The following is a 41754-nucleotide window of genomic DNA, read 5'->3' as shown; positions in this document are numbered from 1 at the left end:
CCCTGCGGCCTCCTCGGAGCGGGCGGCACCACCCGCTGGAACAGCTCCCACAACTCCTCCGGCACCAGCCGCTCGACCATCTCCACGGCCGCAGACTACCGGCGCCAACCCAAATGAGATGACGTCTTAGTCGGAACGGGCCCGCGCGAATGGTTGACTGTCCAGGTGCACACCGAGACCGTCCAGTCGAGCCTGTTCGCCCGCCTCGTTGAGATCGGGCGTGACTCGGCGTCCGTGTCCTCCGAGCCGGAGACGCTGTACGACCGGCACGGTGTTCTGGTGGTGCGCGTCGGGGACGTGGCCGTGAAGGCGCACCAGGCCGACCGCGAGCACGGCGCCGTCTTCCTGGAACGGATACGGGTGGCGGTCACCGTGCCGGACGTCCTGGTCGGTCCGCTGGGGCCGCCGCTCGACGTCGACGGACGCACGGTCACGGTCTCCCCGTACGGCGAGCCGGTGGATCCGCGTCAGGACCCGCCCTGGGAGGAGGGTGCGCGGCTTCTGGCGGCGCTCCATTCGACGCCCGTGCCGGTGGACGCGCCTTCCTGGGGACGTCCCGCCCGTGTGGCGCGCCGGGTCTCGGAGTTGGGTCACGGCCCCGCGGCGGACGTGGTGAGACACGCGTTCGCGACCCTCCCCGCCTGGATTCGCGGTGAGGGCGCGGAACCGCCCGGGGCGTCGGAGTGCCTCATCCACGGGGACTGGCACCTCGGGCAGATGGTCCGCGGGCGGGACGGACGGTGGCGGCTCATCGACATCGAGGACCTCGGCGTCGGCGACCCGGTGTGGGACCTCGCGCGTCCGGCAGCGCTGTACTCGGCGGGAGTCCTGCACCCCGATGACTGGGGCCGTTTCCTGGGCGCGTACACGGAGGCGGGCGGTCCGGCCGTCCCCGCCGGCGGCGACCCCTGGACGACCCTGGACGTACCCGCGCGAAGTCTGGCGATCCAGATCGCCGCCACGTGCGTCATATCCGCGGAAAGGGGGAACCGGCCGCTCGACGGGCCGGAGCAGGCGATGATCGATGCCTGCGGAAGGATATCGAGGGCGGGGGACGTGGCATGACGTGGCGCGTGACCTGCCCTACATTTGACCTCTACCTGGGGATCCGTAATGGAAGGATGGGAAGGCGATGCACTGCCCTAAATGTCGTGGCGTGATGCGGACCTACACGCGCAGCGGCGTCCACATCGAGCAATGTGACAGTTGCCGGGGCATCTTCCTCGACTATGGCGAGCTCGAGGCTCTGGCACAGATGGAGTCGCAGTACCGGACGGCGCCGCCGCCCGCGGCCGGGCCGGGCTGGCAGGCCCCGGCGGCGCAGGTGCACCATCATCACCACGGTGGGCGCCCCCACCACCGCCCTTACGGCGGGAGCGTCTTCCACATGCTGTTCTCCACCTGAGCGGCTCTCCCAGAGCCGACCGGGTGACGGATTGGTACGGCCCGCCCCCTGATTCGCCGGGGCGGGCCCTACGTCTGCTCCTACAGGCGCGGGTCGACGGGCTCTGATTCCAGAGCCAGGACGGCGAACACCGCCTGGTGGATCCGCCACAGCGGTTCCCCGTCGGTGAGCCGGTCGAGCGCCTCCACGCCGAGCGCGTGCTCCCGCATCGCCAGCGAGCGTTTGCGGCCGAGCGACCGGCCGCGCAGCCGGTCGAGGTTCTCCGGTTCGCGGTAGTCCGGGCCGTAGATGATGCGTAGATACTCCGGTCCGCGGCATTTGACGCCCGGCTGGACGCGCCGGTCGTCCGGGTGCGGGGCCAGCGGTTTGACGACCATGCCCTCGCCGCCCGCCGCGGTGAGCTTCTCCCACCACTCGGTGACGGCGGTCTCCGACTCCGGCGAGTCCAGGTCGGCGGTCAGCGAACCCGTCCGCTGGACGAATCCGGCCGGGTCGTGGTCGGCGAGCCGCCCTGCCACGGTCATGTGCCATTCGTGGTCGCGGGCGACGGCCCAGGAACTGCCCTCTCCGGCGAGGATCTGGAACGGCGCGTACCGCAGCCCGGTCAGGCCGTCGACCGTCCAGCAGTAGCGTGCGTAGGCGTCGCGGAAGCGGTCCGCGTTGGCTGCGCGCCGGTCGATGTGCGCGCGAAGCCCACCCAGGTCGAGACCGCGTTCCTCCGCGCGTGCGAGAAGGTCGGCCGCCATCGGCAGGGAGGCGCGGGCGGCCGCGCCGGTCGCCGCGTACTGCGTGCGGATGAGTTCCATGGCCTTGGCCGACCACGGCAGCAGCTCACCGTCGAGGACGAGCCAACTGGTGTCGAGCTCGTCCCAGAGCCCCGCCGCACCGATAGCGGCGCGTAGCCGGTCCAGTACCTCGGTCGTGCGGGAAGGGTCGCGGAAGAAGGAGCGTCCGGTTCGGGTGTAGATGGCGCCGGTAGTTCCGTCGTCCACGCCGAAGCGGTCGGCCGCCGTCGACGCGTCCCGGCACACGACGACCACCGCCCGGGAGCCCATGTGCTTCTCCTCGCACACGACGCGGGTCACGCCGCAGTTCCGGTACGCGGCGAGCGCCTCGGCGGGGTGCTCCAGGTATCCGGGAAGTTGCGACGTCGCGGCGGGGGCCATGGTGGGCGGCAGGTAGACGAGCCAGCGCGGGTCCACGGCGAACCGGCTCATCACCTCCAGCGCCGCCAGCGCGTTCTCCTCGCGGACGGTGACGCGGCCCATCAGTCGGGTCTCGACACCGCCCGCGCCGAGCACGTCCTCGATGTTGAGGACGTCGGTCTCCCGGCGGCCACCGGGTGCGGTGGGCGCCACGTCCAGGGGACGGGTCGGCTCGTACCAGACCTGTCGCGCGGGCACCGACGCCAGCTCACGTTCGGGGTAGCGCAGCGCGGTCAGCTTCCCGCCGAAGACGACGCCGGTGTCCAGGCAGATCGTGTTGTTGACCCACTCCGCTTCCGGGACGGGCGTGTGTCCGTACACGACCATGGCCTTGCCCCGGTAGTCACGCGCCCACGGGTAGCGAACGGGCAGCCCGTACTCGTCGGTCTCGCCGGTGGTGTCGCCGTAGAGCGCGAAGGACCGGACACGTCCGGACGCACGACCGTGGTACTCCTCCTTCAGCCCGGCGTGGGCCACCACGAGACGCCCCTCGTCCAGGACGTAGTGGCTGATGAGACCGTCCATGTACCGCAGGACGTCGTCGCGGAACTCGTCCGTCTCGGCGTGGAGCTGTTCCAGCGACTCGGCCAGCCCGTGCGCGACCCGTACCTTGCGTCCGCGGAGAGCGCGCACGAGTTTCGCCTCGTGGTTGCCCGAGACGCAGAGCGCGTCACCGGCCGCCACCATGCCCATCACCAGGCGCAGGACGCCCGGCGTGTCCGGTCCGCGGTCGACGAGGTCGCCGACGAACACGGCGGTGCGTCCGCCGGGATGGCTCGCGCCGATCGCGCGGCCCCGCGCGTCCCGGTCGATCTCGTAGCCGAGGTCGGTGAGGAGGTCCTCCAGTTCGGCGCGGCAGCCGTGCACGTCACCGACGATGTCGAACGGCCCGGTCAGGTCCCGCCGGTCGTTCCACGCCTTCTCGTAGGTGATCGTCGCGGCGTCGATCTCCTCGACGCCGGTCAGCACGTGGTGCCGCCGGAACTCGCGCGCCAGCGAGCGCATCCCGCGCCTCAGTTCGCGCCGCTGGCGCGGAATGACGTGCGGGGGCAGGTCCCGGTCGGGGCGGACGGCGTTGCGTTCCGCAGCGACGCTCTCGGGGACGTCCAGCACGATCGCGACCGACATCACGTCGTGTTCCTTCGCGATCTGCAGCAGCGACTGCCGCGACGCGCTCTGCACGTTGGTCGCGTCGACCACGGTCAGCAGGCCGCGGCGCAACCGCTTGGCCACGATGTAGTGCAGCAGGTCGAACGCGTCGCCGGTGGCCGACTGGTCGTTCTCGTCGTCCGACACGACGCCGCGGCAGTAGTCGGACGAGACGATCTGCGTCGGCTTGAAGTGCTTGCGCGCGAAATGCGACTTGCCGGACCCCGTCACGCCGACCAGCACGACGAGCCCCATCTCCGGGACCTTGACCTCGGTCATCGGGTGAACACCCCCATCTGCGTCGGCGCGCCGACCTCGGGATCGTCGGCGCCGACGGGCACGTACCGGACGCGGTAGCCGTGCGCGGCGGCGACCCCGTCGGCCCACGCGCGGAACTCGGCGCGCGTCCATTCGAAACGGTGGTCGGAGTGGCGCATCGCCCCCGGCGCCAGCCCCTCGTAGCGGACGTTGTGCTCGGCGTTCGGGGTCGTCACCACGACGACGCGCGGCCTGGCGTCCGCGAACACGACGCGTTCCACTGCCGTGAGACGCGGCGGGTCGATGTGCTCGACGACCTCCATGAGCACGGCCGCCTCGTAGCCGCGGAACCGTTCGTCGGTGTAGGTGAGCGCGCCCTGGAAGACGTCCTTGACACGGTCGTTCGGGCGGCGCTGCTTGTCCCAGCGGAGGCGCCGCCAGGCGTGGGACAGCGCACGGTGCGACACGTCCGTACCGGAGATCTCGCTGAAGAAGTCGTCCTGGGCGAGTCGCGACAGCAGTTTCCCTGAGCCGCAGCCGAGGTCGATGACCCGCCGGGCGTCCTCCTCGTGCAGAACCCGCACGACCGACCGGAGACGCTGTTCGGCGAGCGACACCGGCTGTTCCTCACCGTCCTCCGGAGTGGGCTCCTCCTCCACCTGTACGGGGTCGAGCGTCTCCTCGGTCGCTTCGTCGGCGTCGGCGAGGCGACCCAGGGCGGTCCGGACGAGACCACGCCGGTTGGCCAGGTACCGGCGCGTGATGGCTCCACGGTCGGGATGCGTGGCCAGCCAGCCCTCCCCTGCCCGGATGAGCTTGTCCACCTCGTCGGGTGCCATCCAGTAGTGCTTGGCGTCGTCCAGGACGGGCAGCAGCACGTACAACTGGTTGAGCGCGTCGGCCAGGCGCAGCGTCCCGGTCAGGGTGAGGGTCACGTACCGGGAGTCGCCCCATTCGCCGAACTCCGGGTCGAGCGGGACCGGCACGGCCGACACGTCCCAGCCCAGTGGCGCGAAGAACCGCTCCGCCTGCCCGGGGCCGCCACGGCACGGAAGGGCCGGCAGGACGATTTCGAGTGGAATCGGCGTCTCCGCCAAGTCAGGACGCGGGTCGCACCGTCCCCGCATCGCGGTGCGGTACACGTTCGCCATCGCGGACGCCAGCAGCGACGACGCCGCATAGGGACGGTCGTTGACGTACTGGCCGAGGGAGAAGTCCGGCGTGTCTCGACCGCGCGTGCGCACGAGTTTCACCGGATCGACGTCCAGCAACAGCGCGGCCGTGCAACGCCGTTCGTCCGCGTCGGGATAGAAGACATGAGCCGTGCCGAAGGACTGCTCGAACTTCTGCACCCTGCCCGGATGCTTGTGGAGGAGGAATCCCAGTTCGGTCGCCCGGCTCATGGTCGTCGTGATCGTCAGAAGCACACCGACAAGTGTGGCGGACCGGAACGACCACTCCACATCGGTTTTTTCGCCCGACGGTCGAAATGATTTGCGCCCCGCTCCCGCGTGTCTCCAGAATCCAAAGCGATATGAGCAGACACCCCCGCCGGAGGACGGCACAGGAGACCGTGGCCGTTCTCGACCGCGGCGACTACGTCGCCCCGTCCGGCCGCACGGTATCGATCGCCGACGACCTGGCCCGAACGGTCCGTGACACCACCCTGTACCGGCCGGACGAACTGGACGAGTTACTGGAACGTCTGCCCCCGGCCGACCCCACCACGAGAACGCGCATCGAGGTCACCGACGAGACCACGCTGGCCGCCGCCCGCCGTCTGCGCGGTCCCGGCGCCATTCCGTTCGCGCTGAACTTCGCCTCCGCGAAGAACCCCGGTGGCGGGTTCCTGAACGGGGCGCACGCGCAGGAGGAAGGGCTGGCCCGATCGTCCGGGCTGTACACGTCGCTGCGTTCGGCCAGGGAGTTCTACGACTTCCACCGCGCGCAGGGCGACCTTCTCTACAGCGACCACATGATCTACTCACCGGACGTGCCGGTGTTCCGCGACGACGCGGGCGTCCTGCTGGAGGAACCGTACGGCGTCGCGTTCCTGACGTCTCCCGCCCCCAACCGCGGCGCGATCCGTGACGCCGCCAAGGCGGAGCGGATCCGGGACGTGCTCGTGCGGCGCGCCCGCAAGGTCCTCGCCGTGGCGCTGGTCAACGGGCACGGGCGGCTCGTCCTCGGCGCCTGGGGCTGCGGCGTCTTCCGCAACGACCCGCGGGAGGTCGCGGAGGTGTTCGCGGGGCTGCTGCGTCCGGGCGGGGAGTTCGCCGACCGGTTCGAGCACGTCGTCTTCGCGGTCTGGGACACCGCCAAGGGCTCTCCCAGGCACGCCGCCTTCCAAGCCGTCTTCGCCTAGAACTCCTTGAGCACGACGTCCTCGCTCAGGAGGACGGGGGCTCGGCGTATGAGGCGATGCCGCGGATGAAGATGTCGATGCCGACCTCGAAGCGCGCGTCGCCCGCGTCGGCGGTCAGTTCGTCCGACATCGCGACGATGTTGGGGTAACGATCCGCGGGCAGGGCCGCGTAGTACGCACGGATCTCGTCGATGTAGCGGCGGAACCGCTCCCACGCGTCCTCGCCGCCGCTGAGCTTGGCCGAGTAGACCACGCCCTCGATCGCGTCGGCGTCGACGTACCTGCCGAGGGCGTCGACGGCGAGCGCGGCGATCCGCGGCGGGACACCGCCGGCCCGCATGAGGGCGAGCTGCGCCTCGGCGACGCGGAGCAGGTTGGGCGCGGTGGGGATCAGTCCCATCGAGACCTTCGCGATGTCGTTGTGCGAGAGGTAGACCCGGCGGATCGCCTTGGCCAGCGCCTTCAGCTGCTCCTGCCAGCGGGCGGGATCGGTGACGGGGATCGCGATCTCCCCGGCGACGTGGTCGAGCATCAGCTCGTACAGCTCGTCCTTGCCCGAGACGTGGGCGTAGAGGGACGCCGCGCCCGTGCCGAGTTCCTGGGCGACGCGGCGCATGGTCACCGCGTCGAGGCCCTCGGCGTCCAGGACGCGGATCGCGGTGGCGACGATCACGTCCCGGCTGAGCGGCTGCCGCGGAGGCGCGGCCTTGCGGGGCTTGCGTCCGGGCGGCGTCGGCATGTCCAGGCGTTCGGTGGCCACGTCGGAGTCCCTCCGGTCCTCGTCCCGTCTCGGCAGACCTCGCGAACAGCGTACTTGACGCGAACATCGTTCCTAGTTTAGAACAGCGTTCGTATCGAACGAACACTGTTCTTGGAGTGCTCATGACCATGCCGTCGATCTCCACCCCCGAGCGCGCGGCGAACGCCCCGTACCGCAGGCGCTGGGCCGCCCTCTTCGTGATCCTCGCCGCCGAGATCATGGACATGCTGGACGCGTTGATCACCAACATCGCGGCCCCGACGATCCGCGCCGAGATCGGCGGCTCCGCCGCCACGGTCCAGTGGCTCGCCGCCGGCTACACCCTGGCCATGGCGATCGGTCTCCTCACCGGCGGGCGCCTCGGCGACCTGTACGGGCGCAGGAGGATGTTCCTCGTCGGCGCCGCCGGGTTCACGATCGGCTCACTGCTGTGCGGTGTCGCCGTCTCCCCCGGCATGCTCGTCGGCGCCCGCGCCGTCCAGGGCCTGTTCGGCGCGCTGATGCTCCCGCAGGGCATCGGGATGATCAAACAGATGTTCGCGCCGAGGGAGATGGCCGCGGCGTTCAGCCTCTTCGGGCCGGTCATGGGGCTGTCGTCCGTCGGCGGGCCGGTGCTGGCCGGCTGGCTGATCGACGCCGACCTGTTCGGTACCGGCTGGCGGATGATCTTCCTGATCAACCTGCCGCTCGGCGCCGCCACCGTCCTCGCCGGGCTGCGGCTGCTGCCCGAAGGACGCGCCGAGCACACGTCCCGGCTCGACCTCGTCGGCGCGGCGCTCGCGTCCCTCGGCGCCGGGCTGCTGATCTATCCCCTCGTCCAGGGCCGTGAGCACGGCTGGCCCGTCTGGACGTTCCTGATGATGGCCGCGTCGCTCGCGGTCTGGGCGGTGTTCGCCCGGTACGAGATCGGCAGGCAGCGCGCCGGCGACGACCCGCTGATCGTGCCGAGCCTGTTCCGCAGGCGCGGCTTCACCGGCGGCCTCGGCGTCGGCCTGGTGTTCTTCGCCGCCGTCGCGGGCCTCGGCCTGGTGCTGTCCCTGTTCTTCCAGATGGGGCTCGGCTTCTCGCCGTTCAAGGCCGGCCTCGCGCAGATCCCCTGGTCGGTCGGCATCGTCCTCGGGTTCGGCGTCGTGCAGGCCGTCCAGCGCTTCGGTCGCGCCGTGATCCACGCGGGCGCATTGATCATGGCCGCCGGAATCGCCGCGTTCTCCCTCATCCTCCGGTACGCGGGCGTCGACGTGACGCCGTGGCAGCTCGCCCCGGCGCTGACCGTGACCGGTGTCGGCATGGGCCTGCTGATGGGGCCGCTGTTCGACATCGTCCTCGCGGGCGTCGAACCGGAGGAGACCGGATCGGCGGGCGGCACGCTCACCGCCGTGCAGCAGCTCGGCGCCGCGTTCGGCGCGGCCGTCCTCGGAACGGTCTTCTTCGGTCTGCTGGGCGGGCAGGTGGCGACCGCCGCGGACGGCGACGCCGCCGCCCTCCGCGCGGACCTCGCGGTAGCCTCCGTCCCCGTCGCGTGGCAGGACCGGATCGTGGACGGCGTCCGCGGCTGCGGTCGCGACCGCGCCACCGCCGAGGACGCCGCCGCCGTCCCGGCCTCCTGCCACCGGCTCCGCGCGGACGTCGCGACCGTGACCGCCGCCGCGCCGCGATCGGCGCCCGCCGTCCAGAGTGCGGTCGCGGACGCGGGCGAGCACGCCGCCAAAACCGGCTTCGGCGACGCCATGAAGATCACGATGTGGGTCGTGGTCGGGCTTCTCGGGCTCACCTTCCTGGCGACCTTCCTGCTGCCGAGGCACGCGCGGATCGAGGAGGTGCCGGCCTGACCCGGGACGTGACGCGTGAGGGCCCGCGGGGGGTTGCCCGCCGCGGGCCCTCACGTGGTTCAGGGGCGGTCAGAGCTGGGGCATGACCTCGGAGGCGATCAGTTCCAGGTGCTCCAGGTCGTGCAGGTCGAGGACCTGGAGGTAGACGCGCTCTGCGCCCATCTCGGCGAACCGGCCGAGCTTGTCGACCAGTTCGGCGGGCGTGCCCGCGAGGCCGTTCTGCCGCAGTTCGGGGACGTCCCGTCCGATCGCGGCGGCGCGGCGCTTCACCTCCGCCTCGTCACGGCCGCAGCACAGGACCTGCGCGATCGAGTACACGAGCGGCTTCGTCCGCCCGGCCTCGGCGTACGCGGCCCGGACCCGGTCGAACGCGGCGCGCGTGTCGTCCGGCTGCTGGAACGGGACGTTGTACTCGTCGGCGTACCGGACGGCCAGCCGCGGCGTCCGCTTCGCCCCGGTCCCGCCGATGATGATCGGTGGGCCGCCCGCCTGGGCGGGCTTGGGCAGCGCGGGCGAGTCGGTCAGCGTGTAGTGCTCGCCGCCGAACGAGTACGTCTCGCCGCCCGGCGTCCCCCACAGGCCGGTGACGATCTCCAACTGCTCCTCCAGGCGCGCGAAACGCTCGCCCAGACTCGGGAACGGAATGCCGTACGCGGCGTGCTCCACCTCGAACCAGCCCGTCCCGAGACCGAGGTCGACGCGACCGCCGCTCATCTGGTCGACCTGCGCGACCGAGATCGCCAGCGGGCCCGGGTGGCGGAACGTCGCGGCCGTCACCAGCGTCCCGAGCCTGATCCGGCTCGTCTCCCTGGCCAGCGCGCCCAGGGTGATCCAGGAGTCGGTCGGGCCCGGTTCGCCCGTCACGTCGCCCATCTTGACGTAGTGGTCCGAGCGGAAGAACGCGTCGAAGCCGAGGTCCTCCGCCGCCTTGGCGACGGTCAGCTGTGTCTCGTAGCTCGCCCCCTGCTGGGGCTCGGTGAAGATCCGAAGTCGCATGACCCCATCCTGCTACCCGCGTACCCCTGCTCGCGCCACCGACCAGCGGTTCGCTCAGCGGGGAGCGGTGATCCGGGTGCGGACGACGGCACGGTTGTTCGACTCGTCGGCGTCCGGGGTCGGTGACGTCGCCCGCCAGGACGACTCCAGCACCGTGCCCGCCCGGACGCTTCCGCGCGGCACCGCCTCGAAGTGCAGCGTCCTGGACGCCCTGGCCCGGAGCGATCCCACCGCGCACACGTAGTCGCGGCCACGCGGCAGGCAGGCGGTGTCGTGCCCGACGAGCCTGATCGGCCCCCGCGACTCCACGGTCACGCTCTCGGCCGTGGCCGGGCCCAGGTTGCGGACGCCCAGCGCGTACCGGATCCGCGCCCCGCTCCGCGCCTTCGCCGGCGCGGTCTCGATGATCGCGAGGTCGGCGGTGCGGGAGACGCGCACGTCCGGGAACCGCGTGGTCACGCGCGTCCCGCGCCAGGTGACGCTGCCGCGCAGCCTGATCGTCCTACCGGGCTCGGCCCGCCTGAGCACCTTGGCCCTGATCACCCCGCCGATCTTCTGACCGCGCCGGACGGTGCCGAGCGCGCAGACGACCTCCCGTCCACTGGACGCGCAGGCCTTCTCGCCGGACACGAACGCCAGCGACTCCGGCAGCGTCGCCCGGAACACCGCCTCGCCGGACTTCGCGCGGGCCTTGCCTGTCACCCGGAACGTCCACGCCCACGCGTAGGCGCGTCCCGGGACCACGGCCTTCTCCGGAGCCGCCGTGCGCAGCACCACGCCCTTCGACGGCTCGGCGTGCGTCCTCGGGCGCGGGGGCGGCTTCGCCACCGCCACGTCCGCCATCGGCACGGCCCCCGCCAGCGGCACGGCCGCCAGGATGAGGAGACCGCGCCCCCTCCATGTCCGGATCACAATGAGCCCCCCGTGGCCTGCGGTTTCTTCCTACGGACAGGTCCGTTGTAGCGAGCGCCCGGCCGTCCGCCTAGCGCCGTGTCGGCGTGTCGTGACAGATAGTGACGACTGTCGTCACGGATGGAACACCCTTGGTTCCGCTGCGCCGCCCGGGCGTGCCCTGTTGAATGCGACGGACGGACCGCACCCGCGACCCATGGAGCTGACATGGCTGTCTTCGGCGTCGACTACGCGTGGGGCCGTCCAGGCGTGGCCGCGCTCAAACGCGCCGGGGTGAAGTTCGCGTGCCGTTACCTCTCGCACGACAAGACCGGGAAGAACCTCACCCGCGCGGAGGCCGAGAGCCTCTCCGACGCGGGCATCTGGCTCGTCGTCGTCTGGGAGACCACCGCCAAGCGCCCGCTGGACGGGCGCGCCGCGGGCGTCGCCGACGCCCGGGACGCCGCCGCGCAGGCCACGGCGTGCGGCATGCCGGACGACCGGCCGATCTACTTCGCCGCCGACTGGGACGCCTCCCCCGGCCACCAGGACGAGATCAACGCCTACCTCGACGGCGCGGCGAGCGTCCTCGGCCGCCGCCGCGTCGGCCTCTACGCGGGGCACGGTCCACTGAAACGCGCGTTCGACGCCGGGAAGATCACCTTTGGCTGGCAGACCTACGCCTGGTCGGACGGCCGGTGGGACGACCGCGCGCACCTCCAGCAGTACTCCAACGACCAGCGGATCAACGGCGTCACCGTCGACTACGACCGCGCCGTCAAGAGCGACTACGGGCAGTGGCGCGTCGGCGTCTCGCCCGAGGGAGACGACATGCCCGACTACGTGTCCGTCGGCACCGGCGGCGAGCGACAGCAGCTTCCTCCCGGCGCGTGGACGACCGTCGGCTGGGCCAAGGAGTACTCCGACCGCGAGCACCAGCACCACGACAAGGGCGGCCCGAGCCTGCTGACCGGTTCCGCCCACTACAGCCTGTCGGTGGCGACGACAGTCACCGGCGTCCCCGCCGGCACCCTCATCCAGGCCCGCGCGATCGAGGTTCGTATCGAGGACACCGACACGTTCGCGGTCGGCCCCGTCCAGGACTTCGTGTCCGTCGGCGACACGACGAACCTGGTGTACGGGCTCGCCGCCGACACCGTCGGGGCCGGCCACCGGGTGCGGTTCCAGCTGATCCAGCACGGCGAGGCGCCCGCCACGGTCACCCAGGGCACCGCCAAGGTGCTGTTCTGGAAATGACTCTCGGCGGAAAGACCCGGTAACTCAACGTCCGTCCGGCTCCCCGTAGAGGGCGCGGAGGAACGCCAGCGCCAGGCGCCGTTTCTCGCCCGGGTCGGTCCGCAGATCGGCGAAATAGGCGTTGAGCTCCGCGAGTTCGCGGGGCAGTTCGTCGGCCGCGTCCCGGTCCCGTCCGCCGAGCGGCTCCCCGCCCTCACCGACCCGCGCGAGATCACCGGGCCGCCACCGCAGGGCCTCCTCGACGGCGGCACGGGTCCGCGCCTGCGGCCACCGTTCCCCCGACTCCAGGTTGTAGATGGTCTTGACCGTCACCCCGGCCCGTTCGGCGACCTGCTCCTGCGTCAGCCCGAGCGACCCGCGCCGGGCGACCGCGTATTTGGCGACCCGCTCCCGGTCCACGTCCCCGGCCATGCCGCCCAGCATGCCGGAAACACCAGGAAACCTCCACCACCCCGATCCGCCCCACCACCGACCATCCGCGTCCACGCGGCCGCGTCCGTGCGGGCGTCCGAGCCGGGCAGGACGAGCGCGCCGCCCGCGCCGAGCATCCCGAGGATGTCGAAGACCGACAGGTGGAAGCTCAGCGACGACAGTCCGATGCGCGACCGCCCAGGCCTAGGCTTCGACCGTCCAGCGCCCGCGACACATGACCACGCCACGTTCGAGTACCGGTACGCACCCATCCGGTACGCATCCCGACCGTCCGAGCTCCCGACGCACAACCACCGCGACCGCCCGGCACAGGGCCCGACCGTCCAGTGTCCGCGACGCACGGCCGCTCAGCTTGTGACCGTCCGGTGTGGGGGCGTCGGGTTAGACGCGCCAGGTCGCTCGGTATGCCGGGTGGTCGGCGTATGGGGTGGCCAGGAGGCGGAGGGTGGTACAGCCGCCCTCGCGGACGTGTTCGCCGCATGCTTCGCAGACGCCCGTCCCGTTCATTCGCGAGTGCAGGTCGAGGAGGCGGCGTTTCACGCGCACCTCCGCCACCACCCGCGCCGGTGAATGGCGGGCCACGTGCAGCGCCACGCCCTCCTTCACGAACGAGACGTCGAGGACGAAGTGCGGCCCGTACCCCGGGCGGCTCCGCCATGGGTACTCGTTGACGCTCCGCAGCGAGACGGGCCGTTGGAGGTGGTCCATCGGGCGACGTCCCAGACGGAGCCGCTCGCCCGAGGTCGTCTCGACCCACTGCCATCGCTCCGAACCCGACAGGTCGGGACCGCCGTTCGGACGGGACCGGTAGTCGGCCGCCCACCGCGCGGTGTCCTCGTCCTCGAAGAGCCTGGCCCGCAGGAACTCCACCAGATCGCTCACAACCGCTCCGTTCGCCGTCGACGCGCCCGGTACCGATCCTGCCACTACAAGATCAGTGCGGGGTCAGGTCCGCGCGGACGCGTCCGGGTCGGGAGTTTGGCTGACGAGGCCATGGTCGGTGAGTTCCCAGAAATGGCGCCGGCTCGGCCGGACGAGCTGGAAGACGGCCCGGTAGGCGGCGACGCTCATGAGCGCCCAGTACAGCGGGACGGTGAGCATGACCCGCACCGCGCGGTACAGGCCGCGTTCCATGCAGCCCGCCATCAGGCAGTACATGACGAGCAGGTTGCCGACGACCATGGCCGTCACCCCGCAGTAGAGCGTCGGCGCCGCGAACAGGGCCTGGACGTGGCGGGTGCCCGTGCAGACGTAGACCAGGGTCAGCGCCCAGAAGAACGGGTTGACCAGTGTCGTGAGCGTCGAGAACCCCATGGTGAGGTGGAAGGCGATGATGCGTCTGGTGCCGAGTTCGCGCCACAGGCGCAGTGGGTGCCGGGTGTGGACGAGCCACGTCTGGATGTACCCCTTGATCCAGCGGCTCCGCTGCCGGATCCAGTTCCCCAGGCGGCTGTTGGCCTCCTCCTCGGTGACCGACGCCATCATCCGCACCTCCCAGCCGCGGCGGGCGATGCGGATGCCGAGGTCGGCGTCCTCGGTGACGTTGTAGGGGTCCCAGCCGCCGAGGTCGGCGAGGGCGTCGGCGCGGAAGTGGTTGGACGTCCCGCCGAGCGGAATCGCCAGACGGTACAGGTCGAGGCTCCGCAGCCACAGGCAGAAGTTGGTGGCGTACTCGGCCGCGAAACATCGCGTCAGCCAGTTCGTCCACGGGTTCCAGTACTGGAGTTCCGCCTGGACGCAGACGGTCCGGTCGGGCAGGGAGCGGAACGCCAGCACGGCCTTGCGCAACTGGTCGCAGTCGGGGCGGTCCTCTGCGTCGTAGATGACGACGAACTCGCCGCGGGCCCGCGCGAGGCCGATGTCGCACGCCTTCGGCTTGGTGCGGGGCTGCGACGGAGGGATGATCACGACCTCGAACGGCGGGTCGAGGTCGGGCAGGGCGGCGCGGGTCTCGTCGTCGTCCTCCTCGATCAGCAGCAGGATCTGGAGCCGGTCGACGGGATAGTCCAGGCGTCCGAGCCGGTCCAGCAGAAGCGGCAGGACGTTCGCCTCCCGGTGCAGCGGAACGAGGACGGTGTAGTCCGGAAGTTCCTCGTCGGGCAGGCCGTGGAGTTCCCCGTCCCCGAACGTGATCACCGGGGAGCGCCAGGCCCCGGCGACGAGGACCGCCCGGAACAGCAGCGTCAGCATGTACGCGGCGGTGAGCAGCGCGACGACGCCCTGTCCCCAGGCGAACGGCGGACCGGACTCGACGACGATGTCGACGATCAGCGCGAGCGCGAGCCCAGCCAACACCGTTCCGCCCGCTACCGCCTGACCGCGGCTCAGCAGGCGCCGCGCGCTCAGCTCGTCGGTCAGGGGCGCGATGGGGTGGGTCCGCCCGGACGACGCCGGTGCGGCCTTCACCTGCGTCGTCTGCGTCATCGAGGGTCCGTTCGGCGGTAGACGCGCTGCACGGCGTCGCGGTAGACGAGGGTGTAGTGGCGGGTGAGGGCGGGCGTGTCGCGGAGGGTCCGCCAGGTCTCGTCGGGCAGGTTCGGGACGGTCCGCGCGTAGATCCAGCGGATCCCGCCGCCCGCCGGGTCGGTGAGCGCCCTGCGCCACAGCCCGAAGCTGCCCTCGTACACGATCCGCCCGATCGGGATCTGGGCGTGGAAGACGACGGGCTCGTTGCCGTAGTTCTCCATCAGGACGGTGCCGCCGTCGTAGTGGCGGCGCAGCCACGCCGCGCCGTCCCGGACCGCCCGTCCCTGCCGTTCGGCGTTCCAGCTCAGGGGTTCGGCGACGGTCGCGGTCCCGGGAACCGCGAGCACCGTGGCGACCGCGGCGGCCGCGACGGCCGTCCGGAGGCAGGTCCGGGGCAGTGTCCCGCGCGGCGCCAACGACACCAGATACCCGGCGAAGACGGACGCCGCCAGAATCATGACGAGGGCGAACCGCACGTTGTAGGAGCCCCCGTGGATCTCCGGGACGTGCAGCGGACGCTGCCCCGAGTACAGCGCGTAGACGAAGAACGGAAGGAAGACCAGCAGGGTGTAGGGGGCGACGGACACCGGCCGCGCCCGCTCGCGCCATCCGTGGACGAGCAGCCCGGCGGCGGCCACGGCCGGCGTGACCCAGCCGAGGTCATGGACCATCGCCAGCGCGTACGTCCGTGACGAGACGCCCGCGGCGCCGATGTTCCGGTCGCCGGACAGTGCCCACAGGGACGGGTCGGCGTACTCGCCGGAGTACCAGTACAGCGGATCCCCGAAGATCACGTAGCTCCAGCCGACCCAGCCGACGACACCGCTGAACGCCGCCACCCCGAAGAAGACGAGATGCGCCTCCACCCGGGCGTAGCTCCTCCAGCGGCGCGCCGACACATAGGCCACGACGGCGGTCACCGCGACGGCGAGCACCCAGCCCTCGTAGCGGGTCAGCGTGGCCAGGACCGTCGCGCACGACACCATCGCCAACTGCTCGTACCGTCCGGTCCGGCACCATGCCTGGAGATGGTGGACGGCCGCGGCGACGCACGCGAAGAGCAGCAGTTCGGTCATCGGGGTGCTCTGGAGGTAGAGCACGTTGGCGTTGAGGGCGAACAGCCCGGCGGCCGCGGCGCCCGCGACCCGGTCTCCGGCACCGTCCGTCCGGTCCGCCGCCATCCGCGCCGCGATCAGATAGACGTACCGGACCGTCACCACGTAGGCGGCCATCGAGACCGCCGCGCCCGCGAAGCCGGAGTAGAACAGGACGTCGTTCCAGGCGAACGGCAGCGACAGCAGATGCGACAGCGGCAGCCACACCCCGCCGAGCTGCGCCGCGCCCGCGGTGGGCCCGTCGATCACCCGGCGCGTGATCAGCAGGTGCGACAGCGAGTCGGCGTAGGCCAGCACGGTGCCGTGCCGAAGGTGGTGCGCGAACGCGACGGCCGACAGGACCACCGCCGCGAGCGTCACCAGGGCGAGCACCGGATCCCGGGGCCGCACGAGCCACCGCGCCGCGCGCCACCGGTGGCCCTCGGCGATCAGGTTCCGGTAGACGCCGAGGATGCTCACCAGGGACCTGGCGATCACCCACGGCGAGGCGCCGGTGGGACGGCCGTGCTCGCGGGGATGGTGGTCGACGGGATGCTCGACGATCCGGGCTCCGCGCCGCTGGATCTTGGCGAGCAGTTCCGGGTCGATGGCGGCCGCCTCGCCCACCAGCCGCAGATCGTCGAGCAGTCGCCGGTCGAGCAACTTGTAGGCGCAGTCGACGTCCCGGCTGCGGGTGCCGAGCAGCAGGCGGTTCGCCACCGTCCACAGATGCCCGTTGAGGCGGCGGGCGGGCGAGTCGGCGCGGTGGAGGCGGTACCCGATCACGCCGTCGGCGCGCTGCTCCCGCCGGAGGCGCAGCAGCGCGAGGAGGTCGGCGGCCTTGTACTGGCCGTCGGAGTCGGTCAGGAGCAGCCACCGCAGGTTGGTACGTTCCAGCGCGGCGGTGATCCCGGTCCGGACGGCCGCGCCGTACCCGCGGTTCACGGCGTGGCGGACGCCGATGATCCGGTCCGGGTACCGCGCGGCCAGCTCGTCCATGATCTCGCCGGTCGCGTCGGGGCTGCCGTCGTCGACGATCACGATCCGGTGGTCGTGTCCCGCGGCGTCCAGCGTGACGAGGAAGTCCTCCACGGTGGACGCCAGGTTGGCCGCCTCACGGTAGGCGGGCATGACGACCGCGACACCGTCGTGGACGACGGCCCGTGCCGGTGGCGCGCAGGCTACGCGGGACATGGCGGGGACATGGCAGGCGACTTCCGGTCCTCGTGGTGAAGGCCTCGTGGTGAAGGGTCCTCGATCGTCCGGCCGCGGCACGGTAACGATCTTGGATCTCATTCTCACGACCGGTTCCGCTCACCGGCCCTAACCATGCCTCAAACCCCGGCAAAGATCCCCGGCGCGCGGGCGCGTCAGAAGTCGTCGGCGATGTACGGCGCGAACGGCACGGCGAGGGCCGCGTCCAGGCGGACGGCGGCCTCCGGCGTGTGCTCGGTCACCGCGCCGACCCGGACCAGCGTGGTCACCGGCATGCCGCCCAGGTAGACGGCGGCGAGGTCGGAGGCCGACAGGGTCAGGTCCGGTGGCTCCGTCGTCCGGTCGCAGGCCGGTGCGGCACCGACCCGCAGCCGCCACCGTCCCTCGTTCGCCGGGACGCGCGGGTCGCCGACCTCCAGCACGAACGTGTCGTCGGTAGCCCAGGAACGGGACCGCAACGCGGTCGGCATGTCGACGAGCCGGAGCCAGAGGGCGCCCCAGTCGCCCTTGACGGACACCTGGTCGGGGTCGACGGCCATGTGCGGGAGCAGGTCGTCCACCGGCCGGCCGGGTGCCTGGATACGGGACGTCAGGTCGATCGAGGCGAGGTACCGCCAGAGCGCGGCCTCGACCCGCGGCGTCTCGGCGAAGAGCTCGTCGACCCGGACCGTCCGCTCCGCGTTGGTGCGGTACACGGCGTATCCGGCGGGATGGGCGACGACGCGCGGCTCGGTGAAGCCGGGGGCCTCCCGGTCGGTCGGGGGGAGGACGAACCGCGACCACCATTCGGGCTCGCGGAGCAGACTGCCCGGACGCGTCGACAGCGCACGGGTGTAAATCGGGTCGAGGACCTCCGGGGCGGACGCGGTGTCGAGCAGCCGCAGCGGCGCCGAATCGGGCTCGGTGCGCAGCTTAAGCTCCCGGGACGAGTCGACCTCCAGGTCGATCGCGCGGGTCGCCAGACCGAAGCCGTACCGCCCGTAGATGGCGCCCTGCGACGCCCACAGCGCGGCGACCGGGCGTCCCGCGGCGGCCGCGTCCGCGTGCATCCGGTCCATCATGGACGTGAGCACACCGCGGCGACGATGGGTGGGCAGCACCCCGACGAGCGTGACCGCGGAGCAGTCGAGGACCGCTCCAGGTACGGCGAGGCGCGCGGGAAAGGCCGCGAGTTGCCCGACCAGATCCTTACCGTCGTAGGCGCCGGTGCGCTCGGCCCGCCGCGGCAGCCACGTCTCGTTCTCGTACTCGGACTTCTCGACCCGGTTGTGGAACACCACTCCGGCGAGGTCGACCATCCGGTCGACATCGCCTTCGGGAATCTCTCTGAGCTCGATCACCCTTCCACGCTATGTCCCGGCGCAACCGCATTTCGCTGGTCCCGGCGTGGATCAGCCGCGTACGAGCGTCGCGAGGCACTCCACGTGGTGGGTCATGGGGAAGGCGTCGAACGCGCGGAGGGTCTCCAGCGTCCACCCGCGCTCGCCGAAGTACGCCAGGTCGCGGGCCAGGGTGGCGGGGTCGCAGGACACGTAGGCGATCTTGCGGCCGGCGAGGCGGGCGACATGCCGGACGACGTCGCGTCCGGCGCCGGCGCGGGGCGGGTCGAGGACGACGACGTCGGCGCCGCCGACGCGCTCGCCGCCCTGGTGGCCGCCGCCGCGCTTGTTCTGCGCCCGGGACCCGCCGGAGGCGCGGCCGAACTCCAGGTCGCCGACGACCTCCTCGACGGCGCCGCGCTCGATGGCAACCTGCGGCAGGTCGCGCAGGTTGAACCGGGCGTCGCGGACCGCCTGCCCGTCGGACTCGACGCCGACGACGAGGCCGTCCGGCCCGACCCGGTCGGCGAGGACCCCGGCGAACAGGCCCGCGCCGCAGTACAGGTCGAGCGCGATGTCGCCCGGTTTTGGTTCCAGGGCGTCGACGACGGCGCCGGCGAGGAGTTCCGCGGCACCCGGGTGGACCTGCCAGAAACCGCTACCGCTCACCTGGTACAGGCGTCCCGCCACCTCCTCGCGGACGTAGGGGAGCCCGGCGCCGGGTTCGGGTTTGCCGCGGACGAGCCGGACCGGCACGTCCAGGCGGGGCACCCGGATCTTGCGGCGGTCACGGCCACGCAGGACGACGACGCGGTCGCCGGTGGTCGCGGACACGATGCCCTCGACCCCGGACGCGCCCGGCCAGCGTTTGCGTTCGATGCCCATCAGCTCCACGCCCGGGTGGGCGATCAGGCACTCGTCGACGGGTTCGATGTCGTGGGAGCGGTGGCGGCGCAGCCCGACGGCGCCGCCGGAGACGGTGAACTGCACGCGGGTGCGCCAGCCGAGGCCCGGCGGCGGCGCCACGTCCGACTCCACCGGATACGGGACCTCCTCGACGATCACCGTGCGCTCGATCCCGGCGAGCCGCCGCAACTGCTCCTCCACGACGGCGGCCTTGAGGGCGCGCTGCGCGGGCAGGGCGGCGTGCTGCCAGTCGCAGCCGCCGCAGCGTCCGGGGCCCGCGAACGGGCACGGCGGTTCCACCCGGTCGGGGGACGCCTCGACGATCTCCACGGCGTCGGCGCGGAGGAAGTTCCTGGCGCGTTCGGTGACGCGGGCCCGGACCCGCTCGCCGGGCAGGGCGTGCCGGACGAACACCACGCGGCCCTCGTGCCGGGCGACGCAGAATCCGCCGTTGGCGACGTTGCCGACCTCCAGGTCGAGGACGTCGGGTTCGAGGTCAGTCACGTTCCGAAACACTACCCGCACCGGGAGGCGCCCCGGTCCGCGGCGGGCGCCTGGACGAGCCGGGTCCGGGCGGTTCGACCCGTCCCTTCAGCCGGTCGGACGACTGCAACTGCCACGCGACGCTCGTGACCATGACGCCCGGCTGGAACAGCAGCCGTCCCTTGAGCCGCAGGGCGCTCTGGTTGTGCAGGAGCTGTTCCCACCAGTGGCCGACGACGTACTCGGGGATGAACACGGTGACGACGTCGCGGGGGCTCCTGCGCCGGACGTTCTTGACGTAGGAGAGGACGGGCCGGGTGATCTCCCGGTAAGGGGAGTCGAGGATTTTCAGCGGAACGGGGACGTCGAGGGCGTCCCATTCCGCCTGGAGCCGCTGGGACTCCGCCGCGTCCACCGCGACCGTCACCGCCTCCAGCGTGGACGGACGGGTCGCGCGGGCATAGGCCAGCGCCCGCAACGTCGGCTTGTGGATCTTAGAGACGAGCACGATGCCGTGGTTGCGGGCGGGCAGCGCGAGTTCCTCCCCGGACGGCACCAGCTCGTCGGCGACCCGGTCGTAGTGCCGCCTGATGCCCTTCATCAGCAGGAACAGCACCGGCATCGCGATGCACACGATGTAGGCGCCGAGGGCGAACTTGGTGATCAGCACCACGACCAGGACGACGCCGGTGAGGGTGGCGCCGAACGCGTTGATGCCGCGGGAGGTCTTCATCCGGCGGCGCTGCGCCGCGTCGGGCTCGGCGGCCAGCAGCCGGTTCCAGTGCCGGACCATGCCGACCTGGCTGACGGTGAACGACACGAACACGCCGACCGTGTACAGCGGGATCAGCCGGCTGACGGACGCGTCATAGGCGTAGATCAGCAGCCCGGCCATGGTGGCGAGGATGATGATGCCGTTGCTGTAGGCGAGCCGGTCGCCGCGGGTGTGGAGCTGCCGCGGCAGGTAGCGGTTCTGCGCGAGCACCGATCCCAGCACCGGGAACCCGTTGTAGGCGGTGTTGGCGGCCAGGAACAGGATCAGCGCGGTCATCGCGGTGACGAGCGCGAAGCCCGGCTCGAAGTTGCTGAACACCGTGTGCGCGACCTGCGCGACCACCGGGTCGGCGTGCTCGACGGCCCGTCCCGTCTCGGGGTCGATCAACTGACTGCCGTGGTCGGGTTCGGCGAACCTGGCGTCGGTGATGTAGGCGAACGCGGTGACGCCGCCGAACAGCGTCATGGCGACGAGCCCCAGCGCCAGCAGCGTCTTCGCGGCGTTCTCGCCCTTCGGCTTGCGGAACGCGGGCACGCCGTTGCTGATCGCCTCGACCCCGGTGAGGGCGGCGCAGCCGGACGAGAACGCCCGCAGCAGGAGGAAGACCAGCGCGAACCCGGCGACGTCGGTCTCGTCGCCGCGGACCTCGTAGCCCGCCGTCTCGGCCTCCAGGTCGGTGCCGGCGACCAGCCGGACCACCCCCCACAGCAGCATGCTGAGGACCGCGAACATGAACAGGTAGGTCGGGATCGCGAACGCGACGCCGGCCTCTTTGATCCCGCGCAGGTTGCCGATGGTGAGCAGCGCCACGATGCCGATCGCGACGGCGACCTCGTGCGGCCGCATGAAGCCCAGCAGCGCCCCGAGGTTCTCCACCCCCGACGACACCGACACCGCGACCGTGAGGACGTAGTCGACCAGCAGCGCGCTCGCGACGACCACGCCCCAGTTGCCGCCGAGGTTCTCGGTGGCGACCTCGAAGTCGCCGCCGCCGCTCTGGTAGGCCCGGACGTTCTGCCGGTACGAGGCGACCACCGTCAGCAGGATCACCACCACGGCCGCCGCGACCCAGGGGGTGTAGTGGTACATCACCAGGCCGCCCGCTCCGAGCGCGAGAAGGATCTCCTGCGGGGCGTACGCGACCGACGACAGGGCGTCGCTGGCGAAGACCGGTAGCGCGATGCGCTTCTTGAGAAGCTGTTCGTGCTGCTGGGAGCTGCTCAGCGCCCGCCCGACGAGCAGCCGCTTCGTAAGGTTCGGAACCTTCGACACGAGAGGAGAGCCTAGCCTTCGGGCAGGACGCGGCCGTTTCGCCCCCACCTGCATGAGGGCGGGCCGGGTAGTGCTCCCCTGGGGGGATGTGTAGGTTTGCAGCCCGGTAGGGATCCTCACAGGAAACGATCCTCGAGTGCGGCACGGCATGGGCGGCCATCGACGAATGCCGTGCACGGCGCGGGGGGTACAGGGGGAACGTCTCCCTGGACGGAAGAAGGAACGGCCGTGCATATCGTGATCATGGGATGCGGGCGGGTCGGTTCGACGCTCGCGCACATCCTGGAGGACAAGGGTCACTCGGTGGCCATCATCGACCAGAACCCGGAGGCGTTCCGGCGGCTGCGCAGCGGGTTCAGGGGGCGCCGCATCACCGGGTTCGGCTTCGACCGCGAAGTGATCGCCGAGGCGGGCATCGAGCGGGCGTCGGCGTTCGTGGCCGTCAGCAGCGGCGACAACTCCAACATCATCTCGGCCCGGGTGGCGCGGGAGACGTTCGGCGTCGACAACGTCGTGGCCCGGATCTACGACCCGCGGCGCGCGGAGGTGTACCAGCGTCTCGGCATTCCCACGGTCGCGACCGTCCGGTGGACCGCCGACCAGATCCTGCGGCGGCTGCTCCCCGAGGGCGCCGAGCCGCTGTGGCGGGATCCGACCGGCGCGGTCGTCCTCGCCGAACTGGACTCCGGGGGGCTATGGGTCGGGGAGAAGGTCGGCGCGCTGGAGGAGCACGCGGGCACGCGGGTGGCGTTCCTGTCGCGGATGGGCGAGGCCCTCGTCCCCGACCGCGACACGGTGATCCAGGACGGCGACATCGTGCACATCATGGCCGGCGCCGACGATCTCGAACGCGTCAACGCCGCCGTCGCGGCGCGGAACGGGGAGGAGTCCTGATGCGGGTCGCGATCGCCGGGGCGGGCGCGGTGGGCCGGTCCATCGCGCAGGAGTTGCTGGAGAACGGGCACGAGGTCCTGCTGATCGACAAGAACCCGAAGGCCATCAAGGTGGAGATGGTGCCGCGCGCCGAGTGGCTGCTCGCCGACGCGTGCGAGATCTCCGCCCTGGACGACGCGGCGCTGGAGCGCTGCCAGGTCGTGGTCGCCTCGTCCGGTGACGACAAGGTCAACCTCGTGGTGTCCCTGCTGGCGAAGACCGAGTACGGGGTGCCGCGCGTCGTGGCCCGGATCAACCACCCGAACAACGAGTGGCTGTTCAACGAGTCGTGGGGCGTGGACGTGGCGGTGTCGACGCCGCGGCTGCTGTCAGCGCTGGTTGAGGAGGCGGTGAGCGTCGGCGACCTCGTACGGCTGATGACGTTCCGGCAGGGCGAGGCGAACCTGGTGGAGCTGACGCTGCCGGAGGACGCGCCGCTCGGCGGGCAGCGGGTCGGTTCGGTGGACTGGCCGCGCGACACGGCGCTGGTGGCGATCCTGCGGGAGGGCCGGGTGCTGGTGCCGACGGCCGACGACACGCTGGAGCCCGGTGACGAGCTGATGTTCCTCGCCAGCCAGGACGTGGAGGACGAACTGGCCGAACTCCTCGGCGGCCACTGAGACGGGCCGCCCGGACGCGTTGCCTGGTCGGGGAGGCGAGCCTCCTCGACCGGCCCGCGACGGCGCCGCGGCTAGGCGGGTTTCTCCCGGTCGATGGGCCGGTCGATGGGGGTGCGGCCGCGGGCGAGCAGGCCCACCATCGCGGCCAGCGCCGCCACCTGCAACGGCCAGCCCATGACGATCTTGGCGGGGCCGAGCAGGCCGCTCTGGTCGCCGTCGGCCAGGTAGATGGGGTACTGGACGGCGACCCGCGCAGCGCACGGCAACACCAGCAGCCAGGTCAGCCGGGAGCACAGCCTCACGATCCCGGGGTCGCGGCGCCACGCGGTCGGGTCGCCGGTGACCGTGCCGATGATGAAGCCGACCAGCGGCCAGCGCACCACGATCGAGAAGATCATCGCGGCGGCGTAGGCGGCGTTGAGCATGATGCCGGGCAGGAACGCGTCCTCGGCCTTGCCGGAGCGCAGCGCGAAGAACGCGGCGACCGCGATGCCGACGAGGCTGTTCACGACGAACTGCGGGTTGGAGCGCTGCGCGATCCGCACGGCCAGCAGCAGCACCGCGGCGCCGGCGCCGGCGCCCACGGCGAGCTTGACGTCCTTCGTCGCGACATAGGCGCCGGTGAAGGCGGTGACGGGGACCGCGGCCTCGATCATGCCGCGGACGCCGCCGAGAGCCTTGGCGAGCTGGGCGCGCACGGCCGCCTCGACCGTGTCGTGCGCGACCCTGTCGTCCTGGGGCGTTTCCACTTCGCTCACGTCGAACTCCCGACCGCCGTGGCGGCCCTCACGAACCGCCGCGCAGCTCGTATCGCGGATTGAACATGACCTTGCGCCCGTCCTGCGTGCTCACCAGCCCCTCGGCGCGCAGCATGCGCCCCGGGTCGATGCCGGTGATCTTACGGCGGCCGAGCCAGACCAGGCTGATCACGTCGGTGCCGTCGTACAGCTCCGCCTCCAGCGCCGGGGCGCCGCCCCGCGGACGGAGCGTCACCGTACGCAGCGTACCCGCCACACGGTGTCGCGTGCGCTCGGCGCACTCGGTGATCGGCGTCGCGCCCTCGTCACCGGAGGACTTCTGCAGCTCCTCGGCCTCGAGTTCGGCCCTGCTCGACGCCATGCGCCGCAGGAAGCGCCGCAGGCCGCCTTTCCCCCGATCGGCCGATTCCTCGTCCATGCCACGAAGCGTATGGCATCCCCGGACGAATCGGACCCCCCGCCCTCGGTCAGGAACGGCGGACTCTCGCCGCTGCCATCGCGGTGAAATATCCGATCTCCGGAACCCCCATCAGCCGGGCCGTCAGGACGTACAGCGCCCCGCCACCGAGCCCGCCGACGACCAGGGCGAGCAGGGCGGGGAGCCGTTCGCCCGGCAGGTGGCCGAGGCCCCACACGGCCGCCGCCGCGAACACGACGGCGGGGGCGGCGGCCAGGTGCAGCCGGACGAGGGCGCGCAGGATCCGCCGGCCGTCCATGCCGCCGAGACGGCGCCGCAGGACGAACGCGGCCCCCGCCGCGCCGACCACGTAGAACAGGCCGTACGCGACGGGCAGGCCGAGGACCACCTGCCGTGCCGGGATGAACCGGAGCAGCGCCAACGCCGTCCCAGCCTGGACGATCCCGGCCGGAACGGCGATCAGGCCGGGTGTGCGGGTGTCGCCGAGCGCGTAGAAGACGCGCATCAGGAGCTGGTGCAGGGTGAACGGCAGCACCATCACGGCGAAGACCGTCAGGACGGCGCCGATGCGGCGCGCCCCGTCCTCGGTGAGGCTGCCGTAGGCGAAGAAGGTGACCGAGCCGGGCACCGCGAACACCAGCATCCCGAGCCACAGCGGGACGAGCAGCGCCGAGGCGAGGCGCAGGCCGCGGGAGAAGTCGTCCCGGACGAGGTCCCGGCGCCCGTCCGCGACGTGCGCGCTCATCCTCGGCAGCAACGCCGTGATCACCGACACCGCGATGATCGCGTACGGGAGCTGGAAGACGACGAGCGCGAACTTGTACGCGGCGAGGCCGCTGCCGGTGACGGGGTGCCCGGCGGCGTCGACGGCGCGGTCCCCGGCGCGGGTGGCGACGTTCGCGGTCACGAGGACGCCCGCCTGCGCGACGACGATGTAGAGCAGCATCCATGACGCGGCCCGCACCGCCTCGCCGAGCCCGGAGCCGCGCAGGTCGAGGCGCAGGCGCCAGCGGAATCCGGCGGACCGCAGCGTCCACGCCAGGACGGCGCTCTGCGCGACCGTGCCGACCGCGGAGCCGATCCCGAGCAGGGCGAGCTGGCCGTCGGTGACGTTCGCGGTGGTCCGGCCGCGCCCGGCGATCCAGAGGAACAGCAGCCCCGCCGCCATCGTGATCAGGTTGTTGACGACCGGCGCCCACATCGGCGCCCCGAACCGGCGTCGGACGTTCAGCAGCGTGCTCGCCAGCCCGCTGACGCCGATGAAGAAGATCTGCACGAGCAGGATCCGGGTGAGCAGCACCGCGACCTCGCGCTGCCTGCCCTGGTACCCGCCCGCGTACAGGGAGATCAGCTGGTCGGCGGCGAGGACGGCGGCGGCGGTCAGGACGGCCAGCGACACCAGCACGACGCCGAGCAGCCGCCGCTCGGTCGCCGCTCCCCCGTCGGCGTCCCGCATCCGCCGTTTGACCAGGAACGGGACGAACACGCTGGCGAGCAGCCCGCCGAGCAGCAGCTCGTACACCGTGTACGGGATCATCTCGGCGGCCTGGTAGGCGTCGCCGAGCAGCCCGGTGCCGAGCGCGGCGCCGATCACGACCGTGCGCAGGAAGCCGGTGAGGCGGGAGAAGACCGTCCCGATCGCCATGACGGCGCTGGAGTGCGCGACGCCCGGCGGCGCGGCCTGCGCGGCGCCGCCGATCTCGTCGCCCTCCGAGCCGGGCCGGTCGGCGGTCCCGGGGTCGGCGACGTCCTCGGGGTCGCGGACCGGGACGAGCCCGGTCTCGGGTTCGCCGGGCGGCTCCGCGCGCTCGGCCTCGTCGAGGACCGCGGGCATCAGGATGCGGCGTTTGTCGGGCTCGTCCATCGGCACCACCCCCGGACGCGCCAGTATGCCGCGTGGGCGCCCATCCCGTGCGGATGGGCGCCCACGCGGCGGCGTGCCGGTTCGGCGGCCGGTCAGCGAAGCGCCGCCTCGACCGCGGGGACGCGGACGGCCCGGCGGGTCGCCGCGTAGGCGGTGGCCCCGGTGAGGACGGCGGCGAGCGCCACCACGGCGAGGTAGGTCCACACGCTGCCGTCCGGGGTGGCCGAGTCGTTCCGGGCGAGCCCGAACGGGACGATCGTGAAGACGGACGCGACCGTTCCGACGGCGACCCCGGTGACGGTCAGCACCGCCGACTCGACCGCGACGGCACCGAGCACCTGGCCGGGCGTGGCGCCGGCGAGCCGCGTCTGGCCGAACTCGCGGCGCCGGTGCGCGGTCGCCGCGACCAGCGTGTTGACCAGCATGATCGCGGTGAACAGCACGACCATGCCGATGACGACGAAGTTGAGCGTCTCGATGTTCTTCTGCTCGTTGGTCTTGGCGAGCCCGGAGGCGGCCACCGCCGCGTTCTCGGTGGCCTGGAGGAACAGCGTCCCGACGGCCGTCGCGACGAACAGGATGATCGGCGTGACGGCGGAGGCCAGCGCGGAGGTGCGGCGGCGCATGGTGTCGGCGGCGAGCCCGCCCGCCGCGCCGCCGAACCGCCGTAGCGGACCCGCGACCAGCGCCGTCACCCGCCGCATGATCGCCGGGGCGAGCAGCGCCAGGCCGATCGCGGCGAGGATGTCGGCCTGCCCGGACGTCGCCATCGCGTCGGTGCCCTTGCCGTCCATCACGGTCACGGTGATGATCGCCTGCTGCACGGCGACCAGGATGAAGATCACCGCGAACACGATGCGCTTCCTGGTCAGCCGTCCGGTGTCGACGGCCGCGGCCGTCAGCGACTCGACGACCCGGACGCGGGTCGTGCGGCGGGCCGTGATCAGCGCGGCGCCGACCGCGGACACGAACGTGATGCCGATGCCCATGGACAGCGCGACCGGGCCGAAGCTGTACCCGACGTCCGCCGGGACCTGGTCGGTGTCGTGCAGCAGGCCGAGCAGCCCCCGGCCGAGGAGCATCCCCGGGACGATCCCGAGCAGTGCCGCCACCACGGCCAGAGCCGCCGCCTCACCGACGATCATGCGGCGGAGCTGCGCCGGGGTCGCGCCGACGCTCTTCAGCAGCGCCACCTCCGCGGCCCGCTGCCGGACCGACAGGGTCAGCGTCGAGGTGACCGCGAAGATCACCAGTAGCAGGCCCCAGCCGCCGACGACGTTCGCCATCACGACGAGCGTCTCCCTGGCCGTTCCGGTCGCGCCGCTCGCCTCCGCCGTGTCCAGCATCGACGCGAACGCCATGATGATCGCCGAGCCGAGGAACATCGCGAGGAAGGTCGCCGCGAACGCCCCGGCTCGCCTGCGCAGCGAACTGATCGCCAACTGGAACATCGTCACGCCTCCGCCATCGTCCGCTGCCGCTCGACCTCTTCGGCCAGGTGCGTCATCCGTTCCGCGACGGCCTCGGCGGTCGGCGCGACCTGCCGGCCGACGATCCGCCCGTCCGCCAGGTACAGGACGGCGTCCGCGAAGGACGCGGCGACCGGGTCGTGGGTGACCATCACGACCGTCTGCCCCGAGACCTGTACCGACTCCCGCAGCAGAACCAGCACGTCACGGGCGCTCCGGGTGTCCAACGCGCCGGTCGGCTCGTCGGCGAACACCACCCGCGGCCGCGTCACCAGCGCCCGCGCGATCGCCACGCGCTGCTGCTGCCCGCCGGACAGCTCCGCCGGCAGGTGGTTCAGCCGCTCGCCGAGGCCGACGCGTTCGAGGACGGTCCGCGCCCGCCCCCGGTCCACCTTCCGGCCCGCGAGCTTCAGGGGCAGCACCACGTTCTGCGTCACGGTCAGCGTCGGCAGCAGGTTGAACTGCTGGAAGACGAATCCGATCCGCTCCCTGCGGAACTTCGTCAACGCGGCCTCGCCGTCCCCGGACAGTTCGGCGCCCTCCACGAAGACCCGCCCCTCGGTGGGACGGTCCAGGCCCGCCGCGCACTGGAGCAGCGTGCTCTTGCCCGACCCGGACGGCCCCATCACCGCGGTGAACGACCCCGTCGGCAGCGACAGCGACACGCCGTCCAGCGCGACCACCCGGTTGTCTTCGGCGCCGTACACCTTCCGCACGCCGTCCAGGCGCAGCGCCTCCCCCTGGGGCTGGCCCTGTGCCCCGCCCACGGGGGCCGGTCCCTTACGTCCGATCATCGCCTTACCTTCCGCCCATCGCCCCACCTCGGGGCGCCTGCAAGATCGAAGTTACGGACGGCGACGGCCGCGGAGGATGGGTCCAGCACGCCGATCGAGGTAGGCAAAACCCCACCCCCGCCGGGGGCGCCGGGCCGCCCCCGGTGTCACCCGGCCCGCGGCGGACGGGTTACAGTCGCTGACGGTGCGCCGGGAAGTCTGGTCGGCAGGTCCAGTCACGCGTACGCCGATCAGGAGACTTCGTGCAGGCCACAGTCGCGATCGTCATCTTCCTCTGCGCCTACGTCCTGATCGCCACCGAGAAGGTGCACCGGACGGCGGTGGCGCTCGGCGGCGCCGGCCTGATGCTGCTCCTGCACATCACCGACGCGGAGGACTCCTTCTACTCCGAGGAGTCCGGGATCGACTGGAACGTCATCTTCCTGCTCCTCGGGATGATGGTGATCGTGTCGGTGCTTCGGCAGACCGGCGTGTTCGAGTACGTGGCGATCTGGGCCGCCAAGCGGGCGCGGGGCCGCCCCTACCGGCTGATGGTGATGCTGGTCGTCCTCACCGCGTCCGCGTCGGCGCTGCTGGACAACGTCACCACCGTGCTGCTGATCGCGCCGGTCACGTTCCTCGTCTGCGAACGGCTCGCCCTGCGACCCGAGCCGTACCTCGTCGCCGAGGTGATGGCGTCCAACATCGGCGGCACCGCCACGCTGGTGGGCGACCCGCCCAACATCATCATCGCGAGCCGCGGCGACCTGTCGTTCAACGACTTCCTCGTTCACCTGGCACCGCTGGTCGTGCTGCTGATGGCGGTGTTCTGCCTGCTCTGCCGCTGGCTGTTCCGCTCGGCGTTCCGCTACGACCCGAAGCTCGCCGCCGAGGTCATGGCGCTGAAAGAACGGGAGGTCATCACCGACCGGCGGCTGCTCGTGCAGGGCCTGGCCGTCCTCGCCGTGGTCGTCGCCGCGTTCGTGCTGCATCCCGTGCTGCACTACGAGCCGTCCGTCGTCGCGCTCCTCGGCGCCGGGCTGCTCGTCGCCGCGACCAAGGTGACCACCGAGGACGCGCTGGGCGAGGTCGAGTGGCCGACGCTGGTTTTCTTCGCCGGGCTGTTCGTGATGGTCGGCGGGCTGGTCGAGACCGGCGTGATCGGCGAGGTCTCCGAGGCCGCCGCCGACGCGACCGAAGGCCGGCTCGGCGCCGCGGCGATGCTGCTGCTGTGGGCGTCGGCCGGGCTGTCGGCGATCGTGGACAACATCCCCTACGTCGCGACGATGAGCCCGATCGTGGCGGACCTCGTCCGGCAGTACCCCGGCGACGACGGCCAGGTCCTGTGGTGGGCGCTCGCCCTCGGCGCCGACCTCGGCGGCAACGCCACCGCGATCGGCGCCAGCGCCAACGTCGTCGTCCTCGGCATCGCCGCCCGCCACGGCTCGCCCATCAGCTTCTGGTACTTCACCCGCTACGGCCTCGTCGTCACCCTCGTCACTGTCGCCCTCGCCACCCCGTACCTGTGGCTGCGTTACCTGTAGCCGTGGGCGAGGATGAGGGGATGGACGAGGTACCTGAGGATTGGGAAAGGGCGCTGGCGCTCGTCGCGCATCCCGACGACGTGGAGTACGGAACGTCCGCGGCGATCGCGAAGTGGACCGGTCAGGGCAAGACCGTGGTCGAGGTGATGGCGACCCGCGGGGAGGCCGGGATCGACTCGATGGATCCGGACGAGGTCGCCCGGATCCGCAGCGCCGAACAGGTGCAGGCCGCGCGGATCGTCGGGGTGGAGACCGTGGAGTTCCTCGACTTCCCGGACGGCGTGCTGGAGTACGGGCTGCCGCTGCGGCGTTCGCTCGCCGCCGCGATCCGGCGGCACCGGCCGGACGTGGTGCTGTCGCTGAACTTCCGGGAGACGTTCCCCGGCGGCGGGTTCAACATGGCCGACCACCGGGTCCTCGGGCTCGCCGTCGCGGACGCGATCAGGGACGCCGCCAACCGGTGGGTGTTCCGCGACCTCGGCCTCGACCCGTGGCAGGGCGTCCGGTTCGCGCTGTTCGGCGGGTCACCGCGGGCCACGCACTACGTGGACGTGACCGGCCACCTGCCGGCGTGCATCGACTCGCTGCTCGCCCACGAGGTGTACTTCTCGAACCTGGGCGAGGAGTTCGACGCGGCGGCGTTCCTCACCGGCAACGCCGAGGAGGCGGGACGCGCCGTCGGCGTCGAACACGCGATCACGTTCGAGATGATCGAGAGCTAGCCCGCTCAGTGGCGGGCGTTGGGCCGCCTGCCCTTGTTGGACTTGCTGCGCTTACGGGCCCGGCGTTTCCGTGTCTTCTTCGACATGTCCTGATTCAGCACTCGGGAGGCGTCGAAGGCAAGGGCCGGGGCGCGCACGACCCAGCGAAAAGCCGCCGGCCGCACGTCCGTAAAGGCGTGCGGCCGGTGTCCGGGGCGATCCGGGTCAGCGGACCTCGGTGATCTCGGGGCCGCGCTCGAAGGGGTCGAAGGTCTCCACGGCCTCCTCTTCCTCCTCCGCGCCGCCCTCGCGGAACTCCTTCGGAATCTGCAGTTCCAGCAGGTCGCGCTGGGGCATGGGGGCGTCACCGCGGACGACGACGACACCGCGCAGCACGTCCTCCAGGACCTGCCACTGCTCCTCGTTCTCGATCGCGGCGCCCTGCACGACGGCCTGCAGGAACCAGCGGGGGCCGTCCACACCGAGGAAACGGATGATCTGCGGCGCCCAACCCTGTTCGATGAACTCGGCGGGGATCTGCGCGCGGAAGTCCTCCGGCATCTCCGCGAGGACCTCCTCGGTCAGCGGCTGCGGCACCATCGCCAGCAGTTCGGGGCCGAACGGGCCCTCGCCCTCCTGGATCTGGCCCTTGGCCTCCTCCTGGATGTCCTTGGCGGTCTCACGGCGCACGTCGTCCCAGATGCCGCTGCGCTTCGGGGCGGCGAACGCCTGCAACTGCATGGCGCTCTCCTCGTACTGCACCAGTACCGCGACCGGCCGCCCGTCGAGCGGGTTGCCCTCCTCGTCCACCTGGGTGGCCTCGAAGTTCACCTGGAAACCGAGCCCCTCCGCCACCGGAATCCGGAGGGACCCGAAGTCGAGCCGCTGCAAATCGGGGAAGGAGTCCTCGGAGTCCCAGGGACCGCCCCCGGCGGGCGCCGCCTCGGCGGCGGCCTCATCGGCGGGAGCCTCCTCGGCGGCCTCCGCCGGCTCCTCGGTCACCTCGGGCCCCTTCTCGGGCTCCTCGGCCTGCCGGCGACGTCCAAAAACCACGACTCACGCTCCTTCTCGACTGTGCTCATTGCCTGCATTATCCGCGCCCGCGAGCCCACGCTCGCCGGGTCCGCGACCGAATCCGCCGGTGGAGCCGAAACCGTCGGTTCCGCGCGCCGATCCGGGAAGCTCCGCGACCTCGTGGAACACCGCCCGTTCCACCCGCTGCACGACCATCTGCGCGATGCGATCTCCACGCCGCAGGCTCACCGTGGCGCGGGGGTCGGTGTTCAGCAGGGTCACCTTGATCTCACCCCGATAGCCGGCGTCGACCGTACCGGGTGCGTTGACTATCGTCACCCCCAACCTAGCGCCCAAACCGGACCGGGGGTGAATGAAAGCGGCGTAGCCATCGGGCAACGCGATCGCCATGCCGGTCGGGACGACGGCGCGCTCCCCGGGAGGCAGCCGGACGTCCACGGCCGCGACGAGATCGGCGCCCGCGTCGCCCGGGTGCGCGTACTCCGGCAGGGGGAGCCCGGGATCCAGCCGCCGGATCAGCACATCGACCTTGCTCACGCGTCCACCTCGCCGCTCACGTGCCGGAAACCTCACGACCCTACCCAGGGCGCCATGCCCGGCCGGCGCTGAAACGCCGCCACCGGGCGAGTCCGGCAGTTGACCCTACCCGCTCCGCAGTATGCCCCCGCCCGGAAGTTTCGCCCACTTATGGAAGAAACGCGCATATCGAACATCGGGGAACCCGCCGGTCCCGGCAAGCGTCGATCAGAACGGAACGCCGCCGAGAAGGGCCCACTCATGATCTGGTCGCTGGTGATCTCCGCGATACTTCGCGGATTCGCCGTGGCCGGGTGGGCGGCCTCCGGGAACCCGGGCCTGCTGGCCCTGGCCACGGTCGCCGTGACGGGCCTGCTGATCCTGGCCACCGTCCGGCTCCCCACGACCCGCCACCAATCCACACCGGCACGGGTCCGGACGACCCTGCGCGACCGAACCCTTCGCACGGCCTACCTCCCGCAACGCGATCCGGACGCGCCGGGACGTCCCCGTCCCAGAGCCCCCGGAACGGAGATCGCGGCCGCCTGAGCGCGGCCGAAACGCCACCGATCTCCTCTCTCCGGAAGGCTCTCTCATGCTCGACTTTCCCGTTTCGGTCGCCGCCGCCCTCGTCGGAGGGCTCGCGGACGTCCTGCACCCGTTCGCCGGCGGTCTCGCCACCGCGCTCGCGATCGTCGTGTTCACCGCCGCGGTGCGCCTGCTGATGGTTCCGCTGTCCGTCGCCGCGGCGCGGGGCGAGCGGGCGCGGACCCGCCTGATGCCCGAGGTACAGAAGCTCCAGAGGAAGCACGCGAAGGATCCGGTGCGGCTCCGGCGGGAGACGGCCGCGCTGTTCGAGGCGGAGGGCGTATCACCGGCCGCCGGATGCCTGCCGATGCTCGTGCAGGTGCCCTTCTTCATGGTCATGTACCGGCTGTTCGTCTCCGCGACGGTCGCCGGCCACCAGAACCTGCTCCTCACGCACACGCTGCTGGCGGCACCGCTCGGGCAGAATTGGATCGGCGTCGTCGGCGCAGGCCTGTTCTCCCCGCCCTCACTCGTCTTCTTGGGACTGTTCGCTCTCCTCGCAGCCGTGGCCACGTGGTCGTCCCGCCGGGTGACGGCCGAGGGCCCGATGGGTACGGTCGCGCGCCTCGTGCCTTTCGGAACGGTCGCCGTGGCGGCGTTCGTCCCTTTGGCAGCGGGCCTGTACCTGCTGACGACGACCGCCTGGACGGCAGCAGAACGCACCATCCTGCACCGCAGAGTGGTCGCAATCGGCCACTGACGAGATTCCGGTGAGCCTACTATTGGACTGACATTTGGTGAACGAGACGGTGAAGGGCTCCCCTTGTTACCTCCCGAGTTCGACTTCGAGAAAATCCTGCGCGCCTCCGAGCGTCAGCTGGCCGACACGGAGAAGCTGAAGTCACGGACGGCCGAACTGGTCGGCCGCGCCGAATCGGCCGACGGCCGCGTCACAATCGGCTGGGGTCCTTCCGGCGACCTGGCTGAACTTCATATCGATCCCCGCGCCATGCGCGAGGGATCGGAGAAACTGGCTGAGATCATTGTCGAGGTCGCGCAGGCGGCCAAGCAGGACCTCCAACGTCAACTTGACGAACTCACCGGCGAACTGTTCGGCGCCGCGAACCCGGCCGATCTGCAGCCCGACCCGGCCGAACTCAAGGAGACGATAGCGGGCATCCAGGACCTGTTCACCGGCGGCCTCCGCGACGCGAACAAGATCTTCGAGCAGATGCGGAGGAATTTCGAGCGATGAGCACGCTTCTCGGAACCGGCGAACTGCTCTACTCCGACGACGTCTTCACCGACTGGGACGGCAACGTGCTGGCCAGGGTGGAGCGCCCGCGCCGAACCTGGCGCACGATGTTCACCTCGGGCGGAACCCTGCGGATCGTTCGGGCGGACGGCGCGCTGTTGTTCGAGATGCCCGATTTCGACGGCGAGGACGACGACGAGTGCCGCGTGACGGCGGCCGACGGGATTCCCTCCGCGCTCGTCAAGAAGAAGAAACGCCGACTGGCGATCCTCAAGGTGGAGTTCACCGTCCAGGACGCGGACGGCGCACCGATGGGAACGATCACGACCAATCCGGCGTGGGACTCACTCGACGCCGTCGACACCTCCGGCGCTCCGATCGCCACCATCGCGATCAGCGGCGACTCCTGGACCGTGGACCTGAAGACCAACGGCTCCACCGGCTGGGACGTAATCACGCTCGCCATGGCCGTCACCGCTGACGAGATGTACTCCAACCTCCCTCGAATGAACTGAGGTGTCAGGACCCCGCCCCACGGTTCCGCCATTCCCCCAGTCCATGGGCCTGGACGAGTTCCCGCACTTCCTTGACCCGGTGGGGCGGGAAGAAGTTCCGCTCGTCCATGACATGCGCCAGCCTGATCTGGCCGGGGGCCGTCTCACGCCGCCGGATGTTCTTCGGCACCTCCGCCATCCGGGACCGGTCGTACCAGAGCAACAGTTCCGCCGGCACCCCCGCCCCCCGGTGACGCACCAGCCCGACCGCCTCGATGGCTTCGGGCGGCACCACGTCCCATTTCCCCCCGACCTTGGAGACCAACCCCTTGGGCGTCAGCGAAAGCTTGCTCGGGCCCACGCGCAGTAGAGACTGCGTGACATAGACCACGTACACCAGCACAAGGGCGGAGACCACGAACAGGCAGATCGCCAACCAGCCATCCTGCCTTGTTCCCAGCCAGACCGCCCCACCGCCGATAACGATACATGCAACAAAGACCAAAGGAAGGCCGTCGGCACTATTATTGAACTCAATTTCCTGGGTCGATGGCATTATCGTCTCTCCGCTCACGAAGGAGGAAGCGCATCGGTTCGCTCCACGAAAGGGTCGCCATACTTCTCCCCGAGCCCCGTGACGGGTCGGGTGATGGTCGGCGATCCTCCAGCGGGAAAGGTTCCCTCTTCAGCGCCTGGGACACCCACATCGAACGCGCCCTTCACACCGCCGATCCTTTCGAACCAGGGACGCGCGTTCTTTGGAATCTTCGCCATCGGAAACTTGTATTTACCGATCGCTCCGAGGTCGGCACCGCCCAGCTTCTTCCCCTTCATGAACTGGCCGGTCAGCTTCTGCTCCAGGAGGGCGAGATGGCCTTTGGCCACATCGTCCCAGCTGTTCACGGCTGCCTGGCCGAAGTCGAGGTAGGCAGCGGTGTTCCCGGTGAGCATCTGGCCCGTCACGTCGATGGCCATCAGCCCGCCCAGCGTGGCGGCGGCCCCTTTTCCGAAAGTCTCCAGTCCCGCCGCCGCAGACTTGAGGATCATGTATAGCTGGCCTGTGATCACGGTGGCTTGTGACTTCACCGAGGCGTGCGCAGCCGTAGCCCATGTATTCAGGACGGGGATCGCCATCAGGCCCAACAGCACCAAGATGATCATCGCGTAGATGAAGATGATCGTGGCGAAAGCCCACATCATCATGATGAACATGGCGATGAGCATGGCCATGATCTTGAGTGTGAGATGGACGGCGACGGCGAAGGCGTAGGAGACCCGGATCTGGTTCTGGTAGTCGTGCAGCTTCTTGTCGAACAGGTCACGATCCTTGCCCGACCAGTCGCGCTCGCTCAGCGCCTTGAGCTGCGCCGTGACCTCCTTGTCGGCCGCCACCAGGCGCTCTTTGACCTCATACCATTCGTCGGCGGCGTCCCAGAGCTGCCCCGGGTTCGACTGCGCCTGGTAGATGATGGCCACCATGGACCAGGCGTTGGGAATGAAGAACGCCGCGATGGTCGCTTCCCAATAGGCGGCCTTGGCGACGTTCTCCAGGGCGCTTAAGCCGTTGTCGGCCACTCCGGTCTCCTCGTTGGCACTGGCGGGCTACTTACTCTGCAGTGTGCTCTTCCGTTCCGCCTCGCGCAGGATCTCGGCGGTCTTCTTGAGCTTGGCGTCGTAATCCGTCAGGACCTTCTCCTTGGTGAGGAGATCCTCGTCCGCGTACTCGGTGGCCTGGACGTAGACATGGGCCAGCGGAATGCAGAACGTGGTGAAGGCCGTGGCCTCCACCTGCCGGGGCGCACCGTTGAGGTGTTTGCGGGCCGCGGTCAGTTCCTTGCCCACCGCTCGAATCAGCTTGCCGCCGAACGCTTCGATCATCGGAAGGTCGAACTCCATGCCCCCGCCGGCCGCCGTCACCGGGACGCCGCCGAACGGTGACGTCGGCGGCACCGGCCTCGTGGTCGCCCCTGGCCGGTCGTTACCTGGGCCTTCTGGCGGTGACATGCCCGTCCTTCCCCGCAATGGGTTTGCGGCAGCCTAGCAGGCCAGATGACCACGCATTAAACATCTCGGACATTTCCCAGAAAGGGACTAAGGCCGCGGAAGTATTGCGATATCCGGAACGGTTCCCGCTCTGCTGGTCTCTCAGGAGGTGGGGGCCAGGGTGACTTCGACGGTGAGGGCGGCGGGGGCGGATTCCAGGGTCAGGTCGGCGATGCGGCCCGCGGCTTCCAGGTCCGGGCGGGCGATCTGGGTGACCTCCGCGCCGCGGACGACCGCGCGGGACACGTCCGCGCGCATGGACGCCTTCGCCTCCGACTTGGCCTTGCGGACCTGGCGGAGCGCCTCACCCGTCGCCGCGAGGACGGCCGGGTCTCCGCCCGGCGGCAGTTCGGCCTTCGACGGCCACGACGCGGTGTGCACCGACCCGTGCCGCCACCACGACCACACCTCCTCCGTCACGAACGGCAGGACGGGGGCGAACAGGCGCAGCAGAACCGACAGCGCCGTGCGCAGCGCCGCCCACGCCGACCGGGCGTCCGGGCCGTCGCCGTACGCGCGGGTCTTGACCAGTTCCAGGTAGTCGTCGCAGAACTCCCAGAAGAAGCGCTCGGTGCGTTCCAGGGCCCGCGCGTAGTCGTAGCCCTCGAACGCCTCCGTCGCGTCTTTGACGACCCCGGACAGCGCCGCCAGCATCGCCCGGTCGAGCGGCTCGGTCACCGGCGCGTCCGGCTCGACCTCGCCGAGGCCGAGGACGAACTTCGACGCGTTGAGGATCTTGATGGCGAGACGGCGGCCGACCTTGATCTGGCCGGTGTCGAACGCGGTGTCGGTGCCGGGACGGCCCCCGGCCGCCCAGTACCGGACGGCGTCGGAGCCGTACTGGCGCAGCAGGTCGATCGGGGTGACGACGTTCCCCTTCGACTTGGACATCTTCTTGCGGTCGGGGTCGAGGATCCATCCGGACAGCGCGGTGCCCCGCCACGGCAGCGACCCGTGTTCCAGATGGGAGCGGACGACCGTGGAGAACAGCCACGTCCGGATGATGTCGTGCGCCTGGGGCCGCAGATCGTACGGGAAGACCCGGCCGAACAGGTCGGTGTCGCGCTCCCAGCCGCCCGCGATCTGCGGGGTCAGCGACGACGTCGCCCAGGTGTCCATGACGTCGGGGTCGCCGACGAAACCGTTCGGCTCGCCGCGCTGCTCCTCGGTGTAGCCCGGCGGGACGTCGGACGACGGGTCGACCGGCAGGGCGTCCTCGGAGGGGACGATCGGCGCGTCGTAGCGGGGCTCGCCGGAGTCGTCCAGCGGATACCAGACGGGGATCGGCACGCCGAAGAACCGCTGGCGGGAGATCAGCCAGTCGCCGTTCAGGCCCTCCACCCAGTTCTCGTAGCGGGCCCGCATGTAGCCGGGATGCCACTCCAGCTCACGGCCCCGGGCGAGCAGTTCGGCGCGGACGCCCTCGTCCCGCCCGCCGTTGCGGATGTACCACTGCCGGGTGGTGACGATCTCCAGGGGCTTGTTGCCCTTCTCGTAGAACTTCACCGGCCGAGTGATCTTGCGGGGTTCGCCGTCCAGGTCGCCGGACTCGCGCAGCAGCTCGACGACCCGTTCCCTGGCGGAGAACACCGTCTTGCCCGCGAGTTCGTCGTAGGGGCGCGCGGGGACGCCGTCCGGCGGGTCGACGGCGAGCCGCCCGTCCCAGTCGATGATCGCGCGGGTGGGCAGGTCGAGCTCACGCCACCAGGTGACGTCGGTGACGTCGCCGAACGTGCAGATCATCGCGATGCCGGATCCCTTGTCGGGTTCGGCCAGCCGGTGCGCGACGACGGGGACGCCGACGCCGAACAGCGGCGTGCGGACGGTCGTCCCGAAGAGTTCCCGGTACCGCTCGTCGTCCGGGTGCGCGACCAGGGCGACGCAGGCGGGCAGCAGTTCGGGACGGGTCGTCTCGATGTAGACGGGCCGCTCGTCCCCGTGGAAGCGGATCCGGTAGAAGGCGCCGGGTTGCTCGCGGTCCTCCAGTTCGGCCTGCGCGACGGCCGTGCGGAACGTGACGTCCCACAGGGTAGGCGCCTCGGACACGTACGCCTCACCGCGCGCCAGGTTGCGGAGGAACGCACGCTGCGACGCCGTCCGGGAGACGTCCCCGATGGTCGTGTACAGGTGGTTCCAGTCGACCGACAGGCCGACGCGGCGCCACATCTCCTCGAACGCCTTCTCGTCGACGGCGGTGAGCCGCTCGCACAGCTCGATGAAGTTGCGGCGTGACACGGGCTGCTGGCGCTTCGCGTCGGGCTTGGCGGGGGGTTCGAAGTCGGGATCGTACGGAAGCGACGGGTCGCACCTGACGCCGAAGTGGTTCTGGACGCGTCGCTCCGTGGGAAGCCCGTTATCGTCCCAGCCCATGGGGTAGAAGACCGCCCGACCGCGCATGCGGTGATACCGCGCGACGGTGTCGGTGTGGGTGTAGGAGAAGACGTGACCGACGTGGAGGGAACCGCTCACGGTGGGCGGCGGGGTGTCGATCGAGAAGACCTCGCCGCGCGGACGCGTGCGGTCGAAACGGTGGACACCGTCGTCCTCCCAGACGCGTACCCACTTGTCCTCCAGGCCGTCCAGGGAGGGCTTGGCGGGCACATGAGGAGTACGCGGCTGCTCTGTCATGGATCAATCGTATTGACATCGACCCGGATCGCAGGCCAATTGTTCGGCGGCGTCGCGGCGGTCGCCGCCACCGCCGGCGGCGGGCCGTTCCGGTAGCGTCGGACAGGACAGGACGACTGGAGGACGAACATGGCGGACAAGGGCGACCTCGGCTGGCGGGTGATGGCCGGCGCCGCGGCCTTCGCGGGCGGTTTCGTCGCGAAGAAGGCGATCACGCTGGCCTGGAAGAAGAGCACCGGGAAGGAGCCGCCGACGAACCCCGAGTCCCCCGAGGTCGCGCTGACCGAGGCGATCGGCTGGGCCGTGGTGATGGGCGTCGGGATGGAGCTCGCGCGCCTGCTCGCCACCCGTGCCGCCGCCAGGCAGTGGGCCAAGGGCACCGGTGAGCTGCCGTCGAACCTCAGGTCCGAAGGCTGACGGAGGGCTAGTGGGGGCCCGGGGCGACCGGGGGCGGAGTGCCCGGGTCGATCGGGGGCGGTCCGACGGTCGCGCCGAGGTCCTTGCGTATCTTGTTGGCGAGGGCCTTGGTCGCGGAGCGGTTGAGGGCCGCTCCGGCGGCCGCGCCGGTGAGGAACGGGCCCATGGTGCCGAGGCTGCGGCCGAACGTGCGCAGGAGTCGTTTGCGCAGGGCCGACTTGGCGGCCGTGCCCAGCGCGCTGGTGAGGGAGCCGGTCTCCAGGGGGTTGACGCCGCGTTGCCGGGCCCAGGACGTGACGAACGCGGCGCCGCGGGCGGTGCCGCCGCCCTGGACGCGCACGCCGTACACCTCGTGCAGCTCGGCGATCATCTTGACCTCGATGGCCGCGATCACGAGGGTCTCGGCGGCGAGCTGGGCGGGCGCGGTCAGCAACAGCGGCGGAGCGGCGAACTCCACCGCGGCGAGCGCGCCCCCGGCGGCGCCGACCGCGGTCGTGCCGTTCGCGGCGACCTTGACGATCTTGTCGGCGAGTTCCTCGCCCATCAGGCCGGGGTGGTGGGCCTGGAGCGTGTCGATGTCACGGATGGGGATGTGCGGGGCGGCCTCGACGAGCAGTTCGCCGAGCCACCGGCCGCGTGCGACACCCGCGGCGCCCGCCCGGCGGGCGTTCTGGCCGAGCAGGCCGGCCAGCCGTCCGAGCAGGCGGCCGCGGGTCTCACGGTCCATGCGCTCGTCGCCGACGAGCCGTCCGATCAGCTCGCCGACCTCCGTGGAGCCGTCATGGCCGGACGGCTCCACCTCGTCATCACGTCGTTCGCTCTCTCCCGTCACCCGGCGGCCACTCCCGGTCAGGCGGCGCATTCGCGGCAGACCGGCTGACCGTTCTTCTCCGTGGCCAGCTGGCTGCGGTGATGCACCAGGAAGCACCGCGTGCAGGTGAACTCGTCGGCCTGCCGCGGAACCACCCGGAAGGTGAGCTCCTCGTTCGACAGGTCGGCGCCCGGAAGCTCGGCGACCTCACCGGCGTCCAGGTCCTCGTCGATGATGCTGGCCGCCTTGTCCGCGCGGCGGGCCTGCAACTCCTGGAGGCTGTCCTCGCTGAGATCGTCGTCTGTCTTGCGTGGGCTGTCGTAGTCGGTCGCCATCTTCTGTCTCCATCCCCCTCAGTGCTTTATGCGCCCCGTCGCGCGGAACTAACGCTCGGGGGGCCGTTCTTGTGCCCGATCCGGGCGGGAAATTCTGTCACGATTGGTGACCCGCGACACACGAGGCGCGACCGTCCCCACGAGTGACACCTATCACCCGCATCTCTTCCTCGTACTGTGTCTTCCGTCACACATTTCGACGGATGTCACCGTGCTGCTCCCTGCACGGTGGACGCCCCGCCGTGGATCCCGCGGCGGTCGGGGATCATATCGGTCCGGGCGGAGTTGCGCGCGCCGACCTGCCCGGCGCGCCGGGCGGGTCACCCGACCTGGTCGACCGTCGAACCAGACTCTTCGGTGAAACGTCTGAACTAACGCGATATCGTGCCCGCCTGAGGTTGGGGGCGGGTCCCCTGCGGGGTCTGCCCGGCGATCGCCGGCATAGCGGCCCCCCATCGGGCCCGGCGCACATCATCGCGGGACATCACTGCGGGTCACTGGAGGTCAGATGCCGGATGCCGCTCCGCTGGAGCCG

The 41754-nt window shown here is 71.0% G+C and carries 40 protein-coding genes and 1 pseudogene (1 of these 41 running past the window's edge); 15 read left to right on the top strand and 26 right to left on the bottom strand.

What is annotated here, in order from left to right:
• Window positions 1–86: pseudogene (locus tag D0T12_RS31185) on the bottom strand (IS5/IS1182 family transposase); the annotation flags it as partial.
• Window positions 87–165: 79 nt separating this feature from the next.
• Here D0T12_RS31185 and D0T12_RS31180 point away from each other — a divergent pair.
• Window positions 166–1065: a phosphotransferase family protein gene (locus D0T12_RS31180; protein WP_117404171.1), complete on the top strand. Its 900-nt coding sequence runs from the start codon at window positions 166–168 to the stop codon at window positions 1063–1065.
• A gap of 67 nt (window positions 1066–1132) precedes the next feature.
• Window positions 1133–1405 carry a TFIIB-type zinc ribbon-containing protein gene (locus D0T12_RS31175; protein ID WP_117404169.1) on the top strand — a complete coding sequence of 91 codons (273 nt, stop codon included), beginning with the start codon at window positions 1133–1135 and terminating at the stop codon, window positions 1403–1405.
• A gap of 80 nt (window positions 1406–1485) precedes the next feature.
• Here the strand turns inward: D0T12_RS31175 and D0T12_RS31170 are convergent, their stop codons facing one another.
• Window positions 1486–4038: a polynucleotide kinase-phosphatase gene (locus D0T12_RS31170; RefSeq protein ID WP_117404167.1), complete on the bottom strand. Its 2553-nt coding sequence runs from the start codon at window positions 4036–4038 to the stop codon at window positions 1486–1488.
• Complete coding sequence (locus tag D0T12_RS31165; RefSeq protein ID WP_117404202.1) at window positions 4035–5444, bottom strand: 3' terminal RNA ribose 2'-O-methyltransferase Hen1; 1410 nt, start codon at window positions 5442–5444, stop codon at window positions 4035–4037. The genes D0T12_RS31170 and D0T12_RS31165 overlap by 4 nt, the downstream gene beginning before the upstream one ends.
• A 146-nt stretch (window positions 5445–5590) precedes the next feature.
• Between D0T12_RS31165 and D0T12_RS31160 the strand changes: the two genes are divergently transcribed.
• The gene (locus D0T12_RS31160) at window positions 5591–6382 is read left to right on the top strand and encodes a TIGR02452 family protein (RefSeq protein ID WP_325050855.1); all 792 of its coding nucleotides are present in this window, start codon (window positions 5591–5593) and stop codon (window positions 6380–6382) included.
• Window positions 6383–6407: 25 nt separating this feature from the next.
• Here D0T12_RS31160 and D0T12_RS31155 read toward each other — a convergent pair whose 3' ends face one another.
• On the bottom strand, window positions 6408–7142 hold the full coding sequence (locus tag D0T12_RS31155) for a TetR/AcrR family transcriptional regulator (protein WP_233526397.1): 735 nt from the start codon (window positions 7140–7142) through the stop codon (window positions 6408–6410).
• A 122-nt stretch (window positions 7143–7264) separates the two neighbouring features.
• Here D0T12_RS31155 and D0T12_RS31150 point away from each other — a divergent pair, with 122 nt between their 5' ends.
• Window positions 7265–8971, top strand: coding sequence for an MFS transporter (locus tag D0T12_RS31150; protein ID WP_117404200.1), 1707 nt, complete (start codon window positions 7265–7267; stop codon window positions 8969–8971).
• Window positions 8972–9040: 69 nt separating this feature from the next.
• Here the strand turns inward: D0T12_RS31150 and D0T12_RS31145 are convergent, their stop codons facing one another.
• Both D0T12_RS31145 and D0T12_RS31140 read right to left on the bottom strand, forming a co-directional pair.
• Window positions 9041–9967, bottom strand: coding sequence for an LLM class F420-dependent oxidoreductase (locus tag D0T12_RS31145; protein WP_117404163.1), 927 nt, complete (start codon window positions 9965–9967; stop codon window positions 9041–9043).
• A 54-nt stretch (window positions 9968–10021) separates the two neighbouring features.
• A complete protein-coding gene (locus D0T12_RS31140; protein ID WP_147339694.1) occupies window positions 10022–10834 on the bottom strand; it encodes a DUF11 domain-containing protein in 813 nt (270 codons plus the stop codon).
• A gap of 252 nt (window positions 10835–11086) precedes the next feature.
• On the opposite strand from D0T12_RS31140, the gene D0T12_RS31135 reads away from it, so the two are divergent.
• Window positions 11087–12115 carry a glycoside hydrolase domain-containing protein gene (locus D0T12_RS31135; protein ID WP_117404161.1) on the top strand — a complete coding sequence of 343 codons (1029 nt, stop codon included), beginning with the start codon at window positions 11087–11089 and terminating at the stop codon, window positions 12113–12115.
• 24 nt (window positions 12116–12139) lie between these two features.
• Here the strand turns inward: D0T12_RS31135 and D0T12_RS31130 are convergent, their stop codons facing one another.
• The 7 genes from D0T12_RS31130 to D0T12_RS31100 all read right to left on the bottom strand — a co-directional run bounded on the left by D0T12_RS31130 (window position 12140) and on the right by D0T12_RS31100 (window position 22077).
• Window positions 12140–12538 (bottom strand): helix-turn-helix domain-containing protein, encoded by a 399-nt coding sequence (locus tag D0T12_RS31130; RefSeq protein WP_117404160.1) that lies wholly within the window; start codon window positions 12536–12538, stop codon window positions 12140–12142.
• 390 nt (window positions 12539–12928) lie between these two features.
• On the bottom strand, window positions 12929–13429 hold the full coding sequence (locus D0T12_RS31125; RefSeq protein ID WP_117404159.1) for a DUF6221 family protein: 501 nt from the start codon (window positions 13427–13429) through the stop codon (window positions 12929–12931).
• A 63-nt stretch (window positions 13430–13492) separates the two neighbouring features.
• Window positions 13493–14971 (bottom strand): glycosyltransferase family 2 protein, encoded by a 1479-nt coding sequence (locus tag D0T12_RS31120; protein ID WP_117404158.1) that lies wholly within the window; start codon window positions 14969–14971, stop codon window positions 13493–13495.
• A complete protein-coding gene (locus D0T12_RS31115; protein WP_117404157.1) occupies window positions 14968–17301 on the bottom strand; it encodes a glycosyltransferase family 2 protein in 2334 nt (777 codons plus the stop codon). Before D0T12_RS31115 ends, D0T12_RS31120 begins: the two co-directional genes overlap by 4 nt.
• A 176-nt stretch (window positions 17302–17477) precedes the next feature.
• Entirely contained in the window at window positions 17478–18662 is a 1185-nt protein-coding gene (locus D0T12_RS31110) for a GNAT family N-acetyltransferase (protein ID WP_199487805.1), read from the bottom strand.
• A 51-nt stretch (window positions 18663–18713) separates the two neighbouring features.
• Window positions 18714–20051: a class I SAM-dependent RNA methyltransferase gene (locus D0T12_RS31105; RefSeq protein WP_117404155.1), complete on the bottom strand. Its 1338-nt coding sequence runs from the start codon at window positions 20049–20051 to the stop codon at window positions 18714–18716.
• Window positions 20044–22077, bottom strand: coding sequence for an APC family permease (locus D0T12_RS31100; protein ID WP_117404153.1), 2034 nt, complete (start codon window positions 22075–22077; stop codon window positions 20044–20046). The genes D0T12_RS31105 and D0T12_RS31100 overlap by 8 nt, the downstream gene beginning before the upstream one ends.
• Window positions 22078–22305: 228 nt before the next feature.
• On the opposite strand from D0T12_RS31100, the gene D0T12_RS31095 reads away from it, so the two are divergent.
• Entirely contained in the window at window positions 22306–22971 is a 666-nt protein-coding gene (locus D0T12_RS31095; protein WP_117404152.1) for a potassium channel family protein, read from the top strand.
• Window positions 22971–23630, top strand: a complete 660-nt coding sequence (locus D0T12_RS31090; RefSeq protein ID WP_117404151.1) for a potassium channel family protein — start codon at window positions 22971–22973, stop codon at window positions 23628–23630. Before D0T12_RS31095 ends, D0T12_RS31090 begins: the two co-directional genes overlap by 1 nt.
• A 71-nt stretch (window positions 23631–23701) precedes the next feature.
• Here D0T12_RS31090 and D0T12_RS31085 read toward each other — a convergent pair whose 3' ends face one another.
• From D0T12_RS31085 to D0T12_RS31065, 5 genes are all read right to left on the bottom strand, one after another.
• Complete coding sequence (locus D0T12_RS31085; protein WP_233526396.1) at window positions 23702–24388, bottom strand: DUF3159 domain-containing protein; 687 nt, start codon at window positions 24386–24388, stop codon at window positions 23702–23704.
• Window positions 24389–24416: 28 nt separating this feature from the next.
• Window positions 24417–24806: an OB-fold nucleic acid binding domain-containing protein gene (locus D0T12_RS31080; protein WP_117404149.1), complete on the bottom strand. Its 390-nt coding sequence runs from the start codon at window positions 24804–24806 to the stop codon at window positions 24417–24419.
• A gap of 49 nt (window positions 24807–24855) precedes the next feature.
• Complete coding sequence (gene murJ, locus D0T12_RS31075) at window positions 24856–26670, bottom strand: murein biosynthesis integral membrane protein MurJ (RefSeq protein WP_233526395.1); 1815 nt, start codon at window positions 26668–26670, stop codon at window positions 24856–24858.
• Window positions 26671–26762: 92 nt separating this feature from the next.
• Window positions 26763–28121, bottom strand: coding sequence for an FtsX-like permease family protein (locus D0T12_RS31070; RefSeq protein ID WP_117404197.1), 1359 nt, complete (start codon window positions 28119–28121; stop codon window positions 26763–26765).
• A 2-nt stretch (window positions 28122–28123) separates the two neighbouring features.
• Window positions 28124–28933 (bottom strand): ABC transporter ATP-binding protein, encoded by an 810-nt coding sequence (locus D0T12_RS31065; protein ID WP_117404148.1) that lies wholly within the window; start codon window positions 28931–28933, stop codon window positions 28124–28126.
• 242 nt (window positions 28934–29175) lie between these two features.
• On the opposite strand from D0T12_RS31065, the gene D0T12_RS31060 reads away from it, so the two are divergent.
• Together D0T12_RS31060 and D0T12_RS31055 are read left to right on the top strand one after the other, a co-directional pair.
• Window positions 29176–30456, top strand: a complete 1281-nt coding sequence (locus D0T12_RS31060) for an ArsB/NhaD family transporter (RefSeq protein WP_117404147.1) — start codon at window positions 29176–29178, stop codon at window positions 30454–30456.
• A gap of 20 nt (window positions 30457–30476) precedes the next feature.
• Window positions 30477–31178 carry a PIG-L deacetylase family protein gene (locus tag D0T12_RS31055; protein ID WP_117404145.1) on the top strand — a complete coding sequence of 234 codons (702 nt, stop codon included), beginning with the start codon at window positions 30477–30479 and terminating at the stop codon, window positions 31176–31178.
• A 204-nt stretch (window positions 31179–31382) separates the two neighbouring features.
• On the opposite strand, the gene D0T12_RS31050 is transcribed toward D0T12_RS31055, so the two are convergent.
• Complete coding sequence (locus D0T12_RS31050; RefSeq protein ID WP_117404143.1) at window positions 31383–32210, bottom strand: DUF3710 domain-containing protein; 828 nt, start codon at window positions 32208–32210, stop codon at window positions 31383–31385.
• A 3-nt stretch (window positions 32211–32213) separates the two neighbouring features.
• Window positions 32214–32729 (bottom strand): dUTP diphosphatase, encoded by a 516-nt coding sequence (gene dut / locus D0T12_RS31045; protein ID WP_199487804.1) that lies wholly within the window; start codon window positions 32727–32729, stop codon window positions 32214–32216.
• A 240-nt stretch (window positions 32730–32969) separates the two neighbouring features.
• Here dut and D0T12_RS31040 point away from each other — a divergent pair, with 240 nt between their 5' ends.
• From D0T12_RS31040 to D0T12_RS31025, 4 genes are all read left to right on the top strand, one after another.
• Complete coding sequence (locus D0T12_RS31040; RefSeq protein ID WP_117404195.1) at window positions 32970–33257, top strand: DUF6412 domain-containing protein; 288 nt, start codon at window positions 32970–32972, stop codon at window positions 33255–33257.
• A gap of 46 nt (window positions 33258–33303) precedes the next feature.
• Window positions 33304–33996, top strand: a complete 693-nt coding sequence (locus D0T12_RS31035; RefSeq protein WP_117404139.1) for a YidC/Oxa1 family membrane protein insertase — start codon at window positions 33304–33306, stop codon at window positions 33994–33996.
• A gap of 63 nt (window positions 33997–34059) precedes the next feature.
• Window positions 34060–34491, top strand: coding sequence for a YbaB/EbfC family nucleoid-associated protein (locus tag D0T12_RS31030; protein WP_158581686.1), 432 nt, complete (start codon window positions 34060–34062; stop codon window positions 34489–34491).
• Entirely contained in the window at window positions 34488–35006 is a 519-nt protein-coding gene (locus D0T12_RS31025) for a hypothetical protein (RefSeq protein WP_117404136.1), read from the top strand. The genes D0T12_RS31030 and D0T12_RS31025 overlap by 4 nt, the downstream gene beginning before the upstream one ends.
• 4 nt (window positions 35007–35010) lie before the next feature.
• On the opposite strand, the gene D0T12_RS31020 is transcribed toward D0T12_RS31025, so the two are convergent.
• The 4 genes from D0T12_RS31020 to valS all read right to left on the bottom strand — a co-directional run bounded on the left by D0T12_RS31020 (window position 35011) and on the right by valS (window position 39656).
• Window positions 35011–35421, bottom strand: a complete 411-nt coding sequence (locus D0T12_RS31020) for a hypothetical protein (protein WP_117404134.1) — start codon at window positions 35419–35421, stop codon at window positions 35011–35013.
• Between the two features lie 134 nt (window positions 35422–35555).
• Window positions 35556–36560, bottom strand: a complete 1005-nt coding sequence (locus D0T12_RS31015) for a hypothetical protein (protein ID WP_117404132.1) — start codon at window positions 36558–36560, stop codon at window positions 35556–35558.
• A 27-nt stretch (window positions 36561–36587) separates the two neighbouring features.
• The gene (locus D0T12_RS31010) at window positions 36588–36935 is read right to left on the bottom strand and encodes a hypothetical protein (protein WP_117404130.1); all 348 of its coding nucleotides are present in this window, start codon (window positions 36933–36935) and stop codon (window positions 36588–36590) included.
• A gap of 195 nt (window positions 36936–37130) precedes the next feature.
• Window positions 37131–39656, bottom strand: a complete 2526-nt coding sequence (gene valS / locus D0T12_RS31005; protein WP_117404128.1) for a valine--tRNA ligase — start codon at window positions 39654–39656, stop codon at window positions 37131–37133.
• Window positions 39657–39785: 129 nt separating this feature from the next.
• On the opposite strand from valS, the gene D0T12_RS31000 reads away from it, so the two are divergent.
• Window positions 39786–40073, top strand: coding sequence for a DUF4235 domain-containing protein (locus D0T12_RS31000; protein WP_117404126.1), 288 nt, complete (start codon window positions 39786–39788; stop codon window positions 40071–40073).
• Window positions 40074–40080: 7 nt separating this feature from the next.
• On the opposite strand, the gene D0T12_RS30995 is transcribed toward D0T12_RS31000, so the two are convergent.
• Window positions 40081–40905 (bottom strand): hypothetical protein, encoded by an 825-nt coding sequence (locus D0T12_RS30995; protein WP_233526394.1) that lies wholly within the window; start codon window positions 40903–40905, stop codon window positions 40081–40083.
• Window positions 40906–40922: 17 nt separating this feature from the next.
• Complete coding sequence (locus D0T12_RS30990) at window positions 40923–41219, bottom strand: DUF4193 domain-containing protein (protein WP_117404125.1); 297 nt, start codon at window positions 41217–41219, stop codon at window positions 40923–40925.
• Between the two features lie 508 nt (window positions 41220–41727).
• On the opposite strand from D0T12_RS30990, the gene D0T12_RS30985 reads away from it, so the two are divergent.
• Window positions 41728–41754: the 5' portion of a serine/threonine-protein kinase gene (locus tag D0T12_RS30985; RefSeq protein ID WP_117404124.1), read on the top strand. Its footprint extends 1662 nt past the window's final position; the window shows 27 of its 1689 coding nt (coding positions 1–27); it begins with the start codon at window positions 41728–41730; its stop codon lies off the right edge, out of view.

Source organism: Actinomadura spongiicola, from assembly GCF_003432485.1.
Classification (GTDB): Bacteria; Actinomycetota; Actinomycetes; order Streptosporangiales; family Streptosporangiaceae; genus Spirillospora; species Spirillospora spongiicola.
Note: the sequence above shows the minus strand (reverse complement) of the source record. Positions and strands in the feature narration are given on the sequence as shown.

What these genes read in the sequence shown, in the direction of transcription:
- D0T12_RS31175 (WP_117404169.1), top strand. Translation starts at nt 1,133, where the DNA reads ATGCACTGCCCTAAATGTCGTGGCGTGATGCGGACCTACACGCGCAGC.
- D0T12_RS31170 (WP_117404167.1), bottom strand. Translation starts at nt 4,038, where the DNA reads ATGACCGAGGTCAAGGTCCCGGAGATGGGGCTCGTCGTGCTGGTCGGC.
- D0T12_RS31150 (WP_117404200.1), top strand. Translation starts at nt 7,265, where the DNA reads ATGACCATGCCGTCGATCTCCACCCCCGAGCGCGCGGCGAACGCCCCG.
- D0T12_RS31145 (WP_117404163.1), bottom strand. Translation starts at nt 9,967, where the DNA reads ATGCGACTTCGGATCTTCACCGAGCCCCAGCAGGGGGCGAGCTACGAG.
- D0T12_RS31135 (WP_117404161.1), top strand. Translation starts at nt 11,087, where the DNA reads ATGGCTGTCTTCGGCGTCGACTACGCGTGGGGCCGTCCAGGCGTGGCC.
- D0T12_RS31130 (WP_117404160.1), bottom strand. Translation starts at nt 12,538, where the DNA reads ATGCTGGGCGGCATGGCCGGGGACGTGGACCGGGAGCGGGTCGCCAAA.
- D0T12_RS31120 (WP_117404158.1), bottom strand. Translation starts at nt 14,971, where the DNA reads ATGACGCAGACGACGCAGGTGAAGGCCGCACCGGCGTCGTCCGGGCGG.
- D0T12_RS31115 (WP_117404157.1), bottom strand. Translation starts at nt 17,301, where the DNA reads ATGTCCCGCGTAGCCTGCGCGCCACCGGCACGGGCCGTCGTCCACGAC.
- D0T12_RS31090 (WP_117404151.1), top strand. Translation starts at nt 22,971, where the DNA reads ATGCGGGTCGCGATCGCCGGGGCGGGCGCGGTGGGCCGGTCCATCGCG.
- D0T12_RS31080 (WP_117404149.1), bottom strand. Translation starts at nt 24,806, where the DNA reads ATGGACGAGGAATCGGCCGATCGGGGGAAAGGCGGCCTGCGGCGCTTC.
- murJ (WP_233526395.1), bottom strand. Translation starts at nt 26,670, where the DNA reads ATGGACGAGCCCGACAAACGCCGCATCCTGATGCCCGCGGTCCTCGAC.
- D0T12_RS31070 (WP_117404197.1), bottom strand. Translation starts at nt 28,121, where the DNA reads ATGTTCCAGTTGGCGATCAGTTCGCTGCGCAGGCGAGCCGGGGCGTTC.
- D0T12_RS31065 (WP_117404148.1), bottom strand. Translation starts at nt 28,933, where the DNA reads ATGATCGGACGTAAGGGACCGGCCCCCGTGGGCGGGGCACAGGGCCAG.
- D0T12_RS31055 (WP_117404145.1), top strand. Translation starts at nt 30,477, where the DNA reads ATGGACGAGGTACCTGAGGATTGGGAAAGGGCGCTGGCGCTCGTCGCG.
- D0T12_RS31040 (WP_117404195.1), top strand. Translation starts at nt 32,970, where the DNA reads ATGATCTGGTCGCTGGTGATCTCCGCGATACTTCGCGGATTCGCCGTG.
- D0T12_RS31035 (WP_117404139.1), top strand. Translation starts at nt 33,304, where the DNA reads ATGCTCGACTTTCCCGTTTCGGTCGCCGCCGCCCTCGTCGGAGGGCTC.
- D0T12_RS31025 (WP_117404136.1), top strand. Translation starts at nt 34,488, where the DNA reads ATGAGCACGCTTCTCGGAACCGGCGAACTGCTCTACTCCGACGACGTC.
- valS (WP_117404128.1), bottom strand. Translation starts at nt 39,656, where the DNA reads ATGACAGAGCAGCCGCGTACTCCTCATGTGCCCGCCAAGCCCTCCCTG.
- D0T12_RS31000 (WP_117404126.1), top strand. Translation starts at nt 39,786, where the DNA reads ATGGCGGACAAGGGCGACCTCGGCTGGCGGGTGATGGCCGGCGCCGCG.
- D0T12_RS30990 (WP_117404125.1), bottom strand. Translation starts at nt 41,219, where the DNA reads ATGGCGACCGACTACGACAGCCCACGCAAGACAGACGACGATCTCAGC.